Source organism: Streptomyces sp. NPDC018045 (genome assembly GCF_044327445.1).
Lineage (GTDB): Bacteria > Actinomycetota > Actinomycetes > Streptomycetales > Streptomycetaceae > Streptomyces.
This window is the reverse complement of record NZ_JBIRFL010000016.1, coordinates 82,203-139,873: the sequence shown is the minus strand read 5'-3', so window position 1 is coordinate 139,873 and position 57,671 is coordinate 82,203. Positions and strand designations below refer to the sequence as shown.

Sequence of the window (57,671 nt, the reverse complement as noted above, 5' to 3'; positions counted from 1 at the left end):
GGTCCGCGAGGAGGACGGCGTCACGACCGTCCTCACCGGCACCGCGCCGTACGGACGGCTCGCGGAACTGGCGGCGTCCTTGGAGACGAAGAAGGACTGACCCCCGTCGGCCACGGTCCGCCCGCCGGGCCGTGCGCGGAGGTCGTGCACCTACGACGAGGCCGCCGCGTCCGGGATGGACGTGGCGGCCTCGTCGTAGGTGGCGGGGGGCTCAGACGGTGGTGACGGCCTCATCGAAGCCCAGGCGCGGCGAGCGCGGGAAGAACGCCTCGGCACCCGGCTTGCCGATGTTGATGACCATGAAGGACTTCTGCTTGCCGTCGCCGAAGAACTCCTTGTCGATGCCGGCGAAGTCGAAGCCGGTCATCGGGCCGGCGGCCAGGCCCGCCGCGCGGACGCCGACGATGAAGTAACCGGCCTGCAGCGTCGCGTTCTGGACACCGGCGACCTCGCGGACGGCCGGCTCGGAGAAGTACGCGTCCTTGATGCCCGGGGCGTGCGGGAACAGCGTCGGCAGCTTCTCGTGGAAGTCGAGGTCCGTCGAGAGGATCACGGTCAGCGGCGCGCTCAGCGTCTTCGGGCCGTTGGCGCCCATCGCGTGCTTCACCAGGCGCTCGCGGGCGTCCTCGGAACGGACCATGGTGATGCGCAGCGGCGACTGGTTGAAGGCGGTGGGGGCGAACTTCACCAGGTCATAGATGGCCTGCACCTGCTCGTCCGTCACCGGCTCGTCCGTGAACGTGTTGGCGGTCTGGGCCTCGCGGAAGAGGAGGTCCTGGGCGGCGGCGTCGAGCGCGAGAGACATGAGGGCACCTCGTGGGTCGGGATTTCCGTGTTCGTCATCAACTGTAACCAAGGTAGATTAAGTTTCAACTAATACGGGGGAATCGTGACCCGATTCACAAGGGGGCGCGGGGGCTGGGGGCCGGTGCGGGGCGCGGGGGCGGCCTGGGCCGTACGGCTCGCGGGCGTGGGCTGTGGGCTCCGGCCGGGGGCTCCCCGGCCGTACGGCTCCCGGCGGTAGGGCTGCGGCTTCGGCCGTACGGCTCCTGGGCGTAGGGCTGCGGCCTCGGCCCGCCGGGGCTTTCTCGGCCTTGGGGCTTCTCGGCCGTACAGGTCCTTGCTCGTACGGGGGGCCTTGCCTGCACGGGGCCGGAGCGGGCGTTGTACGGCGGCTACTCGGCCGCGCTCTCTTCCGCGTCCTCCTCCGCCAGCGCCGCGTCCAGACGCGCCCGCGCGCCGTCCAGCCAGCGGCGGCAGACCTTCGCCAGCTCCTCGCCGCGCTCCCAGAGCGCGAGGGACTCCTCCAGTGTGGTCCCGCCGGCCTCCAGGCTGCGGACGACCTCGATCAGCTCGTCCCGGGCCTGTTCGTACCCGAGCGCGGAACCCTCCGGCTGCGCCGCGTCCGCCGCGCCGTCCACCATCGTGTCGTCCGTCTTCGCCTTCGCCATGGCTCCCACCCTAATCCGGGGGTGTGACATCGGAGGGGGCGCCGGACACCCGTACCCGGAACTCGCCGTCGGCGACCCGGGCCCGCAGCTCCTCGTCCGGCGCGACCTCGCCGGGCGAGCGCACGGCCGAGCCGTCCGGCTTCTGGAGCACCGCGTAGCCCCGCTCCAGGGTCGCCTTCGGGGAGAGGGCGACGACCCGCGCCAGCGTGTGCGACAGCTCCGAGTCGGCGCGGTCCAGCAGGTGCCCCAGGGTGCGCCGGCCGCGCTCCAGCATGGCCGTGACCTGGTCCTCGCGCTCCTCGACCATCCGGTGGGGCCGCTCCATCGAGGGCCTGCTCAGGGCCGCGGCCAGGCCCCGCTCCTCGCGGTCCAGATAGCCGCCGACCGCGCGCAGCGCCCGCTCGCGCAGTTGCCGGATGCGCGCGAACTCCTCGCCCACGTCCGGTACGACCTTCTTCGCCGCGTCCGTCGGGGTCGAGGCGCGCAGGTCGGCGACCAGGTCCAGCAGCGGCGAGTCCGGTTCGTGGCCGATCGCGGAGACGACGGGCGTACGGGCCGCGCCCACGGCCCGGACCAGTTGCTCGTCCGAGAACGGCAGCAGATCCTCGACGCTGCCGCCGCCGCGCGCCACGATGATCACGTCGACCTCGGGCAGCGCGTCCAGCTCCTTGACCGCCTCGATCACCTGCGGCACCGCGTGCACGCCCTGCACCGGTACGTTGCGCACCTCGAAGCGGACCGCCGGCCAGCGCAGCCGGGCGTTCTCCAGGACGTCCCGCTCGGCGGCGCTGGCCCGTCCGCACACCAGGCCGATCAACTGCGGCAGGAACGGCAGCCCGCGCTTGCGCTCCGCCCGGAACAACCCCTCGGCCGCCAGCGACTTCTTCAGTTGCTCCAGACGCGCCAGCAGCTCGCCGACGCCCACCGGCTTGATCTCGGCGGCCCGCAGCGAGAGCTGGCCGCGCGGGGCGTACCACTCCGGCTTGGCGTGCACGACGACCCGGGCGCCCTCGCTGACCACGTCCGCGACCTTGTCGAAGACCTGGCGGTAGCACGTCACGCTCACCGAGATGTCGTACGACGGGTCGCGCAGCGTCAGGAAGACCACGCCGGCGCCCGGCCGCCGGGACAACTGCGTGATCTGTCCCTCGACCCATACGGCCCCCAGCCGGTCGATCCACCCCCCGATGAGCCGCGACACCTCGCCGACGGGGATCGGCGCCTCCGCAGACGTCCTCACACTCATGCCACGAGCGTATAGCCCGGCACCGACAGCGCCGGTGCCGCGGAGCGGGCGGCGGTGGCCGGTACGGAGTCCGCCGCGCACAGCCGGCCGTCGGGCCGGGTCGGGCCGGGCCGGGCCCGTACGGAGTCAGCCGCCCACCGCTCCGCCCCTCCGGCGCCCGTACTGAACCCCCAGCACCACCAGCCCCACCACCAGCCACACCGCGCCCACGATCTGCGCGGTCCTGGACGCCTCCACGACGACCGCGACCACCACCCCCAGGCCCAGCACCGGCACCAGTACGTGCTTGACGACGTTCGGCCGGTCGGCCCGCTTGCGTACCCAGAACCAGCCGATCACCGAGGCGTGCAGCAGGCCGAAGGCGGTCAGCGCGCCCACGTTGACGATCGAGGACAGGTGGTCCAGCCCGTCGTCGCGGCGGGCCGCCCACACCGCCGCGACCAGTGTCACCGCCGCGGCGCCCAGCAGCGCCCGCCGCGGCACCCCGCTGCCCGCGTCGACCTTCGACATCGCGCCCGGCAGCCGCCGGTCCCGCGCCATCGCGAACAGCAGCCGCCCGGCCGCCGCCTGCCCCGCCAGTGCCGCGAACGCCGCCCCGATGGCCTTGCTCGCCGCCACCAGCTTCTGCAGCCACTCACCGACGGCCGCGTCCGCCGTCGTATAGAAGGCGTCGCCCTGCTCGGCGGGGTTCGCCGCCAGCTCGGCCGCCGGCATCGGCGCCAGCAACGCCGCCAGGTAGGTCTGCACGGCGAACAGCACCCCCGCCATGACCAGGCAGGTCAGCACGGCCCGCGCCACCCGCACCGCCCCTCCCGTCGCCTCCTCCGCGAACGACGCGATCGCGTCGAACCCCAGGTACGACAGCACCGCGACCGACACCGCGGCCAGTACCGCACTCAGCGAGAACGCCCCCTCGCCGGTGAGCGGCTCCGACCAGCCGCGCTGCGCCCCCTCCGTGGCCAGCACCCACACCGCCGCCACCACGAACACCACCAGCACCACCAGCTCCATGGCCAGCACCACGAAGCCGACCACCGCGGCGGTCCGTACCCCCAGGAGGTTCAGCAGCGTGGTGACGACCACCGCGAGTGCCGTCCACACCCACTGGTGCACGGACGGCACCAGCGCGTGCATGGCGATACCGGAGAAGAGATACGCCACCGCCGGGATCAGCAGGTAGTCGAGCATCGCCATCCACCCCGCGACGAAGCCCGCGCCGTCGCCGAGCCCGGCCCGCGCGTAGGTGAACACCGACCCGGCCTGCGGGGCGACCCGCACCATCTGCGCGTACGAGTACGCGGTGAAGGCCATCGCGACCGTCGCGACCACGTAGACGAGGGTGATCGCGCCGTGCGACTTGGCCTGGAGGGTGCCGAAGATCCCGACGGGCGCCATCGGGGCGATGAACAGCAGCCCGTAGACGACCAGGTCACGGAAGGACAGTGTGCGCCGGAGCCCGCCACCCCCTTGCCCGCCACCCCCTTGCCCGGCGGACGCGCCGCCCGCCGCGGCGGGCCCAGAGGACGCGCCGCGCGACGGGCGCCCGGGGAAGGGGCGCGGTGGGCGACGGGAGGGCGGGTTCGGCCCGGACGGTGCGCTCATGACGGTCACTCCAGCAGGGGACGTACGGCCGACGATGATCGTCGGCCGTCTCCCAGCTTCGGGCAAGGCCGCGTCCCGGGCGGGATGGACGCGCCAAGAGGGATGACGGACGGGGCGGACGCGCCGGGAAGGACGTCAGGCAGGATGAATGCGCCAGGAGGGCCGACGGGCGGGATGAATGCGCCAGGGGGGACGACGACAGGCGCGGCGGTACGGGGCGGCACGCCCGGCACGCCCGACGGCGCGTACGGCCCGCCCGACGGCGCGCGGCCGGTCGTGAGGTGGTGCAGGGGAGCGCGCGCCGACCCGCACCCCCGCCGCGCGCCCGTCCCGCCGCGCGCCCCGCCACGCCCCGGCGGCATCACGAACCCCGAAGTCGGCCCCGTACGATGGATCGTATGACTGCTGCTACGCCCAGCCCGTCGCCCGCCACCGCTCCGGACGGAGACGCCGCACCGCGCGAGAACCGCCGCCGGGTGCTGCTCGCCGCGCCCCGTGGCTATTGCGCGGGCGTGGACCGTGCCGTGATCGCCGTCGAGAAAGCCCTGGAACAGTACGGCGCGCCCGTCTACGTGCGCCACGAGATCGTGCACAACAAGTACGTCGTCAAGACCCTGGAGAAGAAGGGCGCGATCTTCGTCGACGAGACGGCGGAGGTGCCCGAGGGCAACATCGTCATCTTCTCCGCGCACGGCGTGGCCCCGGTCGTCCACGACGAGGCCAAGCAGGGCAAGCTGGCCACCATCGACGCCACCTGCCCGCTGGTCACCAAGGTCCACAAGGAAGCCGTCCGGTACGCCAAGGAGGACTTCGACATCCTCCTGATCGGCCACGAGGGCCACGAAGAGGTCATCGGCACCAGCGGCGAGGCCCCCGACCACATCACCCTCGTCGACGGTCCCGAGGACGTGGGCAACGTCGAGGTCCGCGACCCGGACAAGGTCGTCTGGCTCTCCCAGACCACCCTGTCGGTCGACGAGACCATGGAAACGGTCGACGCCCTCAAGGGCCGCTTCCCCAACCTCCTGTCGCCGCCCAGCGACGACATCTGCTACGCCACGCAGAACCGCCAGATCGCCGTCAAGCAGATGGGCGCCGAGGCCGACCTCGTCATCGTCGTCGGCTCCAAGAACTCCTCGAACTCCGTCCGTCTCGTCGAGGTCGCCCTCGGCGCCGGCGCCGGCGCCGCCCACCTGGTCGACGGCGCGGAGGAGATCGACGAGAGCTGGCTGGAGGGCGTGACCACCGTCGGCCTCACCTCCGGCGCCTCCGTCCCCGACGTCCTGGTGCACGGCGTACTGGACTGGCTCGCCCAGCGCGGATACGAGGACGTCGAGACGGTCAAGGCCGCCGAGGAGTCCATCACCTTCTCCCTGCCGAAGGAACTCCGCCGCGACCTGCGCTCCGAGGCGAAGGCCGCCACCGAGGGCTGAGCCCGGCCCGGCCGGGACACCCCCGCCGGGCCGGCGAAGCCGGGAACCGAACCCGTAGGTCGAGGGGTGAACCGGCCCGTCCGCGCCTAGCCTCTAGGCATGAAGGTCTTTGGTGTGGACATCGGCGGGTCGGGCATCAAGGGGGCTCCGGTGGACCTGGAGCGCGGTGACCTGGCGGACGAGCGGTACAAGGTACTGACCCCGCATCCGTCCACCCCGGACGCGGTCGCGGACTGCGTCCGGCAGGTCGTGGAGCACTTCGGCTGGACGGGGCCGGTCGGCGCGACGTTCCCGGGCGTGGTGACCGACGGCGTCACCCGTACGGCGGCCAACGTCGACACGGGGTGGGTCGACCGGAACGCCGCGGCGCTGCTGGCGGGCCGGCTCGGTGACGGGACCGGCGGCTGCCCGGTCACGGTCCTCAACGACGCGGACGCGGCGGGCCTGGCCGAGATGCACTTCGGCGCGGGCCGGGGGCGCGGGGGCACGGTCATCGTGCTCACCTTCGGCACCGGCATCGGCAGCGCCGTCTTCACCGACGGCAAGCTCGTGCCCAACACCGAGCTGGGCCACCTGGAGCTGCACGGCCACGACGCGGAGAAGCGGGCGTCCACCAAGGTCAAGGACGACGAGGACCTGAGCTGGCAGCAGTGGGCGCACCGGGTGCAGAAGTACCTCGCCCACGTGGAGATGCTCTTCTCGCCCCGGTTGTTCGTGATCGGCGGCGGTGTCAGCCGCAAGGCGGCGAAGTTCCTGCCGCTGATCGAGGGCATCCGGGCGGAGATCGTGCCCGCCCAGTTGCAGAACAACGCGGGCATCGTGGGCGCCGCGATGGCCGCGCGGGCCGCGACCAGGGACGGTGCGGCGGCCCCCGCCGGCGCGGGCGCGTCGGCGGGCCCGGTGGCCGCCGCCCCCGCCGCCTCCGACGGCCCCGACGCCGCTACGTCGCAGGTCGGCTGGCCGGCCGATCCCTGACCTGGCCCGCCCGCTGACCGGCGGGCGCCCCGGGCGTACGGCCGGGGCGACGCGCCCCCTGGCCCAGCCCTGGACGCTGCCCCGGACCCGGCCCCTGCTCCACCCGCCGGCGCTCGCGCTCCGGTACCGCCGCCGGCGCTTTCCCGGCGCCTTCTCCCCGGAGGGGCGCACGGCCCGCTGCCCGCGCCGCCTGCCGCCGCGCGTGCCGCTCGGCCTGCCGCCGCGCCAGGGCCGCCGCCTTGCGTACGAAGACGATCAGCGCGCAGGCCAGCGTCCCCGCGTACAGCCAGCCCGCCTGCGTGGCCAGCACCGTGAAGACCCCCATCAGCAGCCCGCCGAACCCGCCCGTGTTGTGGCTGATCGGTACGGCTCCGACGGTGTACGCGATGGGCAGCGCGATCGGCGCCGTGATCAGGTCGTACGGCCGTACCCACAGCCCGGCGCACACGCTCACCAGGACGAAGAACACCCCGTACGCCGTCGGCGCGCTGCCGAACAGCAGCCGGTCCAAGAAGGCGAAGGCGAAGAGGGCGAAGGTGCCGAGCAGGCCGCAGCCCAGGCCCGTGAGCCGGGGCGCGGGAAGCCGCGCGGCGGCCCGCGCCAGCGGAGCCAGCGGTCCGCGCCGACGCGCGCGGACCCGGTAGACGGTCGAACTCTCCTCACCGCACTCGCCCGCTCCTGGGCCGCGTGGGGCGCCTGGGCCGCCCGGGGCCCGCGGGGCTCCCGGGGTACCCGCCGCGTTCAGGGCGTCCCGGGCGCCCGGAGCGTTCGGCGGCACGGCCTCCGCGGGACGGGGAAGCCGGGCGTCCTGACCCGCTGCCGGACGGCCGGTCCGGGGCGGACTGTGCTGAGGGCTGCGCGCTCTGTATTGCTCCACTCGGCAACGGTAGGCCGCTAAGTGGGATAAACCGGTTACAGGACACGCGTTTTGACTGACCTGACCGGGCCATTCGGCGTACACATCACCCCGCGGCCGTCACGCAGCGTACGCGTACCCGCCTTCGCGCCCTACGAAGCACAGTCGTAGCTCACCCCCGTACCTCCCTCGTGCCACACCCCCCACCGGACCCTCCGGAGCACCGAAGCGGTCCCACCCCTCCGGCCACCTCCCCGCTCCCTCGTCCGCACCCCGTCCGCTCCCCTTCCTGCTCCCCTTCCGGCTCTCCTCCCCCCGCCCCGTAGACTGGACGACCGGTCCTCCACGGACCGCACGGCGCCTACGGCCGCCCCGGCCCCGCAGCGGGCCGTACGTACCGTCGCCCAGTCCACTCGCATCCTCTCCGGGAAGTCGCCACCGTGTCGCTCACGATCGGAATCGTCGGACTGCCGAATGTCGGCAAGTCGACCATGTTCAACGCCCTGACCAAGAACGACGTGCTGGCGGCCAACTACCCGTTCGCCACCATCGAGCCCAACGTCGGCGTCGTCGGCGTCCCCGACCCCCGCCTGGCCAAGCTGGCCGAGATCTTCGACTCCCAGAAGATCCTCCCGGCCACCGTCGACTTCGTCGACATCGCGGGCATCGTCCGTGGCGCCTCCGAGGGCGAGGGCCTGGGCAACAAGTTCCTGGCGAACATCCGCGAGTCCGACGCGATCTGCCAGGTCATCCGCGCCTTCAAGGACGAGAACGTCGTCCACGTCGACGGCAAGATCTCGCCCAAGAGCGACATCGAGACCATCAACACCGAGCTGATCCTCGCCGACCTCCAGACCATCGAGAAGGTCCTGCCGCGCCTCCAGAAGGAGTCGCGCATCAAGAAGGACGTCGCCCCGAAGGTCAAGGCGGTCGAGGAGGCCAAGGCCATCCTGGAGCAGGGCGACACGCTCTTCTCGCAGGGCATCGTCCAGGGCTCCGAGCGCGCGGAGCTCCTCCACGACCTCCACCTCCTCACCACCAAGCCCTTCCTCTACGTCTTCAACGTCGATGAGGACGAGCTGACCGACGACGACTTCAAGGCCGAACAGCGCGCCCTGGTCGCCCCCGCCGAGGCCATCTTCCTCAACGCCAAGCTGGAAGCCGACCTCGCCGAACTCGACGAGTCCGAAGCCCTCGAACTCCTCCAGTCCGTAGGCCAGGAAGAACCCGGCCTCGCCACCCTCGCCCACGTCGGTTTCAACACCCTCGGCCTGCAGACCTACCTCACCGCCGGCCCCAAGGAAACCCGCGCCTGGACCATCAACAAGGGCGCCACGGCCCCCGAAGCAGCCGGCGTCATCCACACCGACTTCCAAAAGGGCTTCATCAAGGCCGAGGTCATCTCGTTCGACGACTTGGTGGAGGCGGGGTCGGTGGCGGAGGCCCGGGCGGCGGGCAAGGCCCGTATGGAGGGGAAGGACTATGTCATGCGGGATGGGGATGTGGTGGAGTTCCGCTTCAATGTATGAGCGCATGGAATAACACCACGCTGCTGATGCGGCAATAATGCAGTTCAGAAAGGGGCCAGGCTCTCATGAGCCCGGCCCCTTCATCGTTCCCGTGCCGAATATTCTGAGCGGTGTCAGGAGTGCTCAGGTGCCGTAGGCGGTGGAGCGAAGCCCGACGTGCACGGCCCACACCACCAGCTCGCCATTGTCGATCGTGTAATCACGCGGTGGTCGCCTACCCGTAGAGGGCACCGGCCGGGCTGGGAGACGAGGGCCGTGGTGTCGAAGTCCGTCGGGTCGCTCTCCAGCTCGGTCAGCTCGGCCAGAATGCGGAGGGCCATGTCTCGCGGGAACTTGCGGAGCTCGGCCTGAGCCTCGGGCCGGAAGACGGTGCGGTACTCACGCACTGCGCGCCAGCGTCTCCCTCATGATGTCCTCGATCGGGATGCCGGGTGCCGGGTTGGCCATGCGCTCGTCGATGATCCGGTTGATCTCGCGCTCTTCCCACTCCTGGTATTTGCGCAGCACCTCGATGGAGACGACGGCCGCGACTTCCTTGCCCCGCGGGTGATCACGGCGGCCACGTCGTCACGATCGGCGCGCTCCATCACCTCGGCGAGGTGCGCGCGCACGTCGCGGATGGCTCTATGGGCAGAGGCTGTGTCATGAGCCCGAGAGTGCCGAGTGTCGCATGTGTACACAACGCCGGATCGGGAGCCGTGGCGCCGCGGTAGGGCGGACCCGTCGGCAAGAGGTCCGGCTCGGGGCGGTTACGGGCATCGAGGCGGATCGTCATCGCCCGCTCGACCTCGAAGCCGGTCGGCGCCTGTGCCATGAGCGTGGTGGTCAGGGCGGTGACAAGACGGCCGTGCCACGACCGCTGCGGCGATGTCGGGGAGACGAGCGCTCCGTCTATGAGTTCAGTGTGGCGAGGCGCCTCGGGGAGGCGGTCCGAGTCCTCCGCCTGCGAGTGAGGCCGCTTTCGCGTCGCTTCGGCAGATCGTGCCGATAGCGATGGGGGGCTATGAGGTCCGGGATCTCCTCGGTACGGCGTTCATCGATCGAGGAGGGTGAGGGAATGGGAGCGGTGTTCGCTGTCCTGTGTGCGGAGCCGACATCGAGGACTGGTGGGTCGGTGAGATGGGCTGCGCGGTTCTGCCGGACGGGTTTTTCGGTTCGCTCGCTGCGACGACTCCCTGTTGCTCTGCGCCGACGGACCTGAACGCCCTCGATTACGTCGAAGCCGCGGGGTTTTCCAGGTACAGGTTGACGATCACTGATCCGGAATGCGAGTTGCCTCTTTGTTCGGCCGATGTGGGGGGCACTGGGGGACGCCCTTGGTACGGGATTGCGGCAAGTGATTGCCAGATACTGATTTCGGTGTGGCGTTCGAGGTGGTCTTCGGTGGCTTCGGCGGGTGTGTCGGGAGGTGGAAGGGGGCGGTCGTCAGCGGGGGTAGAGCTGGAAGAGGGTGGCGGGGGTGCCGCGGTACTGGTCGCCCGCTGTGCGGAGCATGGGTTCGAGGATGGAGCGGGCGTACGCGGCCGGGTCCTTGCCCGCGTCTTCCAGGCCCGTGATGTACGCGCGGTGTTCGGCCAGGGAGGAGATGGCTCGGTCGATGCCGGGGCCGACGTCTTTGGCGTGGGTGGGGTGTGGGGAGCCGGCCACCGCCACCCAGCGGACGCCGTTCCAGGGGTCGAGGCCGAGTTCGGCGGTCAGGTCGGGGAAGATCCAGCGGTTGCCCGCGTCGCCCGCCGCGTCGAGGGTGGCGCGGCCCACTACTCGGTGGTCCGGGGTGTTCCAGGCGACCCCGCCCCAGGTGTCGTGGTGGTTGAGGGTGATCAGCAGCTCGGGGCGGTGCCAGCGGATGGCGGCCGCCAGGTCGCGGCGGAGCGGTAGGCCGGCCTCGATGACGCCGTCGCGGTGGCGGTCCAGGAACTCCACCGTCCGTACGCCGACGACGGCGGCGCTCGCCCGCTGCTCCGCCTCGCGGACCGTGGCGCACTCCTCGGGGCCGAGGCCGTCGATACCCGCCTCACCGCGCGTGACCAGGAGGTAGGCGACCTCTCGCCCGGCCGCGGTCCACTCGGCGATGGCGGCGGCTGCGCCGTATTCGAGGTCGTCGGGGTGGGCCACGATGGCCAGGGCGCGCTGCCAGTCCTCCGGCATGGGGAAGAGGCGGGAGGAGGGGGAGGGAGCGGGGGCGGGGGCGGGGGCGCCGGTGGTCTCGCGGGGGTCGGCGGTGGGGGTGTCGGGCACGGTGGGCTCCTTCCCGTACCGCTCGGGCGGTCGCGCGTGCGGCGTGTCGTATCGACTTTCGCACGAACGGCGCGGCCTCGCCGGGCAGCCGGGAACGCGTGTCCATGGTGGGCCAACTTCCATGATCAGGAGGCCGGTTGAGCTGGGCTTCATCACATCGAGTGAATTACTGGCCCAGGCTTGCGGTCAACAACGCGCGGTTGCCACGCTGTTGCTGACTGTCAAGCTGTTGGGAGGGGCATGTGCCTTTCGGTGAGCAGCCCGCGTACCTCCGCGTCGCCGGCGACCTGCGCCAGAAGATCGTCGAAGGTGTGCTGCCCCCGCACACCCGCCTCCCCTCCCAGGCCCGTATTCGCGAGGAGTACGGCGTCTCCGACACGGTCGCCCTGGAGGCCCGCAAGGTTCTGATGGCCGAGGGCCTGGTCGAGGGCCGCTCCGGGTCGGGGACGTACGTGCGCGAGCAGCCCGTCCCGCGCCGTATCGCCCGGGCCGGCTACCGCACCGGCGTCGGCGCCACGCCCTTCCGGCAGGAGCAGGCCGACGAGCGGGTCAAGGGCACCTGGGAGTCCAGCAGCGCGCGGGAGGAGGCCGACCCGGTCGTCGCGTCCCGGCTGCGCATCCAGGTGGGCGACCGGGTGATGCGTACGCGCTATCTCTTCCGCGCCGAGGGTGAGCCGGCCATGCTCTCGACGTCCTGGGAGCCGCTGGACATCACGGGACGTACGCCGGTGATGCTGCCCGAGGAGGGGCCGCTGGCCGGCCGTGGGGTGGTCGAGCGGATGGCGGCCATCGACGTGATCGTGGACAACGTGGTCGAGGAGGTCGGGGCGCGCCCCGGGCTCGCCGAGGAGGCCATGACGCTGGGCGGGGTGCCGGGCCATGCGGTGCTGGTCATCTCGCGTACGTACTTCGCGGGCGGCCGCCCCGTGGAGACGGCCGATGTCGTGACGCTCGCCGACCGCCATCGGGTGGCGTACCACCTGCCCGTCCATTAGCCGCCAACCCGTCTGTCCGGGCGGTAGTCGCTGGCTTCCCCGGCGCCGGTCGCATGCTTCGGCCGCGCGCTTCGGTTCCCGGTGCCGGTTGCACGCATCGGCCGCCTGCTTCGGTCCCCTGTACCGGCCGCATGGATCGGCCGCTCGCTTCGACCCATGGGCCGGCCTCACGTACCGGCCGCCCGCTGCCCATACCTCAGCCCTGTCAGCCGCGTTGGCTGCCCAGCACCAGCACCAGCACCAGCACCAGAGCCCAGCACCAGCTCCGTGCGTCAGGCGCGTGCGTCAGGCGATGGTGGGACAGTGTGGCGGGTCAGGTCGGCAGGCCGGCGGCGCGGGCACCCCTTTCCCCTCTCCGTAATGACCGAAACCCGTTCCCACCTAGTAATTTCATCGCCGCCTGCGGTCAAGATCGCACGTTGTGTACTGACGCGTAACCCGCCAGTAGCCACCCCCTAAGTCGCAGTATGTCTGGATTTGGGAGGCCAATTGGCGTGTTGGAAACCTCACACACCTTCAGCCAGACCCGAGTTTTGACCTTGCTTGGGAATCCGATCTTCCAATTCGCTCTTACGATGGCGAAGTTTGTGCACGGCACGGGGGAAGATCAGGAGACCAAGCACGTTGAGCACGACGCAGACCCAGAGCGCGGAGCAGGGCTCCCACTCGAATTACCGACGGTCCCTCGGGACCATTGCCCTGACCGCCACGGGTCTGGGGTCGATCATCGGTTCCGGCTGGCTCTTCGGGGCCGAGCGGGCCGCCGCCATCGCTGGTCCCGCCGCCATCCTCGCCTGGGTCATCGGCGCGGTCGTCGCGCTCACGATCGCCCTGACCTACACCGAGCTCGGCTCGATGTTCCCCAAGGCGGGCGGCATGGTCCGCTACGGCCAGTACTCGCACGGTTCGCTCGCCGGCTACCTCGCCGCCTGGGCCAACTGGATCGCGATCGTCTCCGTCATACCCGGGGAGGCGACCGCCTCCGTCCAGTACATGAGTTCCTGGAACTTCGGGTGGACCCAGGGGCTCTACGACGGCAAGGAACTGACCGGCAGCGGCGTCGCCCTGGCCAGTCTCCTGCTGATCTTCTACTTCTTCCTGAACTGGTTCGCGATCTCGCTCTTCGCGAAGACCAACACCGCGATCACGGTCTTCAAGGTCGTCGTCCCGATCATGACCGCGAGCGCGCTGATGCTGGCGCACTTCGACACCGGCAACATCAAGGACCACGGCGGTTTCACGCCCAACGGCTGGAGCGCGGTCTTCACCGCCGTCGCCGTCTCCGGCATCGTCTGGGCCTACAACGGCTTCCAGTCGCCGCTGAACATGGCCGGCGAGGCCCGTAACCCGGGCAAGTCGCTGCCCAAGGCCGTCATCTACTCGATCCTGATCGCGCTGGTCATCTACGTCGCGCTCCAGGTCGCCTTCCTGATGGCCGTCCCCGGCGGCAAGCTGGAGTCCGCCGGCGGCTGGGCCCACCTCGGCTACAACTCGCCGCTCGCCGACCTCGCCATCGCCTGGGGCCTGAACTGGCTGGCGCTGCTGCTGTACGCGGACGCCTTCGTCTCCCCGTCCGGCACCGGCATGATCTACGCCGCGACCACCTCGCGCATGATCCACGGCGTGCAGGAGAACGGCCATCTGCCGAAGATCTTCGGCCGGGTCGACAAGAAGACCGGTGTGCCGCGCCCGGCGCTGGTCCTCAACCTGTTCATCGCCTTCCTGTTCCTCGCGGTCTTCCGCGGCTGGGGCTCGCTCGCCGAGATCGTCTCGGTGGCCACCGTGATCTCGTACATCACCGGCCCGGTCGCGGTGATGTCGCTGCGCCGCCTGGCGCCCGACCTCAAGCGGCCGGTGAAGCTGCGCGTGATGCCGTTCATCGCGCCGATCGCGATGGTCTTCGGCTCGCTGGTCCTGTACTGGGGCCGCTGGCCGCTCACCGGCAAGGTCATCCTGATCATGGCGGTCGGTCTGCCGGTCTGGGCCTGGTACGAGCTGCGCAAGCCGTGGGCCGAGCTGAAGCCGCACCTGAAGGCGGGCGCCTGGATGGTGGCGTACCTGCTGGTCATGGCGGGCGTCTCGTACATGGGCGGCGAGGAGTTCGGCGGCAAGGGCTACCTGCCGCCGGGCTGGGACATCGTCGTGGTCGCCGTGATCGGCCTGGTCTTCTACGTATGGGGGGTCCGCAGCTCTTGGCGCAACCCGTCGCTGATCGAGGCCGAGGCGGAGTCGCTGGCGGCGGCCGAGGCCGAGGCCGCCGAGGAGCAGGCCGCGGCCGCCAAGGCCGGTGACGTGTCCGGCGCCAAGTGCGAGGCGGGCAAGGCGTAACGCCTTCTCGCGAAGGGGACCGACGGGCGCCGTCGGTGGCAGGAGCCACCGGCGGCGCCCGTTCGTGTCCGTGTCCAGGGGCGCTCGCAGGGGCGTCCGTACGCCCTTTGCGCGGAGTTCGATGGCCGGTTCGGTATCTCTTTGTGCAAAGGCGTATCCGGTGCGTAAAGGTCGGGCGTAGGCTCGGGCATATGCGGAATGCGGTTTCGGCATCAGTACTGGAGGGGCGCGCGACGGCGTGCCGGCCGGCGGACGGAGGGGCGCGATGACCGACAGTGGCGCGGTGCTGCCCTGGCTCGTCATTCGCCAGGACGAGGGCGGCAACCGCTATCGCGTCGGCCGCTACGCCACCCGCGCGGAAGCGGAGCAGGTGGCCGACCGGCTCGACACCCGCCGCAACGGGCGGCTCTACGTCGTGGAGCGGGTGGGGCACGTCACCACCTGAGGCGAAGGGGCGGCAGCGGGGGACGTAGGCTGCCGCGCATGACGGACGTACGTGTGGTGGTCGGCGGAGCGGTGCTCGACGGGGGAAGGCTGCTGGCCGCGCGGCGCAGCGCGCCCGCCGCGCTGGCCGGCCGCTGGGAGCTGCCCGGTGGCAAGGTCGAGCCCGGTGAGACGCCCGAGGAGGCGCTGGCGCGCGAACTCCGCGAGGAGCTGGGAATCGAGGCCGCGCCGCTGGAGCGCATCCCGGGGGAGTGGGCACTGCGCCCCGGTCTCGTCCTGCGGGTGTGGACGGCCCGGCTGGTCTCCGGCGAGCCCCGGCCCCTCCAGGACCACGACGAGCTGCGCTGGCTGGCCCCGGGCCAGGAGGGCGAGGTCGACTGGCTGGACCAGGACCGCCCGGCGGTCGCCGAGGCGATGCGCCGCCTCGGCTCCACGTACGCGGCCGGAGCCTGACCGGGCCGCCCTGGGTCGCGGGTGCGCGTGGGCGCTCCGGGCGGGCGCTCCGTGTGGGCCGGTCATCTTGTCACCTCACCGTTCCCCCGTACGGGCCGATCATCGGATCGGGCGGGTCCCCCGTACGGGGCTGCCGCTGCGGTGCCGGCACCGGAGCAGCCGTACCGCCCGTGAGGCGTATGCGCCGTGACTTCGCTCGCCCCAGTACGCCGTTTGTGCCACAGTGCGCCATTGAGAGCGATATTGATGCGCTGATACCGGGTATGTGCTGTTTACCCCCTCACCACGGACAATCCGGAGGGTGTTCGCATCGGGCTGGGAAGTGATCGGCGTGAGCGACAGCGCAGCGGCAGGGGTCCCGGAATCCGCCCCCTACGCGCCCCGACGCGGCATGATCTCCGGTTCCCCGCTCGCCGAATGGAGCTTTCCGGCCGAGCCCGGGTCCGCGCGTACCGCCCGTGCCGCGGTCCGCGAGACACTCCAGGACTGGGGGCTGGACACCGTCGTCGACCTGACCGTGCTGCTCGTCAGCGAGCTGGTGACCAACTCGCTGCGCTATGCCAGCGGGCCCATCGGCTTGCGTATCGTCCTCAAGAGCGGGGGCGGTCTGCTCGTCGAGGTGTCGGATCCGGTGCCCGACCCGCCGCGGGAGCGCGCCGCGACTCCCGAGGACGAGGGCGGCCGGGGCCTGCAACTGGTGGCGTGCACGTCACGGTCTTGGGGCACCCGACATGGCAGAACGGGGAAAACAGTGTGGTTCGAGCTGTCTGTGGCGGGTTAGGAGTCTGGTGGCGGCCTGATCGTTGCCGTTTCATTGACATTCTGTGGACGGCTTGCGATCGAGACTGTGCTGTGATCGTGAAGACCGTGTTCCGGATAGCCGCGGTGCTGGATACTCGGCTCGTCCGGTCCGGGCACGATGAGCTGGAGGGGACGGGGCTCGTGAGCGAGAAGTCATCTGGCGGGGCAGGACCCGCGCAGCCGGCCGGGCCGGGCGGTACGGACGGTCCGGCACGGCCGTCGGGCCGCTCGGGGCCGGACGGCCCGGAAGGCCCGCCGATATGGCAGAGCAGCCCGCCCGGCTCCATCTATGACTACATCCGCGTCGCGTCCTTCTCCCTCGGCCCCGACGGACGCATCGACCGGTGGAGCGAGCGCGCCGCCGAGATGCTCGGCATCCCCGCCGCGGACGCGGTCGGCAAGGACCCCGTGACCGCCTTCGTCCCGCACGAGCTGCACGAACAGGCCCACCGCACGGTGTCGCAGATCCTGGACGGCCGGGAGTGGACCGGCCTGGTCCCGTACCGCGCCCGCGGCGCCGGGCGGGACGCCGGGCCGGACGCCGGGGACGGCCGGCTTGCGGAGATCTATGTGATGCCGTCCGAGACGGCGGACGGCGAGCGGGCCGCGGTCTGTCTCGTCGTCGACGTCCGCGCGCTGCGCGGCATCGAGACCGACCTCGCCGCCTCGCAGGCCGTTTTCGGCCAATCTCCGATGGGCTTCCTGCTCTTCGACACGGACCTGCGGATCCGCCGCGTCAACGAGCGCTTCGCGACCGTCTTCGGCGGCCCCGCGGCCAAGTACCGCGGTGGCGGGCCGCACGACTTCCTGCCCCGCTCCGAGGCCGAACGGCTCCAGGCGGCGCTGCGGCGGGTGCTGGAGACGGGCGAGCCGGTCGGGGAGATGCAGCTCGTCGGCACGGTGCCCGCCCCGTCCACGGCACCGGCGTCCGGCGGCGCCCCCGCCATTCCCGCCCCCACCACACCCGAGCCCGCCGCCTCTTCCGGCCCGGCGTCCCCCGCCGCACCGGCCGGCGAGGCCGACCGCCGCCGCTGGTCGGTGTCCCTGTACCGCCTGCACGGTGCCAGCGGCCGCCCCATCGGGGTCGCCGCGCTGGCCGCCGACGTGACCGGCCGCCGCCGGGCCGAACGGGAAGCCGCCAGCGCCCGCCGCAACCTGGCGCTGCTCAACGAGGCCGGGGCCCGTATCGGCAACTCCCTCGACCTGGAGACCACCGCCCGTACGCTGCTCGACGTCGCCGTGCCGCAGTTCTGCGACCTGGCGTCCGTGGACCTCTACCAGGGCCTGCTGGCCGGTGACGAGGCTCCGCCGGGGATGGCCGACGGCAGCGCCGAGCTGCGCCGGGTCGCCTTCGCCAGCGCCGTCTCGGACGCGCCGCTGGCCACCACGACCTGCGGGGTGCCCGAGGGCGAGGCCGGGCCGGTCGAGGTCGGCGCCGTCCACCGCTACCCGTTCAACTCCCCGTGCGCGGGCGCGCTGCGTACCGCGCAGGCGCAGATCATCCCGGGCCGGGAGAGCGAGGAGCGGGCCGAGCTGGGCGCCGTGGTGCACTCCACGCTCGCCGTGCCGATGGTCGCCCGGGACACCGTGGTCGGGCTGGTGCAGTTCTCCCGTACGAAGGGCAGCGAGCCGTTCGGCGAACGGGACACCGCCCTCGCCGTCGACCTGGCCGCGCGCGCCGCGGTCTGCATCGACAACGCCCGGCTCTACCGCAGGGAGCACGAACGCGCCCTGATCCTCCAGCGCAGCCTGCTGCCGCCGGGCGACCCCGAGGCGGCCGGTCTGGACATCGCCTGCCGCTACCTGCCGGGCACCACCGCCACCGAGGTCGGCGGCGACTGGTTCGACGTGATCGAGCTGCCCGGCCACCGCACCGCGCTCGTCGTCGGTGACGTGATGGGGCGCGGGCTGCGCGCCGCCGTCGCGATGGGCGAACTGCGGACGGCCGTACGGACCCTGGCCCTGCTCGACATGGAACCGGCCGAGGTGCTCTCCGCGCTCGACGAGATCGCGCGCGGGCTCGGCGCGACCGGCGGCGGCGCCCGTACGACCGCGCGCGCCCCCCGCAGCCGGTCCGCGGCCCCCGCCGACGCGCGGGCGCAGGCGCTGCGCTGTGGCTCCGGCACCGCCGACCTCTCCGAGGTCTACCTCGCCACCTGCGTCTACGCCGTGTACGACCCGGTCACCCGGCGCTGCACCTTCGCCAACGCCGGGCATCTGCCGCCCGTCATCGTCGAGCAGGGCGAGGACGCCCTGCTGCTGGACGTGCCGCCCGGTATGCCGCTGGGGGTGGGCGGCGAGCCGTTCGAGGAGACCGAGGTCGAGCTGCCCGACGGCGCGCTGCTCGCCCTCTACACGGACGGCCTGGTCGAGTCCCGCGACCACCCGCTGGACGAGGGCCTGCGGGCCTTCCAGACGGCCCTGTCGGAGGCCGGGCGCCCGCTGGAGGACGCCTGCGACCACGTGCTGAACGCGCTGGACACCCGGCACGGCGAGGACGACATCGCGCTGCTGATGGCCCGCGTGCACGGCCTGCCCAAGGACTCCGTCGGCGACTGGAATCTGGCCCCCGAGGCCCGCTCGGTCTCCCGCGCCCGTGAGCTGGCCCGCGACCAGCTCACGGACTGGGGTCTGGAGGCCCTGGTCGACACCACCGAACTGCTCGTCAGCGAGCTGGTCACCAACGCGCTGCGGCACGGCCACGGCGAGATCCGGCTGCGCCTGCTGCTGGACCGCACCCTGGTGTGTGAGGTGTGGGACGCGGACCTGGCCCAGCCCCGCCGCAGGAGGGCCCGCGACACCGACGAGGGCGGCCGCGGTCTCCAGCTCGTCGGGCTCCTCAGCGCCGGCTGGGGCAGCCGCCGCACCCCCCGCGGCAAGACCGTCTGGTTCGAACTGCCCCTCCCGGACGGTGACACCGCCCTGCCCGACCCGGCGGACGCGTTGCTGAGCCTGTTCTGACGCGGGGCGGGGCCGCCCCGCCCGCGCCGTCGGACCACGCGCCATCGGGCAGTGCCCCACCGGTATGCGCGCCCGCGGCCGGAGGCGGCGGTGTCCCGGCGGCCACCGCGACACGCGTGCCCTCCGCCCCCGGCTCAGAGGCCGGCTCTCATTCCTTCCGTCGCCGGATCTTGTTCCCCAGCCACACCAGCGGGTCGTACTTGCGGTCGACGGAGCGCTCCTTCAAGGGGATCAAGGCGTTGTCCGTGATGCGGATGTGCTCGGGGCACACCTCGGTGCAGCACTTGGTGATGTTGCAGTGGCCGAGGCCGTGGTTCTCCTGGGCGGTGCGTTTGCGGTCGAGGCCGGTTTCGGAGGCGGCGTCCAGGGGGTGCATGTCGAGTTCCGCGATACGCATGAGGAAACGGGGCCCCGCGAAGGCGGTCTTGTTCTCCTCGTGGTCACGGACGACGTGGCAGGTGTCCTGGCACAGGAAGCACTCGATGCACTTGCGGAACTCCTGGGAGCGGCCGACGTCCTCCTGCCGCATCCGGTACTCGCCCGGGTCCAGGCCGGGCGGCGGTACGAAGCTCGGGATCTCCCGGGCCTTGGTGTAGTTGAAGGAGACGTCCGTGACCAGGTCGCGGACGACCGGGAAGGCCCGCATCGGGGTGACGGTGACCGTCTCGTCACGACCGAAGACCGACATCCGGGTCATGCACATCAGCCGGGGCCGGCCGTTGATCTCCGCGCTGCACGAGCCGCACTTGCCCGCCTTGCAGTTCCAGCGCACCGCGAGGTCGGGTGCCTGGGTGGCCTGGAGCCGGTGGATGATGTCGAGGACCACCTCGCCGTCGTTGACCTCCACCCGGAAGTCCGCCAGGCCGCCGCCGCCCGGGTCGCCCCGCCAGATCCTGAAGTGCGCCTTGTAGGCGTCGGGGGACTGCGCGCTCACCGGCCCGCCCCCTCGTCGTCCGCTGTGCCGGTGGTGGGTGCCGCCGGGCCGGCCACTGCCGGCAGTTCCTCGTCCGTCAGGTACTTCGCCAGTTCGTCGCGCTCGAAGAGGTCCAGGAGGTCGGGCCGGATGGGCGGGTTCTCCCGGCGGGCCAGGCGGATCTGGCCGACGGCCGGGTCCCGCGGGGGGAGGTCCGCGCCGTCCTCGGCCAGTTCGCAGACCAGGTTGACCCGGCGCCAGCGCCGGTCCATCTCCGGGTGGTCGTCGCGGGTGTGCCCGCCACGGGACTCGGTGCGTTCCAGCGCCGCGCGGGCCACGCACTCGCTGACCAGCAGCATGTTGCGCAGGTCGATGGCCAGGTGCCAGCCGGGGTTGTACTGCCGGTGGCCCTCGACCCCGGCCCGGCGGGCCCGTACCCGCAGGTCGGCGAGGCGCTCCAGGGCCTCTTCCATCTCGCCCTGCTTGCGGATGATGCCGACCAGGTCGTTCATCGCCTGCTGGAGTTCCTGGTGGAGGGTGTACGGGTTCTCGGCGGGGCGCCCCGCGTGGTGCGTGTCGGGTCCCTCGGCGCTGAACGGGCGCAGCGCCTCCGCCTCCGCGGCGTCGAGCTGGAGCGGGTCGGCGGCGGGCCGTACGGAGCGGGCGCGCGCGTACTCGGCCGCGTACAGGCCCGCGCGGCGGCCGAAGACCAGCAGGTCGGACAGGGAGTTGCCGCCGAGCCGGTTGGAGCCGTGCATGCCGCCCGCCACCTCCCCGGCGGCGAAGAGGCCGGGGACGCCGACGGCCGCCGCGGTGTCCGGGTCGACGTCCACGCCGCCCATCACGTAGTGGCAGGTCGGCCCGACCTCCATCGGTTCGGCGGTGATGTCCACGTCCGCCAGCTTCTTGAACTGGTGGTGCATGGAGGGCAGCCGCCGCCGGATGACCTCGGCGGGCATCCGGGTGGAGACGTCGAGGAAGACGCCGCCGTGCGGGGAGCCGCGACCCGCCTTGACCTCGGCGTTGATGGCGCGCGCGACCTCGTCGCGGGGCAGCAGTTCGGGCGGGCGGCGATGGTGGTCCGGGTCGTCGTACCAGCCGTCGCCCTCGGCCTCGGACTGGGCGTACTTCTCCTTGAAGACGTCCGGGATGTAGTCGAACATGAAGCGCTTGCCGTCGCTGTTGCGCAGTACCCCGCCGTCGCCGCGGACGGACTCGGTGACGAGGATGCCCTTGACGGACGGCGGCCAGACCATGCCCGTCGGGTGGAACTGGACGAACTCCATGTTGATCAGCGGCGCCCCGGCGAGCAGCGCGAGCGCGTGCCCGTCGCCGGTGTACTCCCAGGAGTTGGACGTCACCTTGAAGGACTTGCCGATGCCGCCGGTGGCCAGCACCACGGACGGTGCCTGGAGGACGAAGAAGCGGCCGGACTCGCGCTCGTAGCAGAACACGCCGGCGACCCGGTCCTCGTCCTTGAGGACGCGGGTGACGGTGCACTCCTGGAACACCTTCAAGCGGGAGTCGTACGAGCCGAGGTCGCGCTCGTCCTGTTGCTGGAGGGAGACGATCTTCTGCTGGAGGGTGCGGATCAGCTCCAGGCCCGTACGGTCGCCGACGTGCGCCAGGCGCGGGTATTCGTGGCCGCCGAAGTTGCGCTGCGATATCCGGCCGTCCGGGGTGCGGTCGAAGAGCGCGCCCCAGCTCTCCAGCTCCCAGACCCGCTGCGGCGCCTCGCGCGCGTGCAGCTCGGCCATCCGCCAGTGGTTGAGGAATTTGCCGCCGCGCAGGGTGTCGCGGAAGTGCACCTGCCAGTTGTCGCCCTCGTTGACGTTGCCCATGCTGGCCGCGATGCCGCCCTCGGCCATGACCGTGTGGGCCTTGCCGAACAGCGACTTGCAGATCACGGCCGTACGCATGCCCTGCTCACGGGCCTCGATGGCGGCGCGCAGCCCGGCACCGCCCGCGCCCACCACGACAACGTCCCACTCCTGCCGGTCGAGCTGCGTCATCACAAGGCACCCTTCCTAGAAGAAGCGCGGGTCGTCGAAGACCCCGGTGGCGAGGAGGAAGACGTAGAAGTCGGCGGCGGCCACGCTGATCAGCGAGGCCCAGGCGAGCGCCGCGTGCCGGGCGTTGAGCCTGCCGACCCAGCCCCACAGGCGGTAGCGCACCGGGTGTTTCGAGAAGTGCCGCAGCCGGCCGCCGACGATGTGCCGGCAGGAGTGGCAGGAGAGCGTGTACGCCCAGATCAGCACGATGTTGACGAGGAAGACGAGGGTGCCCAGGCCCATGTGGCCCCACGCGTAGTGCGCGTCGCGGAAGGTGAGCACGGTGTCGTAGGTGAGGATGCCCGCGACGACCACCGCGAAGTAGAAGAAGTAGCGGTGGATGTTCTGGAGGATCAGCGGGAAGCGGGTCTCGCCGGTGTACTTCTTGTGCGGCTCGGCGACCGCGCAGGCCGGGGGCGAGGCCCAGAAGCCGCGGTAGTACGCCTTGCGGTAGTAGTAGCAGGTCAGCCGGAAGCCCAGCGGGAAGATCAGGATCAGCAGGGCGGGGGACAGGCCCCACCAGTTGCCGAAGACCTCCCAGTTGGGCCCGCCGCGCATCGGGTGGCAGTTCTCCGCCAGGCATGGCGAGTAGAACGGTGAGACGTACGGCGCGGCGTAGTAGTCCGCGTTCGCGAACGCCCGCCACGTCGAGTACACGACGAAGGCGAACAGGCCCGCCGCGGTCGTGGCCGGGTACAGCCACCAGCGGTCGGTGCGCAGGTGGCGGGCGGGTATCGCGGCGCGCGAGGGGGCGTGGACGCCGGTGCCGGGCGGGCCGGCCGCGCCCTTCGCGCCGTTTGTCTCGGTATGCGGTTGGGGTTCGGTACCAGTGGCCAACGTCGGTCTCCGTAGACGGCTGTCCGGTGGTGGGGCGGGGCTGTACGGGGCTGTTGTGCCCTAGGGCGCCCGGCGGTCGCGTGCGCCGAGACCCTCGTCCTCGGCGCCGGCCCACAGGGCGGTGTCGTACGGCGCGTCCGGGATGGTCACCATCTCAAGGGCGGACGCCGGCGGGCGGACGGAGCGCGCGCCCGTGCCGTGGGCGGGCCGACCGCCGGGAGCGTCCCCGGCGCCGTCCCGCAGTAGTTGCAGGCTCTCGCGCAGATGGACCGTGTCGCTGCGTACGCGCCGGATGTCCAGGCCGTCGCCGACCTGTGCCTCCAGTCGCCCGACCGACCGTTCCAGGTCGTCCAGACTGCGCTGAGCTGCCGTCAGATCGTCCTGAAGGGACATGACTTGCCTCACCTCCGTGGGTGTGGTCGGCGCGCCCTCGCCGCCCGCCCGGACGCGTCCGGGCGCAGCGGCGTGCGCCTGCGAGTGTCGCGCGTCACAGTCGCGATTGGGAAGGGATCCGCCGTGATTGCGGAACCGGACCGGCGTGTTTCGGCGCGTGTGCGCCGTCGGGCCGTGCCGGCGGGTGTGCTCTTGTACGGCGGCGCGTACGCCTGCGGGCGCGGGGGCCGCGCGCCCGCCCGCTCCCCGAGGGGCGGGTCGGCCAGGGAGCCCGGGCCGCCCGTGGTACCGGGATACGCGCGCGGGAGCGGAAACGATTGGGCCGGGCGGGTGGCCTTCACGGGGGCGGCCGACGTGTCGCCCGCCCCCGCGGCGGCCGGTCCCCTTCAGTGGGGGAGCCATAGATGTGATGAGCCGCAAAGTCGGCCGAACGTGATCCGTGGCCCCGCGGCCCGCCGCGGCGGCCCGGCGCGGGCGAGCCCCGGAGGTAACCGTGATGACCCACCCCGTCAGCTCAGGCGGCGCGGCCTGCCGCAGGCGCCGCTGTGCCGCGCTCCTCGCTGCCGGAGTGCTGCTGCCGCTGCCGGTCCTGACCGGTTGCGGCGGAGGCGACGACGCCGAGGAGGCCGGCCCCGGCGCCCAGGACATCTCCGCCACCGCCCGTGACCGGGTGCGCCAGGGCGGCACGCTGCGCTGGGCGGTGGACGCCGTGCCCGGCACGCTGAACGCCTTCCAGGCGCGCGCGGACGCGGTCACGCGGCGCGTCACCGACGCCGTACTGCCCCGGCTGTTCACCCTGGACCAGCGCGGCCGGCCGCAGCGCAACCCGGACTACCTGGACGCCGCCGACGTCACCGACCGCGAGCCCCGGCAGACCGTGGTCTACAAGATCAACCCGAAGGCGCGGTGGAGCGACGGGCGGGCCGTCGGGCCGGAGGACTTCGCCGCGCAGTGGAAGGCGCTGAACGGCAAGGACAACGCGTACTGGAGCGCGCGCAACGCCGGGTACGACCGCATCGAGAAGGTCGAGCGGGGCGGCGGCGCGCACGAGGTCAAGGTCACCTTCAGCAAGCCGTACGCCGACTGGAAGTCGCTGTTCACGCCGCTGTACCCGCAGGGCGTGACGGGCGACGCGCGGGCCTTCAACGACGGTGCGCGCGACCGGCTCACGGCGGTGGCCGGGCCGTTCGCGGTGGCGGAACGGGACGGCGAGGCCGGCACGCTCACCCTCGTACGCAACCCGAAGTGGTGGGGGGCGCCCGCCAAGCTGGACACGATCGTGCTGACCGCGCTGCCGCGCGAGCAGCGGGCCGCGGCGCTGGCCGCCGGGAAGGCGGACCTGGCCGAGGTGGACCCCGCCGACGCCCAGAAGATCATCGCGGCGCGCCGGCCCGCGGCGTCGCGGTCGGCGAGCGCCGGCTCACCGGGCGGGGGCTCGCCCGGCGCCGGATCGCCGAGCGCCGGGGCGTCCGACGGCGCCGCCGAGACCGGGCGCGTCGAAGACGCCGACGCCGGGCGCTCCCCGGCCCCGCGCGGCGACGACGCGCCGCCGCGCCGCGCGTCCGCCGCCGAGCGGGACGCCCTGCGCCGCTACACCGTCCGCACGGCCCTGGAGCCCGCCTACACACAACTCGCCCTCAACGGCAGCACCGGCCCCCTCGGCGACGACCGGGTGCGCCGCGCGGTGGCCCGCGCCATCGACCGGCAGAAGCTGGCCGACTCCGTGCTCAAGCCGCTCGGCCTGCCGAACCGGCCGCTGGGCAGCCATCTGCTGATGGCGGCCCAGCCCGGGTACGCGGACCACAGCGGCGCCCTCGGCGGACCGGACACCACGGCCGCGCGGTCGCTGCTGGCGGACGCGGGCTGGCGGGCGCCGGGCGGTGCCTCCGCGCAGCCGGAGAAGAAGGTGGACGCCGACCGGGGCGCCGCCGACGACGGCAAGGCGGGCGTCGTGGAGCGCGCGGACGGCGTACCGGCGACGCCGCTGTCCTCGGCCGGGGTACGGACCGCCGACCTCCAGCGGTCCACGCTGCTGCGGCAGAGCGCCGCCCTCTACAAGGACGCCGCCGCCGGCCGGCGTACGGCGGCCCGGGGGGACACGACCGTCGCGGCGTACGCGGATTACCGGCGCTTCGAGATGCTGGCGGCCGGCGCGCTCAGCGCCGCCGAGATGATCGAGGTGGCCCCGGAGGCCGGCGGCACCGGCGCGCAGCCGGCGCGGCGGGGCCGGGCGGCCGACGGCAAGCCGGTCGAGGGCGGCCTGGCCGCCCCGGTGGACCTGTTCCGGGCCGACCCCGCGGCCCACGGGCCGGTCCCGGCCCTCAGGAAGGACGGCAAGCCGCTCGTCCTGCGCTTCGTGCTCCCCGACGGGCCGGGCTCCGAGCGGCTGCGGACGGTGGCCGACCGGATCTCCGGGATGCTCGCCCGGATCGGTGTGCAGACCGCCGTGCAGAAGGTGCCGGACAAGAGCTACTTCGAGGACCACATCGCGGCCGGCGACTTCGACCTGGCGCTCTACACCTGGCCCGGCTCCGCCTACCCGGCCACCGACGGCCGCCCCATCTACGCCAAGCCGCAGCCCGCGGCCGACGGCAGCCTGACCGTCGAGCAGAACTACACCCGGGTCGGGTCCGACCACATCGACCAGCTCTTCGACCAGGCGGCCGCCGAGCTGGACGAGGACGCCTCCCGGGAGCTGGTCGACCGGGCCGACGCGCGGATCTGGGCGGCGGCCGGGTCCGTACCGCTCTACCAGCGGCCCGAGGTCGTCGCGGCGAAGCAGAACCTGGTCAACGCGGGAGCCTTCGGCTTCGCGACCCCCCGCTTCCAGGACATCGGTTACAAGAAGTGACGGGCCGGGCGTAGCGGACCGGGCCGGCGGCCGGCCGGAGCGGGGGAGCACCCGGCCGGCCGCCGCGGGTACGGCGCGGTGACGTACGGGTGGCGCCAGGGCGGCCCGGACGGGGCTCCCCGGCGTACAGCGGCCGTTCGATTACGGCATCACCGCAGGTCAGAGGTGGTACTGCTGCCCGGGGGCGGCCGATCCCGCGCCCGCCCCGTACCATGGGGTGAGGCCGTGGCGTCTTCATGCCCGGCAGGCACACGTACCGGACCGTACGTGCCGCCATCCACGATCCGGGAGAAGCGCCGCAGTATGCCCACGCGCCACGACATTCGTAACGTCGCCATCGTCGCCCACGTCGACCACGGCAAGACCACCCTGGTCGACGCCATGCTCAAGCAGGCCGGCTCCTTCGCCGCGCACGCGGCCGAGTCCCTCGACGACCGCATGATGGACTCGAACGACCTGGAGCGTGAGAAGGGCATCACGATCCTGGCCAAGAACACGGCGGTGAAGTACCACCCCAAGGATGGCGGCGACGTCATCACCATCAACATCATCGACACCCCCGGCCACGCCGACTTCGGCGGCGAGGTCGAGCGCGGCCTGTCGATGGTGGACGCGGTGGTGCTCCTGGTGGACGCCTCCGAGGGTCCGCTGCCGCAGACCCGCTTCGTGCTGCGCAAGGCGCTGGACGCGAAGATGCCGGTCATCCTGTGCATCAACAAGACCGACCGGCCGGACGCCCGGATCGCCGAGGTCATCGACGAGACCTACGACCTGTTCCTGGACCTGGACGCGGACGAGGACCAGATCGAGTTCCCGATCGTCTACGCCTGCGCCCGTGACGGTGTGGCCTCGCTGACCAAGCCGGAGGACGGCACGGTCCCGCAGGACAGCACCAACCTGGAGCCGTTCTTCAGCACCCTGCTGGACACCGTCCCGGCCCCCGAGTACGACGAGTCGGCGCCCCTCCAGGCCCACGTCACCAACCTCGACGCGGACAACTTCCTCGGCCGTATCGCGCTGCTCCGTGTCGAGCAGGGTGAGCTGCGCAAGGGCCAGACCGTCGCGTGGATGAAGCGTGACGGGTCGGTCCAGAGCGTGCGCATCACCGAGCTGATGATGACCGAGGCGCTCACCCGCAAGCCCGCCGAGGTCGCGGGCCCCGGTGACATCTGCGCCGTCGCCGGCATCCCCGACATCATGATCGGCGAGACGCTGGCCGACCCGGAGAACCCGGTCGCGCTGCCGCTGATCACGGTCGACGAGCCCGCGATCTCGATGACCATCGGCACCAACACCTCCCCGCTGGTCGGCCGCGGCGGCACCGGCAAGGGCGCGGACGCCAAGGCCGCTACCAAGGACCGCAAGGTCACCGCCCGCCAGGTCAAGGACCGCCTGGACCGCGAGCTGATCGGTAACGTCTCGCTGCGCGTCCTGGACACCGAGCGCCCCGACGCCTGGGAGGTGCAGGGCCGCGGTGAGCTGGCGCTGGCCATCCTGGTCGAGCAGATGCGCCGCGAGGGCTTCGAGATGACCATCGGCAAGCCGCAGGTGGTCACCAAGGAGGTCGACGGCAAGACCTACGAGCCGGTCGAGCGCATGACGATCGACGTGCCCGAGGAGCACATGGGTGCCGTCACGCAGCTCATGGGCGTCCGCAAGGGCCGGATGGACAACATGTCCAACCACGGCTCGGGCTGGGTCCGCATGGAGTTCGTCGTGCCGTCCCGCGGTCTGATCGGCTTCCGTACGGAGTTCCTGACCAACACCCGCGGTACGGGCATCGCGCACTCCATCCACGAGGGCCACGAGCCCTGGTTCGGCACGCTGACGACCCGTAACAACGGTTCGCTGGTCGCCGACCGGGCCGGCGCGGTCACCGCCTTCGCGATGACCAACCTCCAGGAGCGCGGCGTGCTGTTCACCGAGCCGGGCACCGAGGTGTACGAGGGCATGATCGTCGGTGAGAACTCGCGCTCCGACGACATGGACGTGAACATCACCAAGGAGAAGAAGCTCACCAACATGCGCTCCTCCTCGGCCGACTCGTTCGAGGCGATCGTGCCGCCGCGCAAGCTCTCCCTGGAGCAGTCGCTGGAGTTCTGCCGCGACGACGAGTGCGTCGAGGTGACCCCGGAGGCGGTCCGCATCCGCAAGGTCGTCCTGGACCAGAAGGAGCGCGGCCGCACCGCTTCCCGCGCGAAGCGCTGACGCCCGGCGCGCGACCGGGCGAACACGCCGGGTAATTCCCGGCGTCCGCCCGGCGATTACGCTCCGAAAGCGCCCCACCGGATTTTCCATCCGGTGGGGCGCTTTCCGTTTACCGGTACGGCATACCGGCTAACCCATTCACCCGCACCGTGTCAACGGGATTCCGGTTGCGATCGGGCCATGGCGAGTCCGAATTGCGGACGAAGATCATCAAGTGGTGCGCCGACAGTCCGTTTCGTTACCGTCTGGATGGTTTGGTTTGTCCGGATTCCGAACTCGCGGAAAACGGATGTGACCAAACCGAGACCCCTTACACGTGGTTTATGGGGCGAACGTGACTGAGACTGGGGTGCATTGAGCTCGGGTCAATGGGTCACGCGCTGTGGGGAGCGCCGACTCACGAGCAGCAGGGGCTGGTCGCTGGCTGTCAGGGGTGTCAGCAGCGGGCAGCTCCTTTCCATGAAGTGAATGGACTCATGAGGAGGCAGTCCCATGCGCGGTGCCAAGAGCGCCACCTGGGTCGCAGGCGCGATTGCCGTGGCGCTGACCGCCACGGCGTGCGGCGGCGGCAGTGGTAGTGGCAACAACGCGGCCGTTGACCCCAACGGCACGTACACCTACTACAACACCGAGCCGCAGAACCCGCTGATCCCGACCAACACCAACGAGGTCGGCGGCGGCTACATCGTCAAGAACCTCTTCCGTGGTCTGGTCGACTTCGATGCCAAGGGCAAGCTGCAGTACCAGAACGCCGAGAGCATCGAGTCCACGGACAACCAGCACTTCACGGTGAAGCTGAAGAAGGGCTGGAAGTTCCACAACGGCGAGCCGGTGACGGCCTCTTCCTTCGTGGACGCCTGGAACTGGGGCGCCAACGCCAAGAACGCCCAGCTCAACGCCTCCTGGTTCGAGCCCATCAAGGGCTACGAGGAGATCCACCCGGAGAAGGGCGACCCGGAGACCGACAAGATGTCGGGCCTGAAGGTCGTCAACGACAACGAGTTCACCATCGAGCTGTCGAAGCCGGTCTCCACCTTCAAGGAGCGGCTGTTCTACGACGCCTTCTACCCGCTGCCCAAGGCGTTCTTCAAGGACACCAAGGCGTTCGGTGAGCACCCCATCGGCAACGGCCCGTACCAGCAGGACGGGAACTGGGAGCACAAGGTCCAGTTCAAGACGAAGAAATACGCCGACTACAAGGGCCGGGACAAGCCCAAGAACGGCGGCGTGATCTTCAAGTTCTACAACACGGACGACAGCGCCTACAACGACCTGGTCTCCGACAAGGTCGACATCATGTACAAGGTCCCGAACTCGGCGACCAGCAAGTTCAAGAGCGACCTCGGCGAGCGCGCGGTCAACGAGCCGTACGGCGGTCAGACCACCATCGCCTTCCCCATGTACGACAAGGAGTGGGGCAAGCCGGAGAAGGCCAAGGTCCGTCAGGGCCTGTCCATGGCCATCGACCGCGAGACCATCGTCAAGACCGTCCTCAAGGACGCCTATGACGCGGCCGACGGCTGGGTGCCCACGGTCGTCGAGGGCTACGAGAAGGACGCCTGCGGCGAGTTCTGCAAGTTCAACCCGACCAAGGCCAAGCAGTTGATCAAGGAAGGCGGTGGCGTCCCCGGCAACAAGATGACCATCACCTTCAACAACGACGGCGGCCACCGGGACTGGGCCGAGGCGGTCTGCAACGACATCAAGCAGAACACCGGCGTGAACTGCGCCGCCCAGCCGCGCCCGACCTTCCAGCAGGTCCGTAACGAGATCACCGGCAAGAAGATGGACAGCGCCTTCCGGATGGCGTGGGTCCAGGACTTCCCGAACATCTCCAACTTCATCTCCGAGCAGTACCGCACCGGTGCCGGCGCGAACGACATGGGCTTCTCCGACCCCGAGCTGGACAAGCTGATGGACCAGGCCAACGCGGCCAAGACCATCGAGGAGTCCAACAAGCTCTACCTCCAGGCCGAGAAGAAGCTGACGGAGACGATGCCCTCCATCCCGCTGTTCTTCGACCACACCCTCGGCGGTTACTCGAACAACGTGCAGAACGTGAAGTTCGACACCTACCGCCAGGCGATCTGGACCGACGTCGAGGTCAAGAAGAAGTAACCGGGACGCTGCATGTGACGCAGGCCCAGTAGCCGCCCGCCCCCTTACCCCCGGGGCGCGGCGGCCGCTGGGCCCGTCAGCGACAGGAGGAACCATGGGGCGTTATGTCGCGAGGCGACTGCTCCAGATGATCCCGGTCTTCATCGGGACCACTCTGCTCATTTTCCTGATGGTGTATTCGCTGCCGGGCGACCCCATCAAGGCGCTTTTCGGTGACAAGGCCGCCGACCCGGCCACCGTCGCCAGACTTCGGCACCAGTTCGGGCTGGACCAGCCCATGCTGACCCAGTACTGGAACTACCTGACCGGCCTGTTCAAGGGCGACTTCGGCCAGAGCTTCACCGGCCGCCCGGTCGCCGACCTGATCGGCGAGGCCTTCCCGGTCACCATCCGGCTGGCGCTCTACGCCTTCGCCATCGAGGTCGTCATCGGTGTCGCGCTCGGCATGCTCACCGGCCTCAAGCGCGGCAAGTTCATCGACCAGTTGGTCCTGGTGCTCACCCTGGTCGTGATCTCGGTCCCGGTGTTCGTGCTCGGCTACCTCGCCCAGTTCGTCCTGGGCCTGAAGTGGAAGCTCATCACGCCGACGGTCCAGGACTCCATGAACCTGGGGCAGCTCACCGTGCCGGCGATCGTCCTCGGCGCCCTGTCGCTCGCGTACGTCACCCGGCTCACCCGGACCACCGTCGCGGAGAACCTCCGCGCCGACTACATGCGCACCGCGCTCGCCAAGGGCCTGCCCAAGAGCCGGCGCCTGGGCGTGCACCTGATGCGTAACTCCCTGATCCCCGTGGTCACCTTCCTCGGCACCGACCTCGGCATGCTGATGGGCGGCGCCATCGTCACCGAGGGCATCTTCAACGTCCAGGGTGTGGGCAACACGCTGTACAAGGCGATCCAGACCAGTGAAGGCCCGACCGTGGTCGGCATCGTGACGGTGCTCGTCCTCATCTACCTCGTGAGCAGCCTGGTCGTGGACCTGCTGTACGCCGTTCTGGACCCGAGGATCCGCTATGCCTGAGAAGACAACTGTGAACCCCGGCAGCGTCGCGGGGCCGGGCACCACCGGCGACACCGTGGACCTCGCGGCACCCGGCGTCGGCGCTGCCGCCGCCGAGGCCGCCGGCGGTCCCGCCAACAAGCCCCGCAGCCTCGGCCAGGACGCGTGGCGCGAGCTGCGTACCCGGCCGATGTTCTGGATCGCCGGTGTGCTGCTCGTCCTGCTGATCCTCATGGCGGTCGTGCCGTCGCTCTTCACGGGCGCCGACCCCGAACACGCCGACCTGCGCAACCACTACCTGGGCGAGCCCCAATGGTCCCACCTGTTCCAGGTGGACTGGTTCGGCTACAACAAGCAGGGCCAGAGCGTGTGGGCCCGTACGGTCTACGGCGCCCGCGCCTCGATCATCGTCGGTGTCTGCGTGACCTTCGCGGTCACCGTCTTCGGCGGCCTGCTCGGCATGCTCGCCGGCTACTTCGGCGGCTGGGCCGACGCCCTCCTGTCGCGCATCACCGACGTGTTCTTCGGTATCCCGCTGCTCCTCGGCGCGCTCGTACTGCTCCAGGCGTTCACCAACCGCACCGTGTGGACGGTGACCCTGGGCCTGTCCGTCTTCGGCTGGATGCAGCTCGCCCGCGTCATGCGCGGCGCGGTCATCACGCAGAAGCAGTCGGACTTCGTGACGGCCGCCAGGGCGCTCGGCGCCGGCAACAGCCGGATCCTGTTCAAGCACATCCTGCCGAACGCCATCGGACCGGTCATCGTCGTGGCCACCATCGCGCTGGCCGGCTACATCTCCGCCGAGGCCACGCTGTCCTACCTGGGCATCGGCCTCCAGCCGCCGGCCATCTCCTGGGGCGTGGACATCTCCGCGGCCAAGGACGTGCTGCGCGACGCCCCGCACGTCCTGCTCATCCCGTCGGCGTTCCTGAGCATCACCGTGCTGGCGTTCATCCTCCTCGGCGACGCGGTGCGCGACGCCCTCGATCCCAAGCTGCGCTGAGGGAGGCGTACGTGACCACCATCTCCAAGACCGCGGACGTTCCCAAGCCGGGGGCGGACGCCGAGGACAGCGGTCCGCTGCTCGACGTCCGTGACCTGCACGTCGAATTCCACACCCGGGACGGCGTCGTCAAGGCCGTCAACGGCGTCAATTACAACGTCAGCGCCGGTGAGACGCTCGCCGTGCTCGGCGAGTCCGGCTCCGGCAAGTCCGTCACCGCGCAGGCCGTGATGGGCATCCTGGACATGCCGCCGGCGAGGATCCCGCAGGGCGAGATCCTCTTCCGCGGCCGGGACATGCTGAAGATGTCCCCCGAGGAGCGCCGCCGGACCCGCGGCGCGAAGATCGCCATGATCTTCCAGGACGCACTGTCGTCGCTGAACCCGGTGCTCACCGTCGGCTACCAGCTCGGCGAGATGTTCCGGGTGCACCAGGGCATGTCCAAGAAGGACGCCAAGGCCAAGGCGATCGAGCTGATGGACCGGGTGAAGATCCCGGCCGCGGCGGCCCGGGTCTCGGACTACCCGCACCAGTTCTCCGGCGGTATGCGCCAGCGCATCATGATCGCGATGGCGCTGGCCCTGGAGCCGGACCTGATCATCGCGGACGAGCCGACCACGGCGCTCGACGTGACGGTGCAGGCCCAGGTCATGGATCTGCTCGCGGACCTTCAGCGCGAGTACAACATGGGCCTGATCCTGATCACCCACGACCTGGGTGTGGTCGCCGACGTCGCCGACAAGATCGCGGTGATGTACGCGGGCCGGATCGTCGAGCACGCGCCCGTGCACGAGCTGTACAAGAACCCCGCGCACCCGTACACGCGCGGCCTGCTCGACTCCATCCCGCGCCTGGACCAGAAGGGCCAGGAGCTGTACGCGATCAAGGGCCTGCCGCCCAACCTGCTGAACATCCCGCCGGGTTGCGCGTTCAACCCGCGCTGCCCCAAGGCGCAGGACATCTGCCGTACCGAGGTGCCGCCGCTGCACGGCGTCGCCGACGGCCGCGGCAGCGCGTGCCACTTCTGGGAGGAGACGGTCAATGGCTGAGCCGAAGAAGGACGCGGCGCGAGAGCCCATCCTCGAAGTCCGCAACCTGGTCAAGCACTTCCCGCTCACCCAGGGCATCCTGTTCAAGAAGCAGGTCGGCGCGGTCAAGGCCGTGGACGGCATCTCCTTCTCGCTGTACGAGGGCGAGACCCTCGGCATCGTCGGCGAGTCCGGCTGCGGCAAGTCCACGGTCGCCAAGCTGCTGATGAACCTGGAGCGGGCGACGTCCGGCGAGGTCTTCTACAAGGGCGAGGACATCTCCCGGCTGTCGGGGCGGGCGCTGAAGGCGGTGCGGCGCAACATCCAGATGGTGTTCCAGGATCCGTACACCTCGTTGAATCCGCGGATGACGGTCGGTGACATCATCGGCGAGCCGTACGAGATCCATCCGGAGGTGGCGCCGAAGGGGGACCGGCGCAAGAAGGTCCAGGATCTGCTGGATGTGGTGGGTCTGAACCCGGAGTACATCAACCGTTATCCGCACCAGTTCTCGGGCGGTCAGCGGCAGCGCATCGGCATCGCCCGCGGGCTGGCGCTCAACCCCGAGATCATCATCTGCGACGAGCCGGTCTCGGCGCTGGACGTGTCCGTCCAGGCGCAGGTCATCAACCTGATGGAGAAGCTCCAGGACGAGTTCACCCTCTCCTACCTCTTCATCGCCCACGACCTGTCCATCGTCCGGCACATCTCCGACCGGGTCGGGGTGATGTACCTCGGCAAGATGGCGGAGATCGGCACCGACGAGCAGATCTACGACCACCCGACGCACCCGTACACCCAGGCCCTGCTCTCCGCGGTCCCCGTACCGGACCCGGAGGCCCGCAGCGGCCGCGAGCGGATCATCCTCTCCGGCGACGTGCCGTCCCCGGCCAACCCGCCGTCGGGCTGCCGCTTCCGCACCCGCTGCTGGAAGGCCCAGGACAAGTGCGCCGAGGAGGTGCCGCTGCTCGCCGTCCCGGAGCGCTTCGCCACCACAAACGGCCCGGCGGCGCACGACTCGGCCTGCCACTTCGCGGAGGAGAAGGACGTGGTCGGCGCGGCCTGAGCCGGCCCGTACGCGCGTACGCAGGGGGCGCCCGGAGCTCTTCAGCTCCGTGCGCCCCCGTTCGCGCTCCCGGCCGCCGCCACCCGCACTCCGCCGGCGCGCTAGGGCCGGTCTCCTTTGGGTGCCACGGTGAACCACACCGCCTTCCCGTTCGGGTAGTCCCGCACCCCCCAACTGTCGGCGCAGGCGTCCACGATGCCGAGGCCGCGCCCGTACTCCTCGTCGACGTCGGCCTTCTGCTGTTCCGGCACGCCCGGCCCGGTGTCCCACACGGCGATCGTGAGATCGAACGGCGAGCGGTCCACGCTCACGTACGCGTCGGTCTTCGCGTACTGGTACGAGTTGGTGATCAGCTCCGAGACCATCAGCTCCGCCGTCTCCGTCAGACAGGTCAGCCCGGCGCCGTCCAGGATGTGCCGCAACGCGGCTCTGACGACACCGACCGCCCGGGGATCATGCGGAATGAACAGGCCATAGGACCAGGTATCGCTGGGCGTGCGCATGAGGCAGCCTCCAGGTGAGTGCAGTCTGTGACCGGCGATATACACAAGGTAGCGACTGGGGTTGTCTCTTCACACCCGTTCGCGGTGACGCGAACACGGGCTCGTGGCAGGCGGGGGACTCGGGCGTCGGCGGCTCCGCAGCGGTGAACCGCGCGCTCGGGGCGCAGGTCATCGGCCGTGAGGCGGTGCCGGGTCCGGCGGCGCACACTGGAGGAATACGAGCCGTTCGCTGGGCGGGGTGAGGCCGATGAGCCGGCGCTGCATCACGGGAACCGTGCTCCTCGCGGGCGCGGCGGCGACGGCCGCGCTGAGCGGCTGCGGGACGTCCGGCGGTGACGGGCCGGACGGCGCGGGAACCACGGTCACCCGTACCCGTACGGTCACCGAGGACCCGACGCCCACGCCCACCGGGAGCGGGACGGCCGGGAGCGGCACCGCGCCGCGGCAGGAGACGGCCACCGCACAGGACGCCGCCTCCGTCGTCGAGGACTTCTACGCGGCCGTCAACGCCCGGGACTTCCGCCGCGCCTGGGACCTCGGCGGCAAGCACCTCGGGGGCTCCTACGACGCCTTCGTGGCGGGCTTCGCGGACACCGCCCACGACACCGTCCGCGTCACCGGCGTCCAGGGCGACACGGTCTCGGTGACGCTCGACGCCGAGCAGCGGGACGGGTCGGTGCGGTCCTTCGCCGGTACGTACACCGTCCGGGGCGGGGCGATCGTCGCCGCGGACCTCCGGGCGGTGGCGGGGCCCACGCCGAGTGACGGCGGCAGCCGCAACGCTCATCCGCCCGGCCCTTCGGCCGGTGAGCCGGACGTCGACTGCTCCGCTCTCGACGGCCCGGTGGACGTCGGGCCCGGCGATCCGCACCGCCTCGACCGGGACGACGACGGCGTCGGCTGCGAGCCGGACGAGAGGTGACGCGCGGCCCCGCCCGGCACCCGGCACCTGCGTCGGGACGATCGCCCGTAAGGGGGGTTCTGCTCCGTGTTGCGCCCGGACGGCGGTGCCGGGGCGTGCGGAGATGCCAGGTTGGGGCCGACAAACCGGGCGGGCGGGTGCCCGGGTCGCAGCTCTGAGGAGGCAGCTCGTTGCGCGGAGCCTGGCGCGTCGGTCCGGTGTTCTTCGCGGCCACGGTCGCCCTGGCGGCTGCCGGGTGCGGCGGGGGCGGGCAGGATCCCACGGTCGTACGGGCGTCCTGGGGCGACCCGCAGAACCCGGTGGAGCCGGCCAACACCACCGACGTACAGGGCGGCAAGGTGCTCGACCTCGCCTTCCGGGGACTGAAGCGGTACAACCCGCGGACGGCTGTCGCGGAGAACATGGTTGCCGAGTCGGTCACGTCGCCGGACGCGCGGAACTTCACCGTGCGGCTCAAGCCGGGATGGACGTTCAGCAATGGCGAGAAGGTGACCGCCCGCTCCTTCGTGGACGCCTGGAATTACGGGGCACTGGTCACCAACCGGCAGCAGGGCGCGCCGTTCTTCAGTTATGTCGAGGGATACGAAGAGGTGCACCCCGAGGGGGCGGGGGCGAAACCGGCCGCGAAGACGATGCGCGGACTGCGGGTGACGGACGAGCTGACCTTCACGGTGCGGCTGAACCAGAAATTCGGGCTGTGGCCCGACATGCTCGGCTACAACGCTTTCCTGCCGCTGCCCCGGCTGTTCTTCACCGACCATGACGCATGGCTGGCGAAACCGGTCGGCAACGGGCCGTACGCCGTGCAGTCGTACGCCAAGGGCGGGATCATGCGGCTGCGGACCTGGAAGGGATATCCGGGTCCGGACCGGGCGAAGAACGGTGGTGTGGACCTCCAGGTCTACACGGACAACGACACCGCCTACACCGATCTGATGGCGGGAAACCTGGATCTCGTCGACGATGTCCCGGCGCCGCAGTTGAAACATGTGGAGAAGGACCTCGAAGGGCGGTACATCAACCAGCCCGCCGGAATCATCCAGACCCTGTCGTTCCCGATGTACGACGAGAAGTGGGCGAAACCCGGGGTGGAAAAGGTCCGGCGGGGCATTTCCATGGCCATCAACCGCCCGGCGATCACCCGGCAGATCTTCCGGGGGACGCGTACGCCCGCCACCGACTGGACCGCCATGGCCCTCGGCGAGCACGGTGGCTACCAGGCCGGTCTGTGCGGAGCGGCCTGCACGTACCGGCCCGCCGAGGCCCGGAAACTGGTTGCCGAGGGAGGCGGCATTCCCGGCGGCACGATGAAGGTGACGTACAACGCGGACACCGGTTCCCACAAACTCTGGGTCGACGCGCTGTGCAACAGCGTCAACAAGGCGCTGGGCCGGCACGTGTGCGACGGGGCCCCGATGGGGACCTTCGCCGACTACCGCACCAAGGTCACCAACAAGAAGATGAGCGGCCCGTACCGCGCCGGCTGGCAGATGGACTATCCGCTGATCCAGACCTTCCTGCAGAGCCAGTACTTCACCGGCGCGTCATCCAACGACTCGGGCTGGAGCAACAAGGAATTCGACCGGCTGGTGAGCCGGGCCAACGCGGAGAGCGAGCAACGGCAGGTCAATGCCACGTACCACCGGGCCGAGAAACTGCTCGCCCGGGACATGCCCGCCATTCCGCTCTGGTACCAGAACGGCAGCGGCGGATACGCGGACCGGGTCGAGAACGTCACCCTGAACCCTTTCAGCGTCCCGGTGTACGGACAGATCACGATCAAGGACTGAGGGGCGGGCGGCCATGGTGCGTTATGTGATCCGGCGGCTGTTGCAGATGGTGCCGGTCTTCATCGGTGCCACTTTCCTCATCTTCGTGATGGTGTACGCGCTCGGCGACCCGGTCGCGGCCCTTTCCGGCGACCGCGCCCCCGACCCCGCGACCGCCGCGCAGATCCGCCGCGAACTCCATTTGGACCGGCCGCTGTGGCAGCAGTACCTGCATTACATGGGGCAGATCTTCACCGGGAATTTCGGCACCACCTTCGACGGCCAGCAGGTTCTCGACAAGATGGGCACCGCCTTCCCCGTCACCCTGCGGCTGACCGCCGTCGCCGTCGTCGCGGAGATCGTCGTCGGTGTGACGCTCGGCGTGCTCAGCGGGCTGCGGCGGGGGCGGCTGCTGGACTCCGGGGTGCTGGTGCTCACGCTGATCGTGGTGTCCGTACCGACGTTCGTCAGCGGGTACGTGCTCCAGTACCTGCTCGGCGTGAAGTGGGCATGGGTGAGCCCGGCCGTCGCGCTGGGCGCGCCCCTGGACGAACTGCTCCTGCCGGGCTGCGTGCTGGCGCTGGTCTCCCTGGCGTACGTCACCCGGCTCACCCGGACGTCGATCGCGGAGAACGCCCGCGCCGACTACGTCCGTACGGCCGTCGCCAAGGGCCTGCCCCGGCGCCGGATCGTCGTACGGCACCTGCTGCGCAACTCGCTGATCCCGGTGGTCACCTTCATCGGCGCGGACATCGGCACCCTGATGGGCGGGGCGGTGGTCACCGAACGGATCTTCAATGTGCACGGCGTCGGCTACGAGCTGTACCAGGGCATCGTCCGCCAGAACTCCCCGACCGTCGTCGGCTTCGTGACCGTCCTGGTCATCGTCTTCCTGCTGGCGAACCTGATCGTCGACCTCCTGTACGCCGTGCTCGACCCGAGGATCCGCTATGCCTGAACCCGCGCCGCAGCACCCGGAGCCGTTCCAGCCGTCGGGCGGCGGGACACCGCTGCCCGCCGTGGAGGCGGAGACGGTGGGCGGGCTCGCCGGGCCCCCGGAGGTGCCCGGTGCGCCGGGGGCGCCGCAGGGCACCGGCGTGCAGCCGGCCGGTGGCGGCGGCCGGGCCCGCAGTCTGTGGTCGGACGCCTGGCACGACCTGCGCCGCAACCCGGTCTTCATCGTCTCGGGGCTGCTGATCCTCTTCTTCCTGCTGATCGCCGGGTGGCCGTCCCTGCTGACCGGCACGGACCCGCTGGACTGCGACATCACCCGGTCGCAGGAGGGCGCCCGGAGCGGCCACCCCTTCGGCTTCGACACCCAGGGCTGTGACGTCTTCGCGCGGACGGTGTACGGGGCCCGCGCCTCCGTCACGGTCGGGGTGTGCGCCACGGCCGGGGCCGCTCTCCTCGGTGGCGTGCTGGGCGGGCTGGCCGGGTTCTTCGGCGGATGGTGGGACGCGCTGCTCTCGCGGATCGCCGACATGTTCTTCGCCATCCCGATGCTGCTGGGCGGTCTGGTCTTCCTGTCCGTCGTGCCGTCCGGTTCGGTGTGGCCGGTCGTCGGGTTCATCGTGCTGCTGGGCTGGCCGCAGCTCGCGCGGATCGCCCGCGGTTCCGTACTGACCGTCAAGCAGGCCGACTTCGTGCAGGCCGCGCGGGCGCTGGGAGCCGGGAACACCCGCCTGCTGCTGCGGCACCTGGCGCCGAACGCGGTCGCTCCGGTGATCGTCGTGGCGACCATCGCCCTCGGCACGTACATCGCGCTGGAGGCGACGCTGTCCTACCTGGGCGTGGGCCTGAAGCCGCCGACCGTCTCCTGGGGCATCGACATCTCCGAGGCGTCCAAGCAGATCCGCAACGCGCCGCACATGCTGCTGTGGCCCGCCGGCGCGCTCAGCCTGACCGTACTGGCGTTCATCATGCTCGGCGACGCGGTCCGCGACGCCCTCGACCCCAAGTTGCGCTGAGGAGACGGTGGATGACGGCGGAGGGTACGGACGGGGCAGCGGCCCCCGGTGCCGGGGCGGACGGTGGCACCCTGCTGGACGTTCGCGATCTGAAGGTGGAGTTCCGTACGCGGGACGGCGTGGCGCACGCGGTCAACGGGGTCGGCTACCGGGTGGCCGCGGGCGAGACGCTGGCCGTGCTGGGGGAGTCGGGCTCGGGCAAGTCGGTGACCGCGCAGGCCGTGCTGGGCATCCTGGACACGCCACCGGGGCACGTCACAGGCGGCGAGATCCTCTTCCACGGCCGTGACCTGCTGCGGATGGGCGCCGAGGAGCGGCGCCGGATCCGCGGTACCAAGCTGGCGATGATCTTTCAGGACGCGCTGTCGGCGCTCAACCCCGTGCTGAGCGTGGGGGCGCAGCTCGGGGAGATGTTCGAGGTGCACCGTGGCATGTCCCGCAAGGAGGCGCGGGGTCGCGCGGCCGAGCTGATGGACCGGGTGCGCATCCCGGCCGCCCGGCAGCGGGTGGGGGACTACCCGCACCAGTTCAGCGGCGGTATGCGCCAGCGCATCATGATCGCGATGGCGCTGGCTCTCGGCCCCGACCTGATCATCGCGGACGAGCCGACGACGGCGCTCGACGTGACGGTGCAGGCCCAGGTCATGGATCTGCTCGCGGAACTCCAGCGGGAGTACGCCATGGGACTGGTCCTGATCACCCACGATCTGGGTGTGGTCGCGGACGTGGCCGACCGGATCGCGGTGATGTACGCGGGCCGGATCGTGGAGACCGCCCCCGTCCGCGACCTCTACCGCGCGCCCGCGCACCCGTACACGCGCGGCCTGCTCGACTCCGTCCCGCGCCTGGACCACAAGGGCCGCGAACTGTACGCGATCAAGGGGCTGCCGCCCAGCCTGACCGCCGTCCCGCCGGGCTGCCCCTTCCACCCGCGCTGCCCCAGGGCGCGGGACATCTGCCGTACGGACCGGCCGCCGCTCTTCGCCGTGGCACCCGGCCGGACCAGCGCCTGCCACTTCTGGGAGGAGACCGTCAATGAGCGAGGGGAGCGCCCGTGAGCGCTGAGGCGGCCGCCCGCGCCGGGGAGCCCGTCCTCGACGTACGGGACCTGGCCAAGCACTACCCGCTGACGCGAGGCGTCGTGCTGCGCAAGCAGATCGGCTCGGTCAGGGCCGTGGACACCGTCTCCTTCGCCCTGCGCAAGGGCGAGACGCTGGGGATCGTCGGGGAGTCCGGCTGTGGCAAGTCGACGGTCGCCAAGCTGCTGGTCGGGCTGGAGAGGCCGACGGGCGGCCGGATCCTGTACCGGGGCGAGGACGTCACCCGGCTGTCGGGGCGGGCGCTGAAGGCGGTGCGGCGCAACATCCAGATGGTGTTCCAGGATCCGTACACCTCGTTGAATCCGCGGATGACGGTCGGTGACATCATCGGCGAGCCGTACGAGATCCATCCGGAGGTGGCGCCGAAGGGGGACCGGCGCAAGAAGGTCCAGGATCTGCTGGATGTGGTGGGTCTCAATCCGGAGTACATCAACCGTTATCCGCACCAGTTCTCGGGCGGTCAGCGGCAGCGCATCGGCATCGCCCGCGGGCTGGCGCTCAATCCCGAGATCATCATCTGCGACGAGCCGGTCTCGGCGCTGGACGTGTCCGTCCAGGCGCAGGTCGTCAATCTGCTGGAGCGCCTCCAGGACGAGTTCGACCTGTCGTACGTCTTCATCGCGCACGACCTGTCGGTCGTCCGGCACATCTCCGACCGGGTCGCGGTGATGTACCTCGGCCGCTTCGTCGAGGCCGGTACGGAGGACGAGATCTACGGCCACCCGACGCACCCGTACACCCAGGCCCTGCTCTCCGCCGTCCCCGTACCGGACCCGGAGGCGCGCGACCGGCGCGAGCGCATCCTGCTGGCCGGCGACGTCCCCTCGCCGGCCGATCCGCCGTCCGGCTGCCGCTTTCGCACCCGTTGCTGGAAGGCGCGGGAGCGCTGCGCGCTGGAGGTGCCGCCGCTCGCCGTGCCGGAGGGCTTCGAGGAGGTGACGGGCCCGGCCCGGCACGCCTCGGCGTGCCACTTCGCGGAGGAACGGCGGGTCGTGCCGGGCGGGTAGCGGGGCCGCGCTGTTCGCGGTCCCGGTCTCAGCTCCCGAAGGGCACGTCGCTGTTGGTGGCCATGCGCCGCTCGGCCGGATGCCCGGCGACGTAATCGGTGACGGAGGACAGTGCCTTCTTCACGGCGGACCCGTCGGTGCCGCAGCCGCCACGCCACTTGGACGTGCCGTCCGGGTAACAGGCGGCCCGCGGCCCGTAGATGAGGCTGTCGGTTTCGGCCCCGCCTGCCGCGTACGGTGCCAGCAGCTTGGCGACGTTCTTCGCGTCGCCCGTGCCGACCGTCCAGCCGGCCGTCGAGGCGAGTTTCCTGTCGCCCCGGGCCTCGGCGCCGGCCCGGAGCTCGGAAGTGATCCTGCGGGCGTCGAGCGCGATACTGAAGAGGCCCTTGTCCATCACGCGGTGGTGCGCGGGGGTGCGGGAGCCGTGGGTCGCGAAGGTCTTCGCCACGTCCTCGGCGTTGCCGCTGACGTCGATCCCTTCGAGCGGGCGCAGGCCGGTCGTGACGTCCTTCCAGCCGGTGCCGCCCTCGGTGCCGTAGAACCCGTAGAGCACGCGTACGCCCTGCTTCTCGACGGTGCGGCGGGCCAGGTCGCGAAGCGCCGCCACCGAGCAGTGCCGCCACTTCGCGTCATCGCTGCGGCAGTGGTCCGGATTCTTGATGTCGAGCCACACGAAGTTGACGGTCTTGCCCTCGGCGCGCCGCTGGGCGATGCGCCGGAGCATGGCTTCCATCGTGTCACCGGCGCTGGTGGGGGTGCCGTCGTGGTCCGCCCACCAGCCCTTCTTCCAGGCGGTGGCGTCGATCTCGACGGCGTTGGCGCCGTGCCGCAGTGCCGTGTCCACGCCGTCGGCGGTCAGCACCCGGTGGGCGATGGCGTAGGTGGGGCGCGGCGCGGGCCGGTGGGGGCCGGTGGTGGCGGCGGCCGGGGTGCTCGCGCAGAGGAGTGTCAGGACTCCGGTGGTGGCCAGGAGGGGCACGCGGGTGCGCATCCGGGCCGGAGAGCGGTGAGCCATGTGTGTCATCTGTCCTTCTGTGGATCCAGTGCCTCCTCGGCTTCGCCCGCCCGGAGAACGGGACATGGGTGTGCCGTCGCGCCGTTCGCGTACGGGAAAAGCCGGAAGCCGGCGCCGTGGCCCGGTGCCGGGCCTGCGCCTGCTCCGGTTCGGCACCTGCCCCGGATGGCCGATCCGACACCGGGGAACGCGGGCCGGGGCCCGGCCGGTCAGGGCGCCTCGCCGGGCGCTCCCGGGCCGCCGTTCCCCGCCTCCGGCCCGGGCAGCGCGTCCTCGATCGCCGCCAGCGCCGGGTCCAGCACGATGTCCTCGTCCCGCGCCGTCGTCGTGGGCTCCTCCGGGAAGTGGCAGGCCGTCAGGTGCCGGCTCACATTGCCGGTGATCTGCACCAGCGGCGGTTCCTCGGCGGCGCACTTGTCGCGCGCCTTCCAGCAGCGGGTACGGAACCGGCAGCCGGACGGCGGATTGATCGGTGACGGGACGTCACCGGCCAGCCGGATGCGCTCACGGTCGTCCACCTCCTCCTGCGCGTCCAGCAGCCTGGCCTCCGGGACGGCGGAGAGCAGCGCGTGGGTGTACGGGTGGCGCGGCCGCTGGTAGATCGAGTCCCGGTCACCGACCTCGACGATCTTGCCCAGGTACATCACCGCGACGCGCTGGCTGAAGTGCCGTACGATCGCCAGGTCGTGCGCGATGAACAGGAACGCGATGTTCAGCTCGCGCTGCAACTCCTGGAGCAGGTTGACCACTTGGGCCTGAATGGAGACGTCCAGCGCGGAGACCGGCTCGTCCGCGACGATCAGCTTCGGCTCCAGGGCGAGCGCGCGGGCGACGCCGATCCGCTGCCGCTGGCCGCCGGAGAACTCGTGCGGGAAGCGGTTGTAGTGCTCCGGGTTGAGGCCGACGATCTCCAGCAGCTCGCGCACCCGCCGCTCCCGGCCGCCCTCCGGGGCGAGGCCGTTGATCTCCATCGGCCCGCCGATGATGGTGCCGACCGTCTGCCGCGGGTTCAGCGACGAGTACGGATCCTGGAAGATCATCTGAATCTCGGAGCGGACCGGCGCCAGCTCCCTGCGCCCGGCGTGGGTGATGTCCCGCCCCCGGTACGTGATCGAGCCGCCGGTCGGCTCCAGCAGCCGGGTCAGCAGCCGGCCGGTGGTGGACTTGCCGCAGCCCGACTCGCCGACCAGGCCGAACGTCTCGCCGCTGTGCACGGTCAGGTCGATGCCGTCGACCGCCTGCACCGCGCCGACCCGGCGTTTGAACGGGAACCCGGCCAGAATCGGGAAGTGCTTGGTCAGGCCCTTGGCGGTCAGCAGCACCTCGCCCGGTTCGGCGGCGGCCGGACGGGGAGCGGGGACGATGACGTCTTCGGGTGCGCTCATGGTGGTCGTCGCTCCTAGCCCAGCCGGGGCTTGATCTGCTCGGTGAACAGGGTGTGTTTCTGCTCGGGGCTCAGGTGGCAGGCCGCCGCCCGGCCGGGGGCCAGCGGCGGGCGCTCGTCCTGGCAGCGGGTGCCGCCGACCTCGCCGACGAAGCCGCAGCGCGGGTGGAAGGGGCAGCCCGGCGGCGGGGCGAGCAGGCTCGGCGGCGTGCCGGGGATCGGCGTCAGCGGCTCCTCGACGCTCGCCGACAGTCGCGGCATCGAGCCCAGCAGGCCCCAGGTGTACGGGTGCTGCGGCGCGGTGAGGATCTCCTTGACGGTGCCGCGCTCGACGGCCCGCCCGGCGTACATCACCAGCAGTTCGTCGACGGTGTTGGCGACCACGCCCAGGTCGTGGGTGATCAGGATGATCGCGGAGCCGAACTCCTGCTGGAGGTCCTTGAGCAGGTCCAGGATCTGCGCCTGTACGGTCACGTCCAGCGCGGTGGTCGGCTCGTCGGCGATCAGCAGCGACGGGTTGCACACCAGCGCCATGGCGATCATGGCGCGCTGCCGCATCCCGCCGGAGAACTGGTGCGGGTAGTCGTCCACCCGCAGCGTCGGCTGCGGAATGCCCACCTTGGCCAGCATCTCGACCGCCCGCTTGCGGCCCTCGCGTTTGCTCGCGCCGGTGTGCTTGACGAACGGCTCGGCGATCTGGCGGCCCACCGTGTAGTACGGCGACAGCGCCGTCAGCGGGTCCTGGAAGATCATCGCCATCTTGTTGCCGCGCAGTTTCTCCAGGTCCTTCTCCCGGGCGCCGGTCAGCTCGTCGCCGTCCAGCAGGATCTCGCCGGTGATCGTCGTGTGGTGGGGACTGTGCAGGCCCAGGATGGCGAGGTTGGTCACCGACTTGCCGGAGCCGGACTCGCCGACGATACCGAGGGTGCGGCCGCGCTCCAGGTCGAAGGAGAGGTCGTCGACCGCCTTGACGACACCGTCCTCGGTGGCGAACCGCACGTACAGGTCGCGTACGGACAGGAACGGACCGGAAGTGGCCGGGACCGGCGCGCCCGCGGGCTGGGTGAGTGTGGACACGGGGCCTCTCCTAGGACAGCCGCACGCGCGGGTCGATGAACGCGTAGCAGGCGTCCACCACGATGTTGAACAGGATGATGAAGGTCGCGGCGAACAGCATCACGCCCATGGTCATGGGCAGGTCGGTGTTCTGCACCGACTTCACGGCGAGGGTGCCCAGGCCCGGCAGCGCGAAGGTGTATTCGGTGATCATCGCGCCGCCGAAGAGGGACCCCAGATCGATGCCGAAAATGGTGACGATGGGAATGAGCGAGCCCCGCCAGGCGTAGCGGAAGAAGACCGTACGGGACGTCATTCCCTTGGCCCGCGCGGTCCGTACATGGTCCTCCTGGAGCTGCTCGATCATCGATGAGCGGGCCATCCGGGTGTATTGCGCGGTGAAGATGACGGACAGCACGCACCAGGGAATGATCAGCCCCAGGAACCACCCCAGGGGATCGTCCGTGATCGGGACGTATTTCGGCTGACCGAACCAGCCGAGGTTGTAGACCAGCAGCGCGAGCACGATCGGCCCGATGAAATAGATCTGCATCGAGGAGAGCACCAGCGAGGACGAGCTGAAGATCTTGTCGATGAGCCGGCCCTGCCGCCAGGCGGCGATCATTCCGGTGCCGACGCCGACGCCCAGGAACACCGCGGCGGCGCCGATGGTCAGCGAGATGGTGGTGGGGAAACGGTCCACGATCGTGGCCCAGACGGGGTCGTTGTTGGCGAACGAATAACCGAAACAGGGGGCCGGGCAAGGCCCCTGGGCGAAATCCCGTCCGGTGACGATGCCGGACATGAATTCCCAGTACTGCACCGGTACGGGCTTGTCGAGCCCGAGATTCTTGTGGATCACTGCGATGGCGTCGGGCGTGCAGTTCTTTCCGCAGGCCAGCAGCGCGGGATCCCGGGGGGCGGCGAAGAAGAGGAAGAACGTGAACGCGCTGATGATCAGCAGGATCACGATCGCGCTGAGGGACCGGCGGAAGAGAAAACGCAGCATGGCAGTCGCAGCTCTCTTGGGCAGCCAGAGGGGCGGAAGTGCGCCGGTCCGGCGCGCCCGCCCGGGACGGCGGGCGCGCCGGGCGCGGGCGGCGCACGGCGCGCGGACGGCGCCGAAGCGCCGGCTCCGCTACTTCTTCACGAACATCTTGGTCGGGTCGACGGAGCTGATGATGTCGTTGTTGACGACCCCGCCGACCTTGGAGCCGTGGAGCTGGACCTGCTTGTAGTAGAAGGTCGGCAACTGCGGCAGGTCCTCCTTGAGGATCTTCTCGCCGAGTGCGAACCAGTCGTGGGCGGCCTTCTTCTGGTCGGTCATCTGGGAGATCCGGTCGATCTCCTTGTTGACCTCCGGGTTGTTGTAGTGCGAGTAGTTCGGCGCGTTGTCCTGGATCTGCCGGCCGTCGTAGACCGGTGGGATCACGGTCAGCGAGCTGGGCCAGTCGGCGCCCCACGCGGACGGGTAGATGTCGAACTGGTTGTCGACCTTGCCGATGATGTCGTAGTAGGTGTCCGACGGCAGGTCCTTGTTCTGCACGTTGAAGCCGGCCTTGCGCAGGTTGTCGGCGACCGCGACCGAGTACTTCTGCGGCTCCGGCGCGTTGGTGTACGCGAAGGTCAGCTTCATGCCGACCTTGCCGGCCTCCTTGAGGAGCTGCCTGGCCTTCTCCACGTCGCCCATCGGCTTCTTGAGCTTGCCGTACGGGTCGATGTCCTTGTGCCCGGTGAGCGTCGGGCTGATGTAGCTGCCCGCCAGCTCGCCGCCGCCCGGCGTGCCGTACGCGTCCAGGATGGCCTGGATGGGGATCGCGTGGGCGATGGCCTCGCGGACCTTCTTGTCCTTCAGGCGCTTCATGTTCAGGTTGATGGCGCCCACGTAGGGCTGGTAGCCGGAGGTGGAGCGCTTCTTGACGTCCGGATCACCGGCCACCTGCTGGAGGCTGGCCGCGTCGACCTGGTTGTTGAAGCTGACGGCCGTCTTGTTGTCGGCGCTGTCGGACATCAGCCGCTGCGTCGAGTCGGGGTAGGAGACACCGAACTGGATGTCGAAGCGGTCGACGTACTGGTGCCGGGTGATGTCCGTGTCCGGGTCCCAGTTGGGGTTCTTGACCAGGGACATCCCCTTGCCGGACTTGAACGACCCCGGCTGGATCCTGTACGGGCCGGAGGAGACCGGCGCCTTGTCGTACCGCTCCTTGGTGTCGCCCTTCTCCGGCACGACCGCGTAGCCCGCCATGGCCAGCGCGTACGGGAGGTCACCGACCGGCTTCTTGAAGTGGAAGCGGACGGTGCTCTCGTCCGGGGTCTCCAGCACGCTGTCGGGCAGGTGCTTGCCGCCGTACGGGCCGCCCGGCAGCAGCTTGCGGTACTCGTTGCCCTCCGCGTCGGCCAGCCAGCGCTGGAGGTACGTCGGGCCGTTGGAGATGAAGTTCGCGAACTGCCGCTCGATGGTGTGCCGGATGTCCTTCGACGTGATCGGCGTGCCGTCCTCGAACTTCACGCCCTTCTTCAGGGTGTACGTCCAGGTCCGGCCGCCGTCGGTGGACTTGCCGCTGTCCGTCGCCAGGTCGCCGACGACCGTGTACTTCCCCTTGTTGTCCAGGTGGTAGGAGGTCAGACGGCGGAAGATCAGCGTCGAGAGGGTGCCCTCGTCGCTGACGTAGATCTGCGCCGGGTCGAGGTGGTCGTAGGTGTCGCGCTGGTAGACCTTGATGGTGCCGCCGGGGGTCGCGCCGGGTACCGGCTCGGCCGGTCCGGCGGACGCCTTGGCGTCGCCGAAGGCGATCTGGGCGCGCTGGCTCTCGGCTTTCTCGCGGCCCCGGTCGTCCTCCGCCCCCTGGCCGGCCCCGCTGCTGCAGGCGGTCAGGACCAGTGCCCCCGCGGACAGCGCCACGACCGTGGCGCGCGCTCTGTGCGTACGGACTGTCTTCATGGTGGTGGATGCACCTGCCTGTCGTAGTTCCGTGGCCGCTGCCTGACGTGTGCGGTGCTGGGGTGGCAGCACCCCCCGTGGAACACGGTTCACCGGGCGCGTTTCGGGTCGAAGGCGTCCCGGACGGAATCCCCGAGGAGGTTGAACGCGACGATGAAGACCACCATCGCGATGCCGGGGAAGAACAAGTACGTGATGTCGTTGCGGTAGTACTCGGCCGCGTTGGCGAACATCCGGCCCCAGTCGGGGGTGGGCTCGACCAGGCCGACGCCGAGGAAGGACAGGCCCGCGATCGAGGTGACGAAATTGGGCAGCATGTAGGTCGTCTGCACCAGGATCGGTGTCATGACGTTCGGCAGCAGCTCCCGCCGGATGATGCGGGCCGGGGAGGCCCCGCTGACCCTGGCGGCGTCGATGAACTCCCGCTCGCGCAGCGACAGGACGGTGCCGCGCAGCAGCCGGGCCAGGCTCATCCAGCCCAGGAACCACAGCACCAGGATCAGGATGAGGCAGCGCATCCAGGTCGCCATGGCGTCCTCGGGGGCCACGAAGATGGCGCCGACCACGGGGACGAACGCGACGAAGAAGAGCTGGTTGGGAAAGGCCATCAGCAGGTCGATGATCCGGCCGATGAAGTAGTCGATCCGGCCGCCGAAGTATCCGGCGGCCACCCCCATGACGATTGCCGTGAGCACCGATACGAGAGTGATGGCCACCGAGAGGTAAAGGGTGGTCCGGATGCCGTAGACGAGTTGCATGAACACGTCACGCCCGAGAGTCGGTTCGATTCCGAACCAGAATTCCGCGGAGATACCTCCGTTGGGCTGTGCCGGATATCCGTTCACCAGCAGGCCCGGGGTGATCTGCCCGTACCGGGTGTACGGATCCTTTCCGTACAGCTTGGAGATCAGCGGGGCGAGCAGACCGATCAAGAAGAACGCGATGACGACGCATCCGCTGATCACTCCGGTCCGGTCGCGCTTGAACCTGATCCACATCAATTGGCCGGGGGAACGGCCGACCAGTTCCCCGCCCTTGCGGTCCTTGACTTTCCGCAGCCCTTCGGGTCCGAGTCCGGAGGGATCGGTCTGCGTTACCGCGGTCTGGGACGGACTGGTCATCGCGAAGTTCCCCCGCACCGAGTTCACTTGCACCAGGAAGCGGAGCTGATTCGCACCGCTGGTTGAGCGGACTTTGGCAAGTGATTTATGGCCCAGTCAAGAGGACGGTTAACGCTCGCCCGGGCGGTGTCCTCTTCTTGAGCGAAGATTGCGCAGATTGACGCCACGGCGTGCTTGACAGCGGTACGCGCCGTGCGGCACGAACGACATGTCGTGCCCAACATCCGTAACAGCGAGGCAACTTGACTGTCGTCACGCCGATATACGGACGCGCCATGCTCGACAGCGTACGGCCGTGCGGGTGCCGTGTACCGGCCGGGGCGGTCCTGCGACCACCCCGGCCGGCAGCCGCCCGGGTCGCCGTCGCCGTCTGCGGCCGCACGGTTGTCCCGGTGCGGCGAGTGGAGTAGACCTGTCCGTGCGGGGGCAGGGGGTGGGCCACGTCATGGGGCGGAGAAAGGCTCGCGCGCGCGGTGTCGGGGGGTTCGGCGCGCTGTTGTGCCTGCTGCTCGCGCTGCTGTGCGCCGGATGGACCGGCCGCGACCTCGTGGTGTCCCAATATCCCGCGGATGTCTGGTGGTCGTGGTCCGGCGTGGGTCTGCGGCCGGAGGGTGCGGCGGTCTGGGCGACCACGCTGCTGGACCCGGTACTGGGCCTCGGCGCCCTCCTCGCGGCGGTGGCGGTACCGCGCCGCTCACCGTCCGCTCCGTGCGGGCTGAGCGCGGTGGCGGGTGCGACCCTGCTGTTCCGGGCGCCGCCACTGTGGAACCTCGGCAGGGACGGGTTGCCCGGGGCGGACGCCGGGGCCAGGGAGTGGGCGCTGGTCACGGTCGGCGTCGCCCTCCTGGTGAGCGTGCTCCTGATGATCGCCGCATCGGCCGGACGCAGCGGCGCGGACCGTCGGCCGAGCCGCCTGCGCCGCGCGCCCGCGGTGGCGGCGGCACTGCTGCTGGGGGCCGTCGGAGTGGTGCTGTTGGCCTGGCAGGCCTATTCCGTGAGGGGGTTGGGGTGGGGCGCGTACGGTGACAGTGTCGTCGGCGACGGTGACGTCCGCCGTGCGCTCCTACAGCCCCCGGTCAACTGGTTCCTGCTGTCCCTCGCGCTGCTGGCCCTGGCGTCGGCCGTCGGAGCGGCCCGCCGCGCGCCGTCCCTGCGGCCGCTGGGCCTGTTGACCGCGTCATTGCTGCTGGCGCACGGTGCCGCGGCGCTGGCCGCCGAGCAGCGCGCGGGACTGATCGGCCACTTCCACGCGCTGGCCGCACGCACGCAACTGGACGTCGCCACCGCAGCGTTCGCCGCCCTGGCCGGTCTTCTGGCGCTGCTGGCGCTGGCCCGCCCGGTGGCCGGGGCGGCCGGTCCGCGAGGGCCCGTGGGCGGGCGGCTGCCGCCCGGTCACGCGCCGCCGCCCCCGCCCTCGAACCTGCCGCCGAACTGGTGAATCCGGGCCGCCGGACTCAGCTCACCCCCAAGGACCGCTTCAGGAAGTCGACTTGCAGCAACAGGAGGTTCTCGGCCACCTGTTCCTGCGGCGTCATGTGGGTGACGCCCGACAGCGGCAGCACCTCGTGCGGCCGGCCCGCCGCCAGCAGCGCGGAGGAGAGCCGCAGCGAGTGCGCCACGACCACGTTGTCGTCCGCCAGCCCGTGCACGATCATCATCGGCCGGTGCCGCTCCGCGGCGCCCACCAGGCCCTCGTCGCCGACCAGGGAGTTCGCGGCGTAGCCGGCCGGGTCCTCGTCCGGGTGCCCCAGGTACCGCTCCGTGTAGTGGGTGTCGTACAGCCGCTGGTCGGTGACCGGGGCGCCCAGGACGGCGGCGTGGAAGACGTCGGGGCGGCGCAGCACCGCCAGCCCGGCCAGATAGCCGCCGAAGGACCAGCCCCGGATCGCGACCCGGTCCAGGTCCAGCGGGAAGCGGCCGGCGAGCCCGTGCAGCGCGTCGACCTGGTCCTGGAGGACCACCGCCGCCAGGTCCCGGTGGACGGCCTTCTCCCAGTCGGGGGAGCGGCCCGGGGTGCCCCGCCCGTCGGCGGTGACCACCGCGAAGCCCTGGTCGGCGAACCACTGCCCCGTCAGGTGGGCGTTGTGCGCGGCCACCACCCGCTGCCCGTGCGGACCGCCGTACGGGTCCATCAGGACCGGCAGCGGCCCGTCACCCTCCCGGTAGCCGGTCGGCAGCAGCACCGCGCAGGGGATCCGCCGCTCACCGGACAGGGCGAGCCGCGGGCTGGTGGCGAGCACCGGCACCTCGGCGTACGAGCCGACCGCGGCCAGCCAGGTCTCGCCGCCGTCCGCCTCCAGGCGCACCACCTCGGTCTGGGCCCCCGGCCGCTCCAGACAGGCGTGCGAGAGCACCGTCACGGCGCCGCCGCGCACCGCGGAGGACACGGACGGGTACGGGCGCCGCCCGACCCGTTCCCAGCCTCCCTGGTCGCCGCTGCCCCGGTACCAGGCGCGGTGGACGCCGATGTCGTGCAGGTCCTCGCCGCTCGCCGTGAACAGCACGTCGTCCTCGCCGATGTCCAGCACGGCCCGTACGTGCAGCGGCGCCGCCGTCAGCGCCCGGTCGCCGACGAAGAGCCGGCGCGCCCCGCCCTCGTCCGCGATGCGCACCAGGCGCCCGTCCGGCGTCCAGGCGGGCACCCCGGTGGCCAGTTCCACCCACCGGGCGTCCTCGTCCGCGTGCAGGGTGCTGGTCGCGCCGGTCTTCGGGTCGACCGTCAGGTAGCGCTGGGCGCGCTGGTCGCGGCTCTGCACCAGGAGGAGGGGCGGGCCCGCCGCCGACCAGTGCACGCGCGCCAGGTACGGGTAGCGCTCGTGGTCCCACGTCACGTCCGTGCGCGAGCCGTCCAGGCCGAGCAGGGCCAGGCCCACCGAGGCGTTGGGGGTGCCGGCCGCCGGGTAGGCGACCCTGGCCGGTTCGCGGTCCGGGTGCGCCGGGTCGGCGATCCACCAGCGCCGTACGGGCGCGTCGTCGACGCGCGCGGCCAGCACCCGGTCACTGTCGGGCGACCACCAGAAGCCGCGGTAGCGGCCCATCTCCTCGGCCGCGATGAACTCCGCGAGGCCCCAGGTGACGCCCGGGCCGTCCGGCTCGGCGAGGGAGCGGTCACCCGGCACGGTGGCCCCGTCCGCTCCGTCCCCGACCGCTCCGTCCACCGCGTCGGCCGGTACGACACGCAGCCGGCCCCGGGAGACGTACGCGACGTACCGCCCGTCGGGCGACGGCCGGGGGTCCACCACCGGGCCCGGTACGGGCAGTTCACGGGCCGTGCCGGCGCGCAGCTCGGCGGTGAACAGCCGGCCCGAGAGGGTGAAGGCGGCGAGTTCCACCGCGGCGTCCACGGCGTACCCGACCACACCGGATGATCCTTCGCGCGTACGTTCCCGACGCGCCCGCTCCTCGGGCGACAGCTCCTCGTCCGCGCCGGCGAGCAGCGTCCCCGGGTCGGCGGCGGCGTACTCCCGCCCCTCGCCGAGATCCAGTACCCACAGCAGATTCGCTCGATCGGTGCCCGTACGGGAGCGGAGGAAGGCGACGCGCGAGCCGTCCGGCGCCACCGCGAAGCCGCGCGGCGCGCCCAGCGAGAAGCGCTGGGTACGGGCGTGTTGCCGGGGAAAGGAGAGCTGTCCGGTCATGCGGACGAGCCTACGGGGCCGCGCCCCGGCCGTGGCCGCACTCGCGATGATCGCGTGCGCCCCCGTTCTGCTCCCGTGCACCGACATATGCGCGAGCGTGGAAAGTTATGATCCCCTCCGCGGAGTGGGTATGGGAGTGGAGCGTGACATCCCCGTGCCCGCGGGGCCGTCAGCCGTCGGCCCCGCGTCGTCCCAACGCTGTCCGGACCGTGCGTACTTGGAGGTGAGCCGCCGTGGCACTGACGATTTCGGCGGTGGTGCTGCTGGCGATCATCGTCTTCCTGCTCGTCAAGAAGTCCGGGCTGAAGACGGGGCATGCGCTGGTGTGCATGTTGCTCGGCTTCTATCTGGCCAGTTCGTCGATCGGCCCGACCATCAAGCAACTGACGACGAACGTCGCCGGAATGCTGGGGGGCATCAAGTTCTAGCCACGCCCCGGTGCGGGGCGGTGCGGTGCTGTGCGAAGCCCCGGCCGGGGCCCGCGCGCGGGCGCTGACCGCACCCCCTGACCGGGTGCGATCCGGGCGGGCCGGATCGGGATGCGGGGTCCCGGCCGCCCGGCTCGTACGCTGTCCTCATGACCGACCTTCCCGCCCGCCGGCTGCTGCTCGTGCACGCGCACCCGGACGACGAGTCCATCAACAATGGCGCCACGATGGCCAAGTACGCGGGCGAAGGAGCCCTGGTCACGCTCGTGACCTGCACCCGCGGCGAAGAGGGCGAGGTCATCCCGCCCGAGCTGGCCCACCTCGCGGCGGACCGGGACGACGCGCTGGGCCCGTACCGCGTCGACGAGCTGGCCGCCGCCATGGAGGTGCTCGGGGTCACCGACCACCGCTTCCTGGGCGGCCCGGGCCGCTACCGCGACTCCGGGATGATGGGCGCGCCCCAGAACGAGCGGCCGGGCGCCTTCTGGCAGGCCGACCTGGACGAGGCCGCCGGCCATCTGGTCGCCGTCGTCCGCGAGGTCCGGCCGCAGGTGCTGGTCACCTACGACGACAACGGCGGGTACGGCCACCCCGACCACATCCAGGCGCACCGCGTCGCGATGCGCGCCGCGGACCTCGCCGCCGACCCGGACTTCCGCCCCGGCCTGGGCGCGCCGCACCGGATCGGCAAGATCTACTGGAACCGCACCCCGCGCCCGGTGGCCGAAGAGGGCTTCGCGCGGCTGCGCGCCGAGGGCCCGGCCTTCCCCGGCGTCGGCGCGGTGGCGGACGTGCCGGGGGTCGTGGACGACGCCGTGGTGACCGCCGCGGTCCCGGGCGGCGAGCGGTACGGGGCCGCGAAGGCGGCGGCGATGCGGGCGCACGCCACGCAGATCGCCGTCGAGGGCCCCTTCTTCGCGCTCTCCAACGGTCTGGGGCAGCCCCTGTTCACGACCGAGTACTACCAGCTCGTACGGGGCAGATCCGGTGCCGCGCAGGGGGAGCGCGAGGACGATCTCTTCGCGGGCGTGGCGGACGACGAGGGGGACGGGGAGCGTACCGAGCACGAGAAGGAGAAGGCGGTATGAGCGGCGCGAAGAACAAGCGCACCCGGGCCTCGGCGGGCGGCAAGGGGCCGAAGGCGGGCGCGTCGGCGGCCCCCGGGGCCGGCCGGGGCGCGGTGGCCAAGGGCGGCGCCGGGGCGGCGGGCGCGGGACGCGCGGCGGCCACGACCGGTCTCGCCGCGCCGCTGAGCCCCGGGCGGGTGGCGGCGTACGTCCTGCTGTTCGTGCTCGGCGCGGTCGTGGCGGCCGCGGGCGGACTCGTCCAGGCGGCGTGGTTCCCCGGCGGGCTGCTGCTGGCGCTGGCGGCGGCCGGCGGCCTCTTCTACGGGGGCGCGCTGGCGCTCGGCCGGACGGGTGGTGTGCTGGCGCCGGGCGCGGGCTGGCTGGTGTCCGTGATCCTGCTGAGCGACGCCCGCCCCGAGGGCGACTTCCTCTTCGGCGCCGGCCTGGGGACGTATGTCTTCCTCGTCGGCGGCATCGTGCTGGCTGTGATCTGTGCCACCGGTTCGCAGATGCGGGCCAACGGTGCGCAAGCGGCCCGACTTGGCAAGTAAGCACCGGCCCCAGTGATCAATTTCAGGACCGCACGGCGGTCCGGGGGCGGGACCTCGTCCTGCTCCCGGGGTGTCCGGCTACGGCGGCCAGTATGGTGGTGCGCGCCGCCGAGCCGCCCAAGCACCGTACTGACGAGCGGCGGAGCCAACCGGGAGAACCTGCTTTGAGTCGTGAATCTGACAGTTCGTCCTCCGGCGCCCAGGGGCGCGGCGGTGCCGCGTACCCGTCGGGGACACCGCCGTACGGAACGCCTCGCACCGAGGCGGACGACGCAGTGGCGGCCGACGCCGCGGCGAAGCCGGAGGAGCCGAAGACCGAGACCACGCTGACCACGCGGATCAAGATCAATATTCCGGGGTCCCGCCCCATCCCGCCGGTCGTCGTGCGCAAGCCCGTCGGTGAGGAGTCCGGGGCGGGCGGATCCACCGGTACCGGCCCGTCCGGTCCGTCGAGCTTGTCCGGACCGCCGGGTTCGTCGGGTTCGTCGGGCCAGGGGGTGTCCGGCGGAGCGTCCGCCGGGTCCGAGCGTACGGGCAGCACGCGCAAGCCCGACGCGACGGGCGCCGGCGGTGCCAAGGGCGCCCCGGCCGAGAAGACCAGCGACTGGTTCTCGCCCCGCAAACCGACGACGGCCTCCGCCGGTTCCGCCGGTCCCCTGTCCGCCCCGTCGCCCGCGCCGGACGGCCCGGCCCCCGCCGCGCCGCAGGATCCGGCCGACGGGTCGCAGCAGCGCCCGGACCTGCCGTACTTCTCCGACGCGCCCGGGCAGGGCGGCGACTCGCCGTTCGACGCGGCCCCGTCGCCGTTCGACGCGCCCGCCGGACCGTTCGACGCGCCGACAGATCCGTACGACGGGTCCGCGGGGCAGGGCGGGGCGAGCCCGTTCGACACGCTCGGTGGCTCCGGTGCCGGCCGCGACGGCGACCGCCGTGGCCCGAGCGGGCCGACGACCGGCCCGGCCACCGGCGACTCGGCCTTCGACCTGCCCACCGGATTCCCCACTCCGGGTGGCCCGGGCGCGGACGGCGGCCCCGGTATGACCGACGACACGGCGGTGCTCACCCCGCAGACCCCCGCCCCGCCCGCCGGCCCCGGCAACGGCATCGGCGTCACGGGCGGCATCGCGGGCGGGAAACCGGCCGGCGGCGAGGGCGGCGGGTTCCCCGGCGGCACGCCCACCGGCTCGGGCCGCCCCGGCAGCGGCGACCAGATCTCCAGCGACACCCTGGTCAGCGGCATCCCGACGGTCCCCGCCGACGCCGCCCCGGCGTCCGCGGCGGCCTTCCCGCCCGGACCGGGCGCGGGCCAGGACACCCCGGCGCCGCCACGCGCCAAGATCCCCGAGCCGATAAACCCGAAGAAGAAGGGCCGCAACAAGGTCGTCCTGCTGGGCGTCGCGGTCGTCGTGCTGGCAGGCGTCGCGTACGGCGCGGGGCTGCTGCTCGACCACGCGGACGTGCCCAACGGCACCACCGCGCTGGGTGTCGACATCGGCGGCGCCACCAAGGAAGAGGCCGTCAAGAAGCTCGACGCGGCCGTGCAGAAGACGCGTAACGAGCCGCTGAAGCTGACCGTGGACGGCAAGGAGCAGACGCTCGTGCCCGCCAAGGCCGGACTGAACATCGACACCCAGGCCACGGTCCGGGACGCCGCCGGCCGCGACTACAACCCGGTCTCCGTCATCGGCTCGCTGTTCGGCGGCACGCGGACGGCCGAGCCCGCGATGATCACAGACGACGAGAAGCTGGACATCGCGCTCAAGGCGGTGGCGGGCCCGGCGGGTGCCGCCAAGGACGGCAGCATCACCTTCGAGAACGGCAAGCCCGTCCCGCACTATGGCGCGCCCTACAAGGCGGTCGACGTCAAGGCGTCCAAGAGCAAGATCGAGAAGGCGTATCTCGACCGGGCCGCCACCGGCCGGAACACCCCGGTGGCGCTGGCCGCCGTCGAGCAGCAGCCGAAGGCGGGCAAGGCGGAGGTCGACCGGGCCATGAAGGAGATGGCCGAGCCGGCCGTCTCCGGATGGGTCTACCTGTCGGCGGGCGGCGTCGAGGTGCCGTTCAGTCAGCGCTCCATCGGCGAGCTGCTGTCCTTCACAGCCGCTCCGGACGGCCGGCTCCAGCCGGTCATAGACCTGGCCAAGCTGGAGGAGAAGTACGGCCACGCCTTCGACAACGTGTCGATCGACGGCGGTGCCGGCAAGGTGAAGATGACCCCGCAGCACGCCGCCGCGGCGATGCAACAGGCACTCAGGAAGCCCGCACCCCCCGCACCGCAGAAGCGTGTCGCCAAGGTCGAGGGGGCGATGACGGGCTGATCCGCCGTCACCCGGGTCCGGCGTCGAGTCGGACCCGGTGCGTCGAGTCGGACCCGGTGCGTCGAGTCGGACCCGGTGCGTCGAGCCGGACCCGGTGCGTCGAG

46 protein-coding genes and 3 pseudogenes (1 of these 49 only partly in view) are annotated in these 57,671 nt (G+C 71.2%); 28 read left to right on the top strand and 21 right to left on the bottom strand.

Going from position 1 to position 57,671, the window contains the following annotated elements; all coding sequences use genetic code 11:
• Positions 1-100, top strand: the final stretch of a protein-coding gene (locus ACH4EB_RS27840) for a DUF4245 domain-containing protein (RefSeq protein ID WP_398350591.1). Its footprint begins 437 nt before the window's first position; only the last 100 of its 537 coding nucleotides appear in the window; its start codon lies off the left edge, out of view; its stop codon occupies positions 98-100.
• 111 nt (positions 101-211) lie between these two features.
• Here ACH4EB_RS27840 and ACH4EB_RS27835 read toward each other — a convergent pair whose 3' ends face one another.
• From ACH4EB_RS27835 to ACH4EB_RS27820, 4 genes are all read right to left on the bottom strand, one after another.
• On the bottom strand, positions 212-805 hold the full coding sequence (locus ACH4EB_RS27835; RefSeq protein ID WP_398350576.1) for a malonic semialdehyde reductase: 594 nt from the start codon (positions 803-805) through the stop codon (positions 212-214).
• Between the two features lie 370 nt (positions 806-1,175).
• Entirely contained in the window at positions 1,176-1,451 is a 276-nt protein-coding gene (locus tag ACH4EB_RS27830) for an exodeoxyribonuclease VII small subunit (RefSeq protein WP_398350575.1), read from the bottom strand.
• A gap of 10 nt (positions 1,452-1,461) precedes the next feature.
• The gene (gene xseA / locus ACH4EB_RS27825) at positions 1,462-2,697 is read right to left on the bottom strand and encodes an exodeoxyribonuclease VII large subunit (RefSeq protein ID WP_398350573.1); all 1,236 of its coding nucleotides are present in this window, start codon (positions 2,695-2,697) and stop codon (positions 1,462-1,464) included.
• 126 nt (positions 2,698-2,823) lie between these two features.
• The gene (locus tag ACH4EB_RS27820) at positions 2,824-4,299 is read right to left on the bottom strand and encodes an APC family permease (RefSeq protein ID WP_398350572.1); all 1,476 of its coding nucleotides are present in this window, start codon (positions 4,297-4,299) and stop codon (positions 2,824-2,826) included.
• A 389-nt stretch (positions 4,300-4,688) separates the two neighbouring features.
• Here ACH4EB_RS27820 and ACH4EB_RS27815 point away from each other — a divergent pair, with 389 nt between their 5' ends.
• Together ACH4EB_RS27815 and ppgK are read left to right on the top strand one after the other, a co-directional pair.
• The gene (locus tag ACH4EB_RS27815) at positions 4,689-5,732 is read left to right on the top strand and encodes a 4-hydroxy-3-methylbut-2-enyl diphosphate reductase (protein ID WP_398350570.1); all 1,044 of its coding nucleotides are present in this window, start codon (positions 4,689-4,691) and stop codon (positions 5,730-5,732) included.
• Positions 5,733-5,831: 99 nt separating this feature from the next.
• The gene (gene ppgK, locus ACH4EB_RS27810; protein ID WP_398350569.1) at positions 5,832-6,707 is read left to right on the top strand and encodes a polyphosphate--glucose phosphotransferase; all 876 of its coding nucleotides are present in this window, start codon (positions 5,832-5,834) and stop codon (positions 6,705-6,707) included.
• Here ppgK and ACH4EB_RS27805 read toward each other — a convergent pair.
• Positions 6,673-7,485: a DUF6542 domain-containing protein gene (locus tag ACH4EB_RS27805; RefSeq protein WP_398350567.1), complete on the bottom strand. Its 813-nt coding sequence runs from the start codon at positions 7,483-7,485 to the stop codon at positions 6,673-6,675. The genes ppgK and ACH4EB_RS27805 overlap by 35 nt on opposite strands.
• 518 nt (positions 7,486-8,003) lie before the next feature.
• On the opposite strand from ACH4EB_RS27805, the gene ychF reads away from it, so the two are divergent.
• Positions 8,004-9,092, top strand: coding sequence for a redox-regulated ATPase YchF (gene ychF / locus ACH4EB_RS27800; protein ID WP_398350566.1), 1,089 nt, complete (start codon positions 8,004-8,006; stop codon positions 9,090-9,092).
• 123 nt (positions 9,093-9,215) lie between these two features.
• Here ychF and ACH4EB_RS27795 read toward each other — a convergent pair.
• From ACH4EB_RS27795 to ACH4EB_RS27780, 4 genes and pseudogenes are all read right to left on the bottom strand, one after another.
• Positions 9,216-9,478 (bottom strand): annotated as a pseudogene (locus tag ACH4EB_RS27795) (type II toxin-antitoxin system RelE/ParE family toxin).
• Positions 9,471-9,738 (bottom strand): annotated as a pseudogene (locus ACH4EB_RS27790) (type II toxin-antitoxin system prevent-host-death family antitoxin). Before ACH4EB_RS27790 ends, ACH4EB_RS27795 begins: the two co-directional pseudogenes overlap by 8 nt.
• 63 nt (positions 9,739-9,801) lie before the next feature.
• A pseudogene (locus ACH4EB_RS27785) lies at positions 9,802-10,035 on the bottom strand (Uma2 family endonuclease); the annotation flags it as partial.
• 482 nt (positions 10,036-10,517) lie between these two features.
• Complete coding sequence (locus ACH4EB_RS27780) at positions 10,518-11,240, bottom strand: PIG-L deacetylase family protein (RefSeq protein WP_398350590.1); 723 nt, start codon at positions 11,238-11,240, stop codon at positions 10,518-10,520.
• A gap of 332 nt (positions 11,241-11,572) precedes the next feature.
• Here ACH4EB_RS27780 and ACH4EB_RS27775 point away from each other — a divergent pair, with 332 nt between their 5' ends.
• The 6 genes from ACH4EB_RS27775 to ACH4EB_RS27750 all read left to right on the top strand — a co-directional run bounded on the left by ACH4EB_RS27775 (position 11,573) and on the right by ACH4EB_RS27750 (position 19,312).
• Positions 11,573-12,325 carry a GntR family transcriptional regulator gene (locus ACH4EB_RS27775; protein ID WP_398350565.1) on the top strand — a complete coding sequence of 251 codons (753 nt, stop codon included), beginning with the start codon at positions 11,573-11,575 and terminating at the stop codon, positions 12,323-12,325.
• A 624-nt stretch (positions 12,326-12,949) separates the two neighbouring features.
• A complete protein-coding gene (locus ACH4EB_RS27770; protein ID WP_398350563.1) occupies positions 12,950-14,653 on the top strand; it encodes an APC family permease in 1,704 nt (567 codons plus the stop codon).
• 265 nt (positions 14,654-14,918) lie between these two features.
• Positions 14,919-15,098, top strand: a complete 180-nt coding sequence (locus ACH4EB_RS27765; protein ID WP_398350561.1) for an SPOR domain-containing protein — start codon at positions 14,919-14,921, stop codon at positions 15,096-15,098.
• Between the two features lie 38 nt (positions 15,099-15,136).
• Positions 15,137-15,550, top strand: coding sequence for a (deoxy)nucleoside triphosphate pyrophosphohydrolase (locus ACH4EB_RS27760; RefSeq protein WP_398350559.1), 414 nt, complete (start codon positions 15,137-15,139; stop codon positions 15,548-15,550).
• A 391-nt stretch (positions 15,551-15,941) separates the two neighbouring features.
• A complete protein-coding gene (locus ACH4EB_RS27755) occupies positions 15,942-16,331 on the top strand; it encodes an ATP-binding protein (protein WP_398350589.1) in 390 nt (129 codons plus the stop codon).
• Positions 16,332-16,609: 278 nt separating this feature from the next.
• On the top strand, positions 16,610-19,312 hold the full coding sequence (locus ACH4EB_RS27750) for a SpoIIE family protein phosphatase (protein WP_398350587.1): 2,703 nt from the start codon (positions 16,610-16,612) through the stop codon (positions 19,310-19,312).
• Between the two features lie 148 nt (positions 19,313-19,460).
• Here ACH4EB_RS27750 and ACH4EB_RS27745 read toward each other — a convergent pair whose 3' ends face one another.
• The 4 genes from ACH4EB_RS27745 to ACH4EB_RS27730 are packed head-to-tail and all read right to left on the bottom strand — an operon-like array spanning position 19,461 to position 23,506.
• Complete coding sequence (locus tag ACH4EB_RS27745; RefSeq protein WP_398350558.1) at positions 19,461-20,246, bottom strand: succinate dehydrogenase/fumarate reductase iron-sulfur subunit; 786 nt, start codon at positions 20,244-20,246, stop codon at positions 19,461-19,463.
• A complete protein-coding gene (locus ACH4EB_RS27740; protein ID WP_398350557.1) occupies positions 20,243-22,237 on the bottom strand; it encodes a fumarate reductase/succinate dehydrogenase flavoprotein subunit in 1,995 nt (664 codons plus the stop codon). Before ACH4EB_RS27740 ends, ACH4EB_RS27745 begins: the two co-directional genes overlap by 4 nt.
• Positions 22,238-22,252: 15 nt before the next feature.
• Positions 22,253-23,113, bottom strand: coding sequence for a hypothetical protein (locus ACH4EB_RS27735; RefSeq protein WP_398350556.1), 861 nt, complete (start codon positions 23,111-23,113; stop codon positions 22,253-22,255).
• A 60-nt stretch (positions 23,114-23,173) separates the two neighbouring features.
• The gene (locus tag ACH4EB_RS27730) at positions 23,174-23,506 is read right to left on the bottom strand and encodes a hypothetical protein (RefSeq protein ID WP_398350555.1); all 333 of its coding nucleotides are present in this window, start codon (positions 23,504-23,506) and stop codon (positions 23,174-23,176) included.
• Positions 23,507-24,002: 496 nt separating this feature from the next.
• On the opposite strand from ACH4EB_RS27730, the gene ACH4EB_RS27725 reads away from it, so the two are divergent.
• From ACH4EB_RS27725 to ACH4EB_RS27695, 7 genes are all read left to right on the top strand, one after another.
• Positions 24,003-26,357 (top strand): ABC transporter family substrate-binding protein, encoded by a 2,355-nt coding sequence (locus ACH4EB_RS27725; protein ID WP_398350554.1) that lies wholly within the window; start codon positions 24,003-24,005, stop codon positions 26,355-26,357.
• A 303-nt stretch (positions 26,358-26,660) separates the two neighbouring features.
• The gene (gene typA / locus ACH4EB_RS27720) at positions 26,661-28,565 is read left to right on the top strand and encodes a translational GTPase TypA (RefSeq protein ID WP_398350553.1); all 1,905 of its coding nucleotides are present in this window, start codon (positions 26,661-26,663) and stop codon (positions 28,563-28,565) included.
• 492 nt (positions 28,566-29,057) lie between these two features.
• Complete coding sequence (locus tag ACH4EB_RS27715; RefSeq protein ID WP_398350552.1) at positions 29,058-30,683, top strand: ABC transporter substrate-binding protein; 1,626 nt, start codon at positions 29,058-29,060, stop codon at positions 30,681-30,683.
• A gap of 94 nt (positions 30,684-30,777) precedes the next feature.
• Positions 30,778-31,704, top strand: a complete 927-nt coding sequence (locus tag ACH4EB_RS27710) for an ABC transporter permease (RefSeq protein ID WP_398350551.1) — start codon at positions 30,778-30,780, stop codon at positions 31,702-31,704.
• Positions 31,697-32,686, top strand: a complete 990-nt coding sequence (locus ACH4EB_RS27705; protein ID WP_398350549.1) for an ABC transporter permease — start codon at positions 31,697-31,699, stop codon at positions 32,684-32,686. The genes ACH4EB_RS27710 and ACH4EB_RS27705 overlap by 8 nt, the downstream gene beginning before the upstream one ends.
• Before the next feature lie 11 nt (positions 32,687-32,697).
• Complete coding sequence (locus ACH4EB_RS27700) at positions 32,698-33,735, top strand: ABC transporter ATP-binding protein (protein ID WP_398350547.1); 1,038 nt, start codon at positions 32,698-32,700, stop codon at positions 33,733-33,735.
• On the top strand, positions 33,728-34,780 hold the full coding sequence (locus ACH4EB_RS27695) for an ABC transporter ATP-binding protein (RefSeq protein WP_398350546.1): 1,053 nt from the start codon (positions 33,728-33,730) through the stop codon (positions 34,778-34,780). Before ACH4EB_RS27700 ends, ACH4EB_RS27695 begins: the two co-directional genes overlap by 8 nt.
• Positions 34,781-34,881: 101 nt before the next feature.
• On the opposite strand, the gene ACH4EB_RS27690 is transcribed toward ACH4EB_RS27695, so the two are convergent.
• A complete protein-coding gene (locus tag ACH4EB_RS27690; RefSeq protein WP_398350545.1) occupies positions 34,882-35,283 on the bottom strand; it encodes an ATP-binding protein in 402 nt (133 codons plus the stop codon).
• A 247-nt stretch (positions 35,284-35,530) separates the two neighbouring features.
• On the opposite strand from ACH4EB_RS27690, the gene ACH4EB_RS27685 reads away from it, so the two are divergent.
• The 6 genes from ACH4EB_RS27685 (at position 35,531) to ACH4EB_RS27660 (ending at position 42,048) form a co-directional block, all read left to right on the top strand.
• Positions 35,531-36,205 carry a hypothetical protein gene (locus ACH4EB_RS27685; protein WP_398350544.1) on the top strand — a complete coding sequence of 225 codons (675 nt, stop codon included), beginning with the start codon at positions 35,531-35,533 and terminating at the stop codon, positions 36,203-36,205.
• A gap of 170 nt (positions 36,206-36,375) precedes the next feature.
• Positions 36,376-37,995, top strand: a complete 1,620-nt coding sequence (locus ACH4EB_RS27680; RefSeq protein WP_398350543.1) for an ABC transporter substrate-binding protein — start codon at positions 36,376-36,378, stop codon at positions 37,993-37,995.
• A 13-nt stretch (positions 37,996-38,008) separates the two neighbouring features.
• Positions 38,009-38,932 carry an ABC transporter permease gene (locus tag ACH4EB_RS27675; protein ID WP_398350542.1) on the top strand — a complete coding sequence of 308 codons (924 nt, stop codon included), beginning with the start codon at positions 38,009-38,011 and terminating at the stop codon, positions 38,930-38,932.
• Entirely contained in the window at positions 38,925-39,941 is a 1,017-nt protein-coding gene (locus ACH4EB_RS27670; protein ID WP_398350541.1) for an ABC transporter permease, read from the top strand. The genes ACH4EB_RS27675 and ACH4EB_RS27670 overlap by 8 nt, the downstream gene beginning before the upstream one ends.
• 11 nt (positions 39,942-39,952) lie before the next feature.
• On the top strand, positions 39,953-40,999 hold the full coding sequence (locus ACH4EB_RS27665; protein ID WP_398350540.1) for an ABC transporter ATP-binding protein: 1,047 nt from the start codon (positions 39,953-39,955) through the stop codon (positions 40,997-40,999).
• On the top strand, positions 40,996-42,048 hold the full coding sequence (locus ACH4EB_RS27660) for an ABC transporter ATP-binding protein (protein ID WP_398350539.1): 1,053 nt from the start codon (positions 40,996-40,998) through the stop codon (positions 42,046-42,048). Before ACH4EB_RS27665 ends, ACH4EB_RS27660 begins: the two co-directional genes overlap by 4 nt.
• A gap of 28 nt (positions 42,049-42,076) precedes the next feature.
• Here ACH4EB_RS27660 and ACH4EB_RS27655 read toward each other — a convergent pair whose 3' ends face one another.
• From ACH4EB_RS27655 to ACH4EB_RS27630, 6 genes are all read right to left on the bottom strand, one after another.
• Positions 42,077-43,063, bottom strand: coding sequence for a phospholipase (locus ACH4EB_RS27655; RefSeq protein WP_398350538.1), 987 nt, complete (start codon positions 43,061-43,063; stop codon positions 42,077-42,079).
• Between the two features lie 209 nt (positions 43,064-43,272).
• The gene (locus ACH4EB_RS27650) at positions 43,273-44,448 is read right to left on the bottom strand and encodes an ABC transporter ATP-binding protein (protein ID WP_398350536.1); all 1,176 of its coding nucleotides are present in this window, start codon (positions 44,446-44,448) and stop codon (positions 43,273-43,275) included.
• A gap of 14 nt (positions 44,449-44,462) precedes the next feature.
• Entirely contained in the window at positions 44,463-45,524 is a 1,062-nt protein-coding gene (locus tag ACH4EB_RS27645; RefSeq protein ID WP_398350534.1) for an ABC transporter ATP-binding protein, read from the bottom strand.
• Positions 45,525-45,534: 10 nt separating this feature from the next.
• Positions 45,535-46,512: an ABC transporter permease gene (locus ACH4EB_RS27640; RefSeq protein ID WP_398350533.1), complete on the bottom strand. Its 978-nt coding sequence runs from the start codon at positions 46,510-46,512 to the stop codon at positions 45,535-45,537.
• Between the two features lie 129 nt (positions 46,513-46,641).
• Positions 46,642-48,444, bottom strand: a complete 1,803-nt coding sequence (locus ACH4EB_RS27635; RefSeq protein ID WP_398350531.1) for an ABC transporter substrate-binding protein — start codon at positions 48,442-48,444, stop codon at positions 46,642-46,644.
• An 89-nt stretch (positions 48,445-48,533) separates the two neighbouring features.
• Positions 48,534-49,565, bottom strand: coding sequence for an ABC transporter permease (locus tag ACH4EB_RS27630; RefSeq protein ID WP_398350530.1), 1,032 nt, complete (start codon positions 49,563-49,565; stop codon positions 48,534-48,536).
• A 445-nt stretch (positions 49,566-50,010) separates the two neighbouring features.
• On the opposite strand from ACH4EB_RS27630, the gene ACH4EB_RS27625 reads away from it, so the two are divergent.
• The gene (locus ACH4EB_RS27625) at positions 50,011-51,003 is read left to right on the top strand and encodes a hypothetical protein (protein ID WP_398350528.1); all 993 of its coding nucleotides are present in this window, start codon (positions 50,011-50,013) and stop codon (positions 51,001-51,003) included.
• Between the two features lie 16 nt (positions 51,004-51,019).
• Here the strand turns inward: ACH4EB_RS27625 and ACH4EB_RS27620 are convergent, their stop codons facing one another.
• Positions 51,020-53,203 (bottom strand): prolyl oligopeptidase family serine peptidase, encoded by a 2,184-nt coding sequence (locus ACH4EB_RS27620; protein WP_398350526.1) that lies wholly within the window; start codon positions 53,201-53,203, stop codon positions 51,020-51,022.
• Positions 53,204-53,436: 233 nt separating this feature from the next.
• Between ACH4EB_RS27620 and ACH4EB_RS27615 the strand changes: the two genes are divergently transcribed.
• The 4 genes from ACH4EB_RS27615 (at position 53,437) to ACH4EB_RS27600 (ending at position 57,567) form a co-directional block, all read left to right on the top strand.
• Positions 53,437-53,631 carry a hypothetical protein gene (locus tag ACH4EB_RS27615; RefSeq protein ID WP_030020272.1) on the top strand — a complete coding sequence of 65 codons (195 nt, stop codon included), beginning with the start codon at positions 53,437-53,439 and terminating at the stop codon, positions 53,629-53,631.
• A 149-nt stretch (positions 53,632-53,780) separates the two neighbouring features.
• The gene (mshB, locus tag ACH4EB_RS27610) at positions 53,781-54,719 is read left to right on the top strand and encodes an N-acetyl-1-D-myo-inositol-2-amino-2-deoxy-alpha-D-glucopyranoside deacetylase (protein ID WP_398350524.1); all 939 of its coding nucleotides are present in this window, start codon (positions 53,781-53,783) and stop codon (positions 54,717-54,719) included.
• Positions 54,716-55,249 (top strand): DUF6113 family protein, encoded by a 534-nt coding sequence (locus tag ACH4EB_RS27605; protein WP_398350522.1) that lies wholly within the window; start codon positions 54,716-54,718, stop codon positions 55,247-55,249. The genes mshB and ACH4EB_RS27605 overlap by 4 nt, the downstream gene beginning before the upstream one ends.
• Positions 55,250-55,413: 164 nt before the next feature.
• Positions 55,414-57,567 carry a hypothetical protein gene (locus ACH4EB_RS27600; RefSeq protein ID WP_398350521.1) on the top strand — a complete coding sequence of 718 codons (2,154 nt, stop codon included), beginning with the start codon at positions 55,414-55,416 and terminating at the stop codon, positions 57,565-57,567.
• The last annotated feature ends 104 nt before the right edge of the window (positions 57,568-57,671 follow it).

Bases quoted from the DNA above. Each gene is read 5' to 3' on its own strand.
- ACH4EB_RS27835 (WP_398350576.1), bottom strand. From the start codon at position 805: ATGTCTCTCGCGCTCGACGCCGCCGCCCAGGACCTCCTCTTCCGCGAG.
- ACH4EB_RS27830 (WP_398350575.1), bottom strand. From the start codon at position 1,451: ATGGCGAAGGCGAAGACGGACGACACGATGGTGGACGGCGCGGCGGAC.
- xseA (WP_398350573.1), bottom strand. From the start codon at position 2,697: ATGAGTGTGAGGACGTCTGCGGAGGCGCCGATCCCCGTCGGCGAGGTG.
- ACH4EB_RS27820 (WP_398350572.1), bottom strand. From the start codon at position 4,299: ATGAGCGCACCGTCCGGGCCGAACCCGCCCTCCCGTCGCCCACCGCGC.
- ACH4EB_RS27815 (WP_398350570.1), top strand. From the start codon at position 4,689: ATGGATCGTATGACTGCTGCTACGCCCAGCCCGTCGCCCGCCACCGCT.
- ppgK (WP_398350569.1), top strand. From the start codon at position 5,832: ATGAAGGTCTTTGGTGTGGACATCGGCGGGTCGGGCATCAAGGGGGCT.
- ACH4EB_RS27780 (WP_398350590.1), bottom strand. From the start codon at position 11,240: ATGCCGGAGGACTGGCAGCGCGCCCTGGCCATCGTGGCCCACCCCGAC.
- ACH4EB_RS27765 (WP_398350561.1), top strand. From the start codon at position 14,919: ATGACCGACAGTGGCGCGGTGCTGCCCTGGCTCGTCATTCGCCAGGAC.
- ACH4EB_RS27760 (WP_398350559.1), top strand. From the start codon at position 15,137: ATGACGGACGTACGTGTGGTGGTCGGCGGAGCGGTGCTCGACGGGGGA.
- ACH4EB_RS27755 (WP_398350589.1), top strand. From the start codon at position 15,942: ATGATCTCCGGTTCCCCGCTCGCCGAATGGAGCTTTCCGGCCGAGCCC.
- ACH4EB_RS27740 (WP_398350557.1), bottom strand. From the start codon at position 22,237: ATGACGCAGCTCGACCGGCAGGAGTGGGACGTTGTCGTGGTGGGCGCG.
- ACH4EB_RS27730 (WP_398350555.1), bottom strand. From the start codon at position 23,506: ATGTCCCTTCAGGACGATCTGACGGCAGCTCAGCGCAGTCTGGACGAC.
- ACH4EB_RS27725 (WP_398350554.1), top strand. From the start codon at position 24,003: ATGACCCACCCCGTCAGCTCAGGCGGCGCGGCCTGCCGCAGGCGCCGC.
- typA (WP_398350553.1), top strand. From the start codon at position 26,661: ATGCCCACGCGCCACGACATTCGTAACGTCGCCATCGTCGCCCACGTC.
- ACH4EB_RS27715 (WP_398350552.1), top strand. From the start codon at position 29,058: ATGCGCGGTGCCAAGAGCGCCACCTGGGTCGCAGGCGCGATTGCCGTG.
- ACH4EB_RS27710 (WP_398350551.1), top strand. From the start codon at position 30,778: ATGGGGCGTTATGTCGCGAGGCGACTGCTCCAGATGATCCCGGTCTTC.
- ACH4EB_RS27705 (WP_398350549.1), top strand. From the start codon at position 31,697: ATGCCTGAGAAGACAACTGTGAACCCCGGCAGCGTCGCGGGGCCGGGC.
- ACH4EB_RS27695 (WP_398350546.1), top strand. From the start codon at position 33,728: ATGGCTGAGCCGAAGAAGGACGCGGCGCGAGAGCCCATCCTCGAAGTC.
- ACH4EB_RS27690 (WP_398350545.1), bottom strand. From the start codon at position 35,283: ATGCGCACGCCCAGCGATACCTGGTCCTATGGCCTGTTCATTCCGCAT.
- ACH4EB_RS27685 (WP_398350544.1), top strand. From the start codon at position 35,531: ATGAGCCGGCGCTGCATCACGGGAACCGTGCTCCTCGCGGGCGCGGCG.
- ACH4EB_RS27675 (WP_398350542.1), top strand. From the start codon at position 38,009: ATGGTGCGTTATGTGATCCGGCGGCTGTTGCAGATGGTGCCGGTCTTC.
- ACH4EB_RS27670 (WP_398350541.1), top strand. From the start codon at position 38,925: ATGCCTGAACCCGCGCCGCAGCACCCGGAGCCGTTCCAGCCGTCGGGC.
- ACH4EB_RS27665 (WP_398350540.1), top strand. From the start codon at position 39,953: ATGACGGCGGAGGGTACGGACGGGGCAGCGGCCCCCGGTGCCGGGGCG.
- ACH4EB_RS27655 (WP_398350538.1), bottom strand. From the start codon at position 43,063: ATGGCTCACCGCTCTCCGGCCCGGATGCGCACCCGCGTGCCCCTCCTG.
- ACH4EB_RS27650 (WP_398350536.1), bottom strand. From the start codon at position 44,448: ATGAGCGCACCCGAAGACGTCATCGTCCCCGCTCCCCGTCCGGCCGCC.
- ACH4EB_RS27640 (WP_398350533.1), bottom strand. From the start codon at position 46,512: ATGCTGCGTTTTCTCTTCCGCCGGTCCCTCAGCGCGATCGTGATCCTG.
- ACH4EB_RS27635 (WP_398350531.1), bottom strand. From the start codon at position 48,444: ATGAAGACAGTCCGTACGCACAGAGCGCGCGCCACGGTCGTGGCGCTG.
- ACH4EB_RS27630 (WP_398350530.1), bottom strand. From the start codon at position 49,565: ATGACCAGTCCGTCCCAGACCGCGGTAACGCAGACCGATCCCTCCGGA.
- ACH4EB_RS27625 (WP_398350528.1), top strand. From the start codon at position 50,011: ATGGGGCGGAGAAAGGCTCGCGCGCGCGGTGTCGGGGGGTTCGGCGCG.
- ACH4EB_RS27620 (WP_398350526.1), bottom strand. From the start codon at position 53,203: ATGACCGGACAGCTCTCCTTTCCCCGGCAACACGCCCGTACCCAGCGC.
- mshB (WP_398350524.1), top strand. From the start codon at position 53,781: ATGACCGACCTTCCCGCCCGCCGGCTGCTGCTCGTGCACGCGCACCCG.
- ACH4EB_RS27605 (WP_398350522.1), top strand. From the start codon at position 54,716: ATGAGCGGCGCGAAGAACAAGCGCACCCGGGCCTCGGCGGGCGGCAAG.